We start from the raw sequence: 57,671 nt of genomic DNA on the forward strand, positions 1-57,671 counted from the left end.
TTTTTTATTGTAGGAATTTTTATTCCGCTTCAGCGTCTTCAGTCTCAACGACTTCTTCCACTTCAGGGCGGTCTACTAATTCTACATAAGCCATTGGAGCATTATCGCCGGTACGGAAACCACATTTCAAAATGCGAATGTATCCACCAGGACGCTCTTCATAGCGAGGGCCAAGTTCATTAAATAACTTACCTACAACTTCTTTATCACCAGTACGTGCGAACGCTAAACGACGGTTAGCAACACTGTCTTGCTTAGCAAGTGTGATAAGAGGTTCAATTACGCGACGTAGTTCTTTCGCTTTAGGAAGAGTTGTTTTAATCAACTCACTCTTCACCAATGAGCCAGCCATATTGCGAAACATCGCTTGACGGTGACTACTATTACGATTTAACTGACGACCACTCTTACGATGGCGCATAGTCCTATCCTTCTTTAAAAATCAGTTTTAAATCTGATTAATCTTTTTCTGCGATGCTTTCAGGTGGCCAGTTCTCTAGGCGCATACCTAGTGAAAGTCCACGAGAAGCTAGTACATCTTTAATCTCTGTAAGAGATTTTTTACCTAAGTTAGGAGTCTTCAACAACTCAACTTCAGTACGTTGTACTAGATCACCGATATATTGTATTGCTTCTGCTTTGAGGCAGTTAGCTGAACGTACAGTAAGTTCCAAGTCATCAACAGGACGAAGAAGAATCGGATCGAATTCCGGTTTCTCTTCTTTCTCAACAGGTTCTGACATATCACGAAGTTCAACAAATGCGTCTAGTTGTTCTGCTAAAATTGTAGCTGAACGACGAATTGCTTCCTCAGGATCAATAGTACCGTTGGTTTCCATATCGATAATTAACTTGTCTAAATCTGTGCGTTGTTCAACACGCGCAGACTCAACGTTGTACGAAATACGTGATATCGGGCTAAATGAAGCATCAACCAATAAACGACCAATTGGGCGATCATCTTCTTCAGAAGAGCGACGAGTTGACGCTGGAACGTACCCACGACCCATTTCTACTTTAATACGCATGCTGAGTTCAGCTTCGCCAGTTAAAGTACAAAGAACGTGACTTGGGTTAACGATTTCAACATCACCATCATGCTGGATATCTCCAGCTAATACTGGGCCCGCACCGGACTTCACTAATGTTAGTGTTGCTTCGGTTTTGCCTTCAAGACGTACCGCCAAACCTTTAAGGTTAAGCAATATTTCAATAACGTCTTCTTGAACGCCTTCTTTGGTGCTGTACTCGTGTAATACACCGTCGATTTCAACTTCAGTCACTGCACAACCTGGCATAGATGACAAAAGAATACGACGTAACGCATTACCCAATGTGTGACCAAAACCACGCTCCAAAGGCTCTAAAGTGACCTTTGCACGTGTAGGCGAAACGTTATCAATTTCAACTAACCTTGGTTTTAAGAATTCAGTTACAGAACCCGACATTGTTACCTCTCTTCTTTAAGCTTTACTTAGAGTAAAGTTCGACAATCAACTGTTCGTTTATTTCAGCAGACAAATCAGTTCTTTCAGGAACACGTTTAAATGTGCCTTCCATCTTTTTGCTGTCTACTTCAATCCAAGTTGGTTTCTCACGTTGCTCAGCTAGCTCTAAAGCAGAAACAATACGAGCTTGTTTTTTAGCTTTTTCGCGAACAGAAACAACATCATCAGCAGAAACATTAAAAGAAGGAACGTTAACAACCTGACCGTTAACCAAAATTGCTTTGTGGCTAACTAGTTGACGCGCTTCAGAACGAGTGCTTGCAAAACCAATGCGGTAAACAACATTGTCTAAACGTTGCTCTAAAAGTTGCAACAAGTTTTCACCTGTATTGCCTTTTAAGCGTGCCGCTTCTTTATAGTAGTTACGGAATTGCTTTTCGAGAACACCGTACATACGACGAACTTTTTGCTTTTCACGTAATTGAACACCGTAGTCAGACAAACGTCCACGACGTGCGCCGTGTTGACCAGGTGCATTGTCAATTTTACATTTTGATTCGATTGCTCGAACGCCACTCTTAAGGAACAAGTCTGTTCCTTCGCGGCGGCTAAGTTTGAGTTTTGGACCCAAATATCTTGCCATTATCTTTCTCCAACAGTCCGTCGATTAAACGCGACGTTTTTTCGGTGGACGACAACCGTTGTGAGGAATAGGCGTCACATCGGTAATATTAGTGATTTTATAACCAGCAGCATTCAAAGCACGGATAGCAGATTCACGACCTGGACCTGGACCTTTAACGAATACTTCTAGATTTTTCAAACCGTAATCCTGAGCGGCTGTACCAGCACGTTCAGCAGCTACCTGAGCAGCAAAAGGGGTAGATTTACGTGAACCACGGAAACCTGAACCGCCAGATGTAGCCCAAGACAAAGCGTTGCCTTGACGATCTGTAATTGTCACTATTGTGTTGTTGAAAGAGGCATGGATATGAGCCATACCGTCAGCAACTTGACGTTTTGCGCGCTTACGCGTGCTTTTAGTAGGAGCTTTAGCCATCTTAATCCCCGCTTACTTTTTAATTGCTTTGCGAGGACCTTTACGGGTACGCGCATTAGTTTTAGTGCGCTGACCACGTAGAGGAAGACTACGACGGTGGCGAATACCACGGAAGCAACCTAGGTCCATCAAACGTTTAATGCTCATTGATACTTCACGACGAAGGTCACCTTCGACAGTGAATTTCGCAACTTCGTCACGCAATTTATCAATTTGTGCTTCATCAAGATCTTTAATCTTGGTTGTCTCTGCAACACCAGCAGCTTCACAAATGCTTTGTGCACGTGTAGAGCCTACACCGAAAATCGCGGTAAGCGCGATTACAGTATGCTTGTGCTCAGGGATGTTAATGCCAGCGATACGGGCCATTAACAGTACTCCTCATAGTTTATGTCATCAGCCTAAAAAGCCCGATAGGATACTTACCCGATGACAAAATTGCAAATTAAGGTTTGCGGATACTATCGTATTTAGCAATTCCGCAAACCACACGATTAACCTTGCCTTTGCTTATGCTTAGGGTCAGAACTGCAAATCACACGCACAACACCGTTGCGCTTAATGACTTTACAGTTACGGCAAATCCGCTTGACGGATGCACGAACTTTCATTTCATCACTCCGTAAATCGCTAGCTTAACGGCCGTAGCCCTTAAGGTTAGCTTTCTTAAGAACAGACTCATATTGATGAGACATCAAATGTGTCTGCACTTGCGCCATAAAGTCCATGATAACAACTACCATAATCAGTAGTGAGGTTCCGCCGAAATAAAACGGCACGTTCCAAGCTATCAACATGAATTCAGGCACCAAACAAATAAAGGTTATATAAAGCGCGCCAGCTAGGGTTAAGCGAGTCATTACCTTATCAACGTATCGTGAGGTCTGCTCGCCAGGACGAATCCCAGGAACAAACGCACCAGATTTCTTCAAGTTATCTGCCGTCTCGCGAGGGTTAAACACCAACGCGGTATAGAAGAAACAAAAGAAGATAATCGCAGCAGCGTAAAACATCACATACAGAGGCTGTCCAGGAGACAACATCAATGCCACTTCTTGTAACCAAGAAAATGACTCATTTTGGCCGAACCAATTTGCAATGGTTCCAGGGAACAAAATGATGCTTGACGCGAAAATCGGAGGAATAACACCTGCCATATTTACTTTTAACGGTAAATGCGTACTTTGCGCTGCAAAGACTTTACGCCCTTGCTGACGTTTTGCATAGTTAACGACGATACGACGTTGGCCACGCTCTACGAACACTACAAAATATGTGATAGCAACTATTATTACGCCGATAAGCAATAGGAACAATAAGTTCAAATCACCTTGTCGTGCTTGCTCTGCTGTTTGACCAATGGCCGTTGGCAGTCCAGACACGATACCCGCGAAAATCAATATAGAAATACCGTTACCGATACCTCTCTCTGTAATTTGCTCACCTAACCACATTAAAAACATGGTGCCGGTAACCAAACTCACAACAGCTGTGAAGTAAAAACCGAACCCTGGATTAATTACTAAACCTGAAATCAAGTTAGGTAAATTTGTCGCTATTCCAATTGCTTGGAATGTAGCCAACACTAACGTGAAATAACGTGTGTACTGACTAATTTTACGACGTCCTGCTTCGCCTTCTTTTTTAAGTTCCATCATCGGTGGATGCATAACAGTAAGCAACTGAATGATAATGGAAGCTGTAATGTATGGCATTATACCCAGGGCAAGAACCGAGGCACGCTCAAGAGCACCACCAGAGAACATGTTAAACATTTCTACAATGGTACCCTTTTGCTGGTCGAATAATTCAGCCAACACCGCGGCGTCGATACCAGGAATAGGCACATATGAGCCAAGCCTAAACACAATTATCGCACCAAGTACGAACAACAATCTTGATTTAAGCTCACTCAAGCCGCCTTTTGCGCTTGAATTTGATCCTGGTTTAGCCATCTAGCTTATTCCTCTACCTTACCGCCGGCCGCTTCGATTGCTTCGCGCGCGCCTTTTGTAACCTTCAAACCATTGATAGTAACAGCTCGTGAAATTTCACCGCTCTTAAGCACTTTAACGAACAACATTTCTTTCTTAACAAGACCTGCTGCTTTTAAAGTTTCAAGTGAAACCACTTCACCCTCTACCTTTGCAATTTCGCTCAACGTAACTTGGTCAGAAACCATAGACTTACGAGAAGTGAAACCGAATTTAGGTAGACGACGCTGAATTGGCATTTGTCCGCCTTCAAAACCAGGCTTTACAGAACCGCCAGAGCGAGACTTTTGACCTTTGTGACCACGGCCACCAGTTTTACCTAGACCAGAACCCATACCACGTCCAAGACGCTTAATCGATTTTTTTGCTCCTGGTGCAGGAGCAAGAGTATTTAAATGCATCTGTTACTCCTCCACTACTTCAACCATGTAAAATACACGGTTGATCATGCCACGAACAGAAGGGGTATCTTCGAGTTCACGAACATGACCGATGCGACGTAAACCTAGACCGGTAAGAGTTGCCTTATGCTTTGGAAGGCGACCGATAGCGCTTTTGGTTTGCTTAACTTTAATCATCTTAGCCATGTTCAATTACCCCAAAATCTGAGTTACAGACAATCCACGTTTAGCGGCAACTTGATCAGGCGAAGTCATTTCTGTCAACGCATTGATAGTTGCACGCACAACGTTAATTGGATTGGTAGATCCGTAACATTTTGAAAGTACGTTTTGTACGCCAGCGACTTCAAGTACTGCACGCATTGCACCACCGGCAATGATACCAGTACCTTCTGATGCTGGTTGCATGTAGACTTTAGAGCCTGAATGACGACCTTTAATTGGGTGCTGTAGCGTGTTGCCATTTAGATCAACGTCCACAAGATTGCGGCGCGCTTTTTCCATAGCTTTTTGAATTGCAGCAGGCACTTCACGTGCTTTACCGTAACCAAAACCAACACGACCATTCCCGTCACCTACTACTGTCAAAGCAGTAAAGCTAAAGATGCGACCACCTTTAACTACTTTAGATACACGGTTTACAGCAATTAGTTTTTCTAACAGGTCACCCTGTTGTTGAACTTCTACTTTAGCCATAATTAACTCCTAGAACTGAAGACCTGCTTCACGAGCAGCATCAGCCAATGCCTTAACTCGACCGTGATACTTAAAACCGCTGCGATCGAAAGCGACAGTCTTAATGCCTTTCTCGATAGCTCGTTCTGCAATCGCTTTACCAACTGCTACCGCAGCTTCTGCATTACCCGTTGACTTAACGGTAGTGCGAAGATCTGCTTCAACAGTAGAAGCCGCCGCCAACACCTGTGAACCGCAAGGAGCGATTAACTGTGCATATATATGGCGTGGTGTGCGGTTAATAACCAAGCGATGCGCGGCCAGTTCACTAATTTTTTTGCGTGCACGTGTAGCGCGACGCAAGCGAGCTGATTTCTTATCCATCGTATCACCTACCTACTTTTTCTTAGCTTCTTTACGACGCACAACTTCATCAGCGTAACGAACACCTTTACCTTTATAAGGCTCTGGCGGACGGTATCCACGGATGTTAGCTGCAACCTGACCTACCAACTGCTTATCGGCGCCTTTAACGACGATTTCAGTTTGACTAGGAGTTTCAACCGAAATACCTTCAGGCATTTCGTATGCTACAGGGTGTGAGAAACCAAGTGTTAAATTTAGTTTTTTACCTTGCGCTGCCGCACGATAACCAACACCATTTAACTGAAGTTTTTTCTCAAAACCTTGAGATACACCAATTACCATTGCATCTAACAAAGAGCGAGCTGTACCAGCTTGAGCCCAACCGTTAGCAACACCTTCACGAGGTGAAGCTTTAAGTTGGTTCTCTTCTTGAACAACTTCAACTGCATCATTGAATACACGGCTTAGTGTACCGTTTTTACCTTTAACTGTGACTTCTTGCCCAGCGATAGTAACTTCTACGCCAGATAAAACGTCTACAGGAGCTTTTGCTATACGTGACATTTTTATCCCCTTACGCTACGTAGCCGATGATCTCACCACCCATACCCGCTTTACGCGCGGCACGGTCAGTCATCACACCTTTAGAGGTAGAAACGATAGCAACACCTAAACCACCCAATACTTTTGGCAACTCATCTTTTTTCTTGTAGATGCGAAGACCAGGGCGACTTACGCGCTCGATGCTTTCAATTACTTTCTTGCCTTCGAAGTACTTAAGCGCAACTTCTAAAACAGGTTTAACGTCACCAGAAACTGCGAAGTCTGTAATGTAACCTTCTTCTTTAAGTACGGCTGCGATAGCAACACGTAACTTAGATGAAGGCATAGATACAGAAACTTTGCTAGCCATCTGACCGTTACGAACACGTGTAAACATGTCCGCGATAGGATCTTGCATGCTCATATTAGCTACTCCTTACCAGCTGGCTTTTTTAAGGCCAGGTACTTCACCGCGCATCGCTGCTTCACGCAACTTAATACGGCTAAGACCAAACTTGCGTAGGAAACCATGTGGACGGCCAGTAATACGACAACGATTTTGTTGACGTGTACGAGCTGAATCACGTGGAAGTTGTTGTAGCTTAAGAACAGCGTCCCAACGTTCTTCGTCAGAAGAGTTGACGTTGCTGATAGTTGCTTTAAGTTCAGCTCGTTTAGTAGCGAACTTAGCAACTAGCTTGGCGCGTTTTACTTCGCGCGCTTTCATTGATTCTTTTGCCATAACCCTACCCTTACTTTTTAAATGGGAAACTAAACGCACTAAGAAGTGCATGTGCTTCCGCATCGGTTTCAGCGCTAGTCGTGATAGTAATATCCATACCGCGAATTTTATCTACCTTATCGAAATCGATTTCCGGGAAGATAATTTGCTCACGAACACCCATGCTATAGTTTCCACGGCCGTCAAACGACTTAGGATTCAAGCCACGGAAGTCACGGATACGAGGAATTGCAATTGATACTAAACGTTCAAAGAATTCCCACATACGTTCACCACGTAGGGTTACTTTACAGCCAATCGGATAACCTTCACGGATTTTAAAACCCGCTACAGATTTGCGAGCAACAGTAACAACAGGCTTCTGACCAGCAATTGCTTGCATGTCAGCAGTTGCGTTTTCCAACACCTTTTTGTCTGCTACCGCTTCACCTAAACCCATGTTTAGAGTGATTTTCTCAATCCGAGGGACTTGCATGACGCTTTTGTAGTTGAACTGCTTCGCAAGTTCCGCTACTACTGTTTCTTTATAGAAATCATGCAGTTTCGCCATCGTACTCTCCAATTATTAAACCAGTTCACCGTCAGATTTGAAGAAACGAACTTTTTTGTCGTCTTCAAAACGGAAACCTACGCGATCTGCTTTACCCGTTTTAGGGTTAACAATCGCTACATTTGACACGTGAATTGATGCTTCTTTCTCAATAACACCACCAGTAACACCCAATTGAGGGTTAGGTTTCTGATGCTTCTTCACCAAGTTCACACCTTCAACGATTAAGCGGTCAGCCGCTGGAAGAACTTTAAGCACTTTGCCTAGTTTTCCTTTGTCTTTACCTGCCAAAACGATGATTTCATCATCACGACGAATTTTTCTAGCCATTATCGTGACTCCTTATAGTACCTCAGGGGCCAGTGAGACGATTTTCATGTTATTAACACGAAGCTCACGAGTGACCGGGCCAAAGATACGCGTACCAATTGGTTGCTTGTTTGCGTTAAGCAAAACAGCTGCGTTGTTATCAAAACGGATCGAAGATCCATCAGAACGACGAACGCCTTTTCTAGTACGCACCACCACTGCAGTTAGCACATCACCTTTTTTTACTTTACCGCGAGGAATTGCTTCTTTAACGGTAACTTTAATGATGTCGCCAATATGTGCATAACGGCGATGCGAGCCACCAAGAACCTTAATACACTGAACCCTGCGAGCACCCGAGTTATCGGCTACATCCAGGTTAGTTTGCATTTGGATCATGTTAGTGCTCCGCTGTTAGTTAAGACTCTCACGAGTCGTACTGTTTACTAAAAAACCAGCGTTATTGCTGACTTTTTATACATACCCCTATTAAAAGGGCGCGAAATACTAACAGAAAATGTACAGTGGCGATAGTCGAATTTGCAAAAAAGTGTCATCAAAGCCAAGTTATTTTTCAGTTACTGCTAAACGACAATTAAATACCATTTAAAACAGTAGGTTACCTAAGCTCAATTGATTTAAAAATAATGCATTCATAGGGAAAAATACAGCTTAATAGCAAGAGACCACTCGACCTGATAAATAGTACTGTTCTACGCGATGAATTTCTGAGTTTGTTTCGTTAATATCGGTGCGTGGCTTTTAGGGGGGATTTTAGTTTTAACTATCTACCGCTCAATCATATACTCTATCAAAAATATAATAAGTATCCGAAAAGGTAACCAATACCGCTAAACTCAGAATGATAACCTTTTCGTGCGCATCTATATCCCCTTTTAACGCTAATGCAATACTATATAATGCAGTTACCGCATCACGCTAAAAAGGGACAGATAGCACGACTCACTGTCGTGAGGCTATCCCAAATAAGTTAGTTTTGGTAAATCAGCTTTCCCTTCTCTGGGTTATTTATTAAGGCGTCGTACTTTTCTTCTAAAAGATGACGCTTAATTTTAAGAGTTGGGGTTAGAAGGCCGTTATCGACAGTCCAATCATCTTTCATGATCACAAACCGGTCTAGCACTGCGTGGCTTTCTAAACCACTATTAACCGATTCCAACGTCGCAAGCAGACTCTTCTCAATTTTATCCTGGTCTTTTTTTGCCGCATCTTCTGATAACACAACCAACGCGATAGGCTGTTTTAACTGAGAACCGGTGACACACACCTGCTCAACGGAGGAATTCCCCATAATCAGTGCTTCGATGGGCACAGGAGCGATGTATTTTCCTTTGGCTGTTTTGAAAATCTCTTTTAATCGCCCAGTGATTTTCACATAGCCATCGCTGTCGATAGCCCCTTTATCGCCGGTCCTAAGGTAGCCATCTTCAGTGAATGTCTCAGCGGTTTTCTCAGGCTCCAAATAGTACTCTTGCATATTACAAGGCCCTTTAACTTGGATCTCTCCTTCATCACCAATTCTAATGTCTACACCTTCATAGGCACGACCAATACTACCAATTTTGTCCTCTCTAAAGGGCACACAACAGGTACCATAGGCGCTATTCTCCGTCATACCCCAACCTTCTGATATTTTCACACCTATGTTTAAGAACCACTTTAACGTGGCAGGCGATATTGGTGCTGAGCCACTGGCACACATACGCGCTTTGTCTAAGCCAAGTTTCGTTCTAATTTTACCCGCTACAATATTGCCAACAAACGGTATCTTTAGAAGGAAATCGAGTTTCTTCTGAGGCATGTTTGCCAGTACGCCCATTTGGAATCTTGTCCAAAGTCGCGGTACTGATATGAATAATGTTGGTCTTAAATGGCAAATGTCCCGATTGAAGGTATCAAGTGACTCAATGAAGCCAATCTGAGTGTTTGCATAAAAGCTAGCCATTTCAACTAGAACTCGTTCAGTAATATGAGCTAACGGTAAGTAGCTCAATATGCGGTCATCTGCCCCAACATTTAATTCGTTTTTAGAGTTGCTTGCTGCCCAACTAATGGAATTATAAGTGTGCACCACGCCTTTGGGGTTGCCCGTACTACCTGAGGTATAAATGATCGTCATGGTACTGTCTAGTTCAGGCACTGGGCGCTCTATATAGGGCTCATTTGCCATTAGACTGTCCCAATCTTGGTCCGCTTCAATACCTGGATAAGGAAAGGCTAATTTAGTCACGCCATCCGGGATCGCCGCTACTTGCTCTGCGGTATCATCTAATTTACCAACAAAAATAACCGGGCAAGCCGCATGATTTAGAACGTACTGAATCGTTTTTTCGCCAGCAGTGGAATATATCGGAACTGACACATGGCCTGCCAGCATAATGGCAAGATCAGTAATGAACCATTCAGCACAATTTTTTGATAATAGGGCAATGTGGCTGCCTGCGGGTAAATTGAGTGCTATTAATCCTGCTGCAACGCGACGCACTTTGTCTGCCGTTTGTGCCCAAGTATAACTAATCACCGCACCGTTAATAGGTTGCTTTAAATATACCTTTTGAGGTGTTGAATCTTCCCAGTGGTACATCATTTCTAGGGGCGTTTGTAACGACATTTCATCTCCAGTACACTTTTCTACATTCTGATAACAATGTTATAACGATTGAAGTGACACAGGTCAAACAACTATAAGACTTCAGCATTTATTTTGCGTATCGATATAAATAAAGCGAATTAATACAGCTCATTTTCTAGGCAAAAAGCCCTACTTTAGTACTAACTCAGTGCTGTTTTGTGATTTGGTCAAATTGTTCGACAACCCAGCGAGAGAAATGCTGAACTTTTATACGGGAAAAATGAGAGGGTGGCGCAACCAAATAATAGGCGTATTGACAGGGGAAATTAAAGTCAAACAACCGGACTAATTGTCCTTTTTCTAATTGTTCGTAAATCAAGCTATTACGGATCATCGCAAAACCTTGCCCCGCTAATGCGGCTTCAATTATGGTGACACTAGAGTCATCCACTTGGAGCGAGGTGTGACCCTGTCCAAGGGGCAGGTTGTGCATCTCATAGAATTTATTCCACGCCAGCATAATATCACTGCTTTTTTCTTTTAGTGTCGGCAAGTTGACTAAATGCTCGGGGGTTAGCGCTTTTTCCTTTAAACCAGGATGACAAACTAAGTAAAGCGTGTCTTCCAACAACTTTTGACTCTCCAAGTTCGGATAATCGCCCGTACCAAAGCGTATCGCTACATCGATATCATTCGCTTCGAAATCTAATAGGGTATTTGTTGGTTGAATCTTTACATTCATATCTGGCTGCAGTGTTTGAAACTTCGATAATCTAGGCACCAACCACCGAATTGACAACGACTCAGTGGCTGTGATGGTTAAGCTATTAGGCTGATCATCTGCCGCTACGCTGTCTACTCCGTTTAAGAATGATGTGAAACCTGACGCCACATATGGCGCTAGCCTTTGTCCCGCTTGAGTAAGGGAGACACTTCGATGGCCTCTTATAAATAATTGGCAACCTAAAAACGCTTCTAAGGTTTTTATATGTTGACTAATAGCGGCCTGGGTCACAAATAGCTGATCGGCTGCTTCTTTGAAGCTCAATGTCTGCGCCGCAACAGAAAAATAGCGTAAAGCATTTAAAGGGGGTAATTTACGCATCCGCCTACCTCGATTAAGTTTTACTTAACTGTAGTTTAGTTTTGCTCGTTTGTCAGGCCCTCCTAGGCCCTCTATCTTAAAAGCCACTAACCACGAGGAGAACTACATGTTTATCAATCTAGAAAACACCTTTCGGGCTATTCGATTTGCCTTATTTATGCTAGTTATTTTATTAATGAGTCACAGCAGTTATGCTGTTCAGCCATTAGAAAAACTATACGCTTTACCTGGCTATCCTTATGAACCATTAGTGAGACGCGCAGAAAAAGTCGCAATTACATACAAACAGGAAGGAAATATGGTTCGTTGCAACGCTGAAATTAGCCAGCACGATACGCACTGGAAAAGCGAACCGCGACTCATAGGCCAGGAAGCCTTCGATGAGGCACCATTACGGTCTTGCTTAGATAGAAGTGATGCTAAGAAACTGCTGAAGGCCTCATACCAATAAGAAATGTGCGCAGCGGTAGATTTATAAAAACGCTGCGCATGAATTAACTAAAACGTGGAAGAGTCTACTTATAACGCCCGTTGGCGTACTATTTCATATAAGCAAACGCCTGTCGCTACAGACACATTCAAGCTTGATACAGAGCCCGCCATTGGCAGCTTAATAAGCTCATCGCAATGTTCTCGGGTAAGTCTGCGCATTCCTTTCCCTTCAGCCCCCATGACTAAGGCGATTGGCCCTTGCATTTTACACTGATAAATACTTTGTGTTGCTTCCCCAGCGGTCCCTACCACCCATACGCCAGCGTCTTTAATTTCGCGTAAGGTACGAGCCAGGTTAGTGACCTGTATAAGCGGGATAAGATCAGCTGCGCCACATGCAACTTTTCGAACGACTGGCGTTAACGCTACCGAGTTATCTTTCGGTACCACAATGGCATCAATTCCTGCTGCATCGGCAGTACGCAAGCATGCACCTAAATTATGCGGGTCAGTTACGCCATCTAGCACGAGTAAGAAGGGTGTAGCGCTTTTCTTGATGATGTCGTCTAAGTCGTTTTCGTTAAACTGTTTGCCAGGTTTAGCTTTTGCCACTACACCTTGGTGTTGCTCACCATTGACTTTGTCGTCTAACGTTTTGCGCTGACAAAACTGCACTGCAATACCAAACTTACGCGCATGATTAATAATGGTATTGATAGGCTTATCATCTCGGCCTTTAAGCACAAACAGTTCAATTAACCTCTCAGGCTCACGCTCAATAACAGCCTCTAATGCGTGAATACCATACAACCACTCATGTTGAGCCATGGTTACTTCTTCCTCTTATTTGACGATGAGCGGCGTGGCTTCGAAGCAGGTTTAGAGGCGGTGCCTCCTTTATTACTCGAACGACGCGTGCGCGGTTTCTTTTTGTTTGCGCCAGTTTTGTCGCTATCACTTGCTGCTTTAGCTCCGGCTTTTGATACTGGGCTTTCTTTGCCTGAGGTATTTTTTGCTGACCCTTTTTTACTCGATGTCGATTTCTTTGCGCCTCGTCTTCCCCCTTTTGGTTTAGGCGGAGCTTTAGCCAATACGAAGTCTATTTTTCGTTCATCTAGATTCACCCCTGCCACTTTGACTTCAAGAGGATCACCAAGACGATACACAATACCGGAATTTTCACCCACTAAATGCTGCTTGGTTTCGTCAAACTGATAAAAATCGTTATCAAGTGCAGAAATATGTACCAAGCCGTCAATATGGAACTCTGTTAGACGCACGAAGAAACCAAAACTGGTGACGGATGCAATAACGCCATCAAATGTATCCCCAACATGGTCAAGCATAAACTCGCATTTGAGCCAGTCTGATACGTCTCGAGTTGCATCATCAGCCCGTCGCTCAGTCATTGAACATTGTTCCCCTAGCGCATCCACTTCTTCTTCTGTGTACGCTTTACCGCCAGTTTTACTTTTTTGTTGCTGTTTTTTATCTATCGTGGCTTTTAATGCACGATGCACCACGAGATCAGGATAGCGGCGAATGGGCGAAGTAAAGTGAGCATAGGCATCAAGCGCCAAACCAAAATGACCAATATTTTCGTGACTATATACGGCTTGTTTCATTGAACGAAGCAGCATAGTTTGAATAAGCTCTTGATCCGCTCTACCCTGAATTTTACTGATCACCTCGGTGAATTCTTGCGGAGACGCGTCCTTACTAATGTGGTGCGTTATGCCCACCTCAGCCAAATATGACAAGAATGCGCTCAGCCTATCTGAATCTGGCTCATCATGAATGCGATATAAGGCTTCAGCCTTTTGCTTACTCAAGGTTTTTGCTGCCGCCACATTCGCTAGGATCATGCACTCTTCAATCAGTTTGTGCGCATCATTACGCGTCACTGGTACGATCGTGTCTATTTTTCGCTGAGCATTAAATACAAATTTACTTTCTTGCGTCTCAAACTCAATAGCACCGCGCTGATTGCGTCTACGTTTTAATGTACGGTACATATCATGTAAATTTTTAAGATGGGGAACCTGCTCTGCGTAACGCTTATGCAATTCAGGATTAGCTTGCCCCTCCTCTTTCAATAGTTCCCATACTTTGGTGTAGGTAAGGCGCGCTTTGGAGTTCATAACAGCTTCATAAAACTGATGTTCCGCTAGCTCCCCGTTTGCGTTAATGGTCATTTCACAGACCATACATAAACGGTCGACTTGCGGGTTTAAAGAGCACAAACCATTGGACAGCACTTCGGGCAACATAGGAATAACTTGCTCTGGGAAGTATACTGAGTTACCGCGGTTTTGAGCTTCGCTATCCAGTGCAGTGCCAGGTCTGACGTAATAACTCACATCTGCTATTGCAACCCATAACTGCCAGCCACCATCTTCTAACGGTTCGCAAAAAACAGCGTCATCAAAATCGCGGGCGTCTTCACCGTCAATGGTGACCAGAGGCAGTTGGCGTAGATCTATTCTATTTTCTTTGGCTTCTTCAGGTACTTGCTCGGTCAGAGTGGAGATTTGCTTGGTGACACCTTTAGGCCATGCATGAGGAATATCGAATGTGCGCAGTGCCATGTCGATTTCCATACCCGGCGCCATATGTTCACCCAATACTTCTAACACCTTACCAATCGCGTTGACTCGGCGTCTTGGGCGCTGAACAATTTCAACCACCACAATAAAACCTTGGCGAGCGCCGTTTACATATTCGCCAGGAATAGTAATTTCGTGATTAATACGGCTATCATCCGGTATGACTAACCCCACGCCGTTTTCAAAGAAGTAGCGGCCCACAATAGGCTCGCTGCGTGGCTCGATGATTTTCGCTATGCGGGCTTCTCGGCGGCCTCTGTTATCAGTGCCACTTTCTTTAACCAGCACCACATCGCCATGCAGCACTGTAGACATTTGCGCATTATGAATAAATAGGTCTTTTTCACCATCATCGCGCTTTAAAAAACCAAACCCGTCTCGGTGGCCAATCACACGCCCTTGAATCAGCTCTTCTAATTTAAGCTTGGCGTATTTTTTATCACGATTGAATTCGATTTGCCCTTCGCGCTCCATTGCCCGCAAACGACGTTGAATACCAATTCGGCTATCTTCATCTTCTGCATTTAATAGGTGACAAAATTCAAGAAAGGATAACGGTTTTTTGGCTTTAGTGAGTAATTCGAGCAGATATTCTCGGCTCGCCACTGGATTTTCGTATTTTTCTTTCTCGCGCTGGTAAAAGGGATCGTCGCTCATATAAGTGATGGCGTTTCCAAGTTAGGTAAATGTTGCGCCTAGTATAACGAAGCTGGCGCAATTAAAAACGCTTAATTGATAACGATAAAGCCCAACTTGTTATGCATTGAATAAAGTGACGACTTTAAAAAGGAATGACTTAGGACTCTAAAGGCCGTTTTGCTTTGCGAACCGCCTTAGGGTGCATCAGTTTTTCTAGTTTAGATAAACAGTTGGCAATTTTTTGATGTGTTTTTTTGTCGTTAGTCACCGCGTTGTATAACCAATGATACGCATCTTCGTAATCATATGGGCTACCGTAGCCGTCGAGAAACAATTCGACCAATTCTATTTGGGCTTTTTGATTACCCAACATGGATGCTTCACGTAAAAAGACCACCGCACGTTCTTTATCCTGCTGTACTAGCTTACCTTTTGAATAGTACCGACCAAGTTGTTCCAACCCTTCAGGTAAGCCTTGATCAGCGGCTTGACGCATAAAGTTAATACCACGCTCGGGCTCAGCATCTACGCACACGCCCCATGCAAGCATGTCACCCCATAAAAATTGATAGGCAGGTATTTTTAAGGTTTGCGCTCTGGCTTCTATGTCTTGCACTAATTGGCAGTCATCTAAAACAACCCGACTTAAGTGTTCATTGCGATGAATTAAACGCAATAGCTCATCTTGAGAATATAGCTGGACTGCTTTGAGCTCTTCTGCCGCGAAACTAACAGAAGCCCCTACCGTGGTTAAACTTAAACAACCAGCAAGCAAGCCTAGATTGAACAATTTAGAGAATGACATTTTCATAGTGATATCTATTTACCGAGACATATAGGTTTTATCGGCAGCAATTTGAATTGGTAAACCCTTAACTGCCGAATGTATTTTCTATATTCAGGTCAGAATAGAGATCCCCCGTTAACTTGCCAACGCTGACTGAACCACTTGTGCATGTTCAATCAAGTCGTGACCTAAATCGGTCAAGTAACCGCCATCTGGTAGTGTCACTATGCCTTTTTCAAATAAGCGCTTAGCGGCATCAATGAGTTCAGGCTCTGCGTCATGATGTATTTTTAAGCCTTGCATCAAGCTAGTGGTAGGAAACTTCAATAATAAATTAAACTCGTTGACCATTTCGTTCGTAAGTGACATAGGCAATCCTCGATGATGATTATTGTGTGATAAAGACAATACATTCGGGCTTTCTCAGCTTACTTTAACCAGGGATATACACACACCAAGTGTGAAGATAAACCTCCACTTAACGCGATATAAAAGTATGTCGAGCTAACCCGCTAATTTTACATATCATGCTATGCCAATAAACCACTAGATGTTGATAAAATCAAGCCAAAAACGACAAAGACTATGTATCAATGTGATATTCAATCAAAGGGAAATAGCTAAAAATAACAAGGTCTAACGATCCATCTCGTAACTTAGCACCGAGCAGTTTATACTCTGGTATAGTAAATTGTCACTTTCAATGTTCTTCTTTGTATTACAACATTGATTGAAGTACACCTTAGCAGTTTGAACCACTCGTTATTCTGCACATTTCGGAAGGCACAATAAGCGCCAATAGTTGGCGCTGTTAAAACACCTTCACTCACATTTTAATTATTTGCGCTCAAGTTAGCGCAATTTGATATAGCGCAGAACATTATTATGCATCACACACTATGTAAGGTTGAATCCATTGTTGCTCTCAACCCTGTCGTCAGCCTAGTGACTTTGACACCTCAGCAGCCCTTTACCCATCAGGCTGGTCAATACCTTAAAATCGTCATGGACGAGGGCGACCAACGCCCGTTTAGTATCGCCACGGCTCCTCGAGAAGATGGCACCATTCAATTGCATATAGGCGCAGAGCCAGGCAACAGTTACGCTGGTGAAGTGCTTGAAAAAATGCGCAATGAAGGCGAAATCACGGTAAACGGTGGCTTAGGTAATGCGTATGCGCAACTAGAAACCAGCATGCCCACTATTTTACTTGCTGGCGGTACAGGCTTTTCTTATACCCAAGCTATCTTGCATAAGATGCTTGAGGTGACTGAATCGGTTGAAGGTCACAAAGATCCCATTTTCCTATATTGGGGCACCCGCTCTACCGCTGACATGTATGCTTACGATGAACTTGTCGCTCTTGATAAAAAACATGCCCACTTTACCTTTGTTCCTGTAGTTGAGCATCCAGGGCATCAATGGTCAGGTAAAACTGGCTATGTACATAAAGCCGTACTTGAAGATTTCGTTAGCCTTGAACCCTACCGTGTCTATGTGGCAGGTCGATTTGAAATGGCTGGTGTCGCACGAGAAGACTTTCACCAGCAGGGTTTGATATTGAAAAACTTGTTCGGCGACGCTTTCGAATTTATTTAAACGCTAATGAATTGACTGCAAAGGGTAAGTAAAAGACTTACCCTTTGAATCTTACTATCTGCTACACCGCGCCACTGAAATCAAGTTGGCGCCATGCTTCATAAACAAACACTGATACCGCATTAGACAAATTCATGCTGCGACTGTCCGCCAGCATAGGGATCCTCACGCGCTGCTCTGGTGGCAAACTTTGTATTACTTCATTGGGCAATCCGCGTGTTTCAGGGCCAAACAACAAGGCATCGCCTTTTTGATACTCCGCTTTAGCGAAAAAGGTTGTTCCCTTTGTCGTACAAGCAAAAACGCGTTTAGGTTGGCGTGATTCAATATAAGCTTCCAAAGATGCATGCCTGACCACATTAGCAAATTCGTGATAATCCAACCCAGCTCGGCGTACCCGTTTATCGTCCCATTCAAACCCTAAAGGCTCAATTAAATGTAAAGCAAAGCCCGTATTGGCACATAAACGGATAATATTGCCGGTATTGGGCGGAATTTCAGGTTGGTATAATACGATGTCTAGCATGAAGTTGGTCACATAAGTCACAATGGCGGACATTCTAACAAAATGCACTAGTATGAGTAAGGCTTATCTGGCAGGTGCAAGTTGCAAGAAAGCTAAAATAGCCTCTAGACAGGGCACCCGATATTGATCCTCTTCTAGCAACATTTCGTGTCTGGCACCTGCGATGTGCTGCACCTCACAGTGAGGTATTTCGGCTAAAACTCGACTCTGCCTTTTGTTATCCACCACTGTGTCATCTCCTGCTTGGATGGCCCAAACAGGAAGCCTAATTTGGCTCGCTTGGGCTTCAATGGTGTCCATCGCTCTTAACGCAGCACGCAGCCAATGGCCTGTCACACCGCCTAGCTGAACTTCAGGCTGCAGGTTATATTCATCGCGAAATAATCGGTAACGTATATTGCTATGGGTTAACTCGTTGAGCGCAAATTCAGTCTCACGATAATTTCTTTGTCCCGGAAAGTAACTCGCGTCATGCCCTAAACCGCGGCTAATCAATAAATTGGTACCAATCAAAATATTCGCCAACCAATTTGGTAACGCAGGACGAATACCAAACATAGGTGCACACACAATCAGTTGAGCGAAGTCTTGAGGGTGTGCTAACACATATAAGGCTCCGATGGCACATCCCATCGAGTGGCATACTAATTGAGGTTTATGCTGCGTGTTCGGCTCGATGACTTGTTGATAAAAAACTTTAAAGTCAGCAACATAATCAGCAAAGTCATGCACAAAGCCCATTTGCGGGTTTTGCGTCATACGGTCTGATAAACCTTGGCCTCGGTGATCATGTATAAACACCGAATAACCATTTTGGTACAAATCAAACATCACTTCTTGGTACTTCACCCAAGACTCTATTCGGCCGGTCGATATAGCAACCGCTCCTTTCTCCTCAGGATGAGATAAATAGGCATAGCTAATATTGATACCAGAGTGACCTTCAAAGCGACCTTTTACAAGTGAACGCATTAAGGGCTTTATCTCGTCTTGGTAGATTTGCTCAAGTTCACTTTCTGCGCTTATCAGGTATTTGCCCGTCATACGTTCGCTCTATTATTCACTCTGTGCTGCGTAGCTTATCAAAGGGGAAAAGCAGTGAACACAATGGGGCTAAACAATAATAGGTAAGCAAATATGCACACACAATCCACCTTTCACCTGATTGTGTGCGCTAATCTTACCTTTATGGGCTGCAATCGCACGACTGGCAATGGCTAAACCTAAACCAATACCACCACTATCTCGCTCCCTCGCGCTTGAAACACGATAAAATGGTTGAAATATATTCTCTAAATCTGATTCAGGAATACCTTTACCATCATCACAAATAGCTATATTTACGTCCGCTTCTTTGACCTTAAGCGTAAAAGTGACATTGCGCTGTGCGTACTTCACTGCATTGCGCAGTACATTTTCAATACCGCTTGCAAGTAAGTCCTCATCAGCGTTTATTGTGGCATCAGCTTCAATATCAACGACTAACGTTTTCCCTTGTGAGTTGGCTTCAAATTCACAGTCGGCTAATAAACCGGTTAGTAAGGTATCAAAACTCATCGCTTGCTTTTGAGAAACGCGCGCATTGTTGTCAAGCCTCGACAGCATCAAAACTTGGGCAACCATGCTCTCCATTTGATGGGCTTCTTTTTCAATTCTGGCTAATGCTTGCTCGTTACTCTTCGTATCATTAGAAGACTCTTGTTGTTGTGCGATACCTATTGCTAGCTGCATACGAGTCAAAGGGGAACGTAATTCGTGAGAGATATCTGCGAGTAAACGTTTCTGGCCATTTAGTAGCGTCTCTATTTGCTCTGCCATATGGTTAAAGTCTCTGCCTAACCGCCCTATCTCATCGCCTCGATGACTGGCCGAGCCGACGCGACTACTCAAAGCCCCGCCCGCCATTCTCTTACTCGCAACTTGCAATTGCTTTATTGGTTTCACCAAGGACCAAGCAATTAACGAACACAGTGTTGCACTTATGAGTAACACCAAGAAAATGAGTAACAAAGGTGGTCTGTGACGTAATTCACCACTAAACCCCATTGGTCGAGGACGCCCAGCGAATAGCAGATAATCTGTGCCAGAAATACGTGTGGTAACGGGGCCAAACATATCCCCAAAGGGTGTCACAATGCGCAGGGGATTAGCTGAGCCAATTAAATCTAGAAACGGTTTTTCATTTGGCAAATGTGGCATAGGGCCCCGTAGCGTAAATTCTTTGGTTTGTGGCTCAAGTAAAAATACCATGAGTTTTCCACGTTGCCCTGTACGTTCTAATATGTCTTTCAGTGTGTCCTCACCTCTGCTGCGCGCCACCTGGCGTTGCAAGGCTCTCTCGATACTCTCAAGCATAAAATGCTGCTTGTCATCCATGGGTAAATAGTCAACGCTAGGTGCGATACTTTGCATAATCCATACTGCACCCACGATCATGGCAATGGTGGTACACCAAAACCACAAAAAGATACGACCATATAAGCTTCGAAATGGATTTAAATAGAGCAGGCGTTTCATAGCTCACCCAAATAGACGTAGCCTACACCCCGATGGGTTTTAATTTTCTCTTGCTCGCTAAACATGTTTAGCTTTTTACGTAAATTGCTCACATGCATATCAATGCTGCGATCAAACGCCGCTAGTTTTCGACCCAGTACCTGCTCACTGATCGCCTGCTTAGGCACCAAGTCAGGGCTGCTACTCATTAACAACCTCAGTACAGCAAACTCTGTCCCTGTCAGCTCTACTTCATGTGAATTACAAGCCACAGTTTGTGCAGCAATGTTTAACTGCACGTCACCGATTTCAATCATGTTCTGTTTTTGTTTGTCACTCTGCAGGCCGGCCTGAATATCAACCCGGCGCACAATCGCTTTAACGCGGGCAGACAACTCTCTGTGATTAAATGGCTTTGCCAAATAATCATCCGCGCCTAACTCCAAGCCCAATATTCTGTCAAAGTCATCGCCCTTCGCTGTTAACATCAATACAGGGGTAACGTGCGTACTGCGCAGACGTTTTAATACTTCAAAGCCGTCCACTTTAGGCAGCATGACATCCAATATAATCAAATCAAAATGCTGCCCAGATTTAGCCGCCAGAAGTCCAGCTTCTCCGTCACTAGCGACTTGAACTGTATATCCTTGCGCGGTGAGATACTCTTGTAGTAACTCGGTAAGGGCTTGATCATCATCAATCAGCAACAAAGACTTTTCTAGCATGTACACTTTCCTTCAAACTGCAGCAACCTCACAATGGGCGCATGAATACATATAAAATAATACCGAAACCAGCGCGACCTAGCTGCCGATTTACGTAATCTTTACACTGGCTTTGCGTTTCTTTGCGCTAGTGCTGATAACCTGATTTTGTTGTTTAATATAATAAGGCTTACTCAATGCGAACGTTAAAATCATTGTTTACTCCCATCGCGGTTTCCATAGCCATTATTTTGGCTCAGCCATCAGCAAGTGCCAAGCCACCAGAGCACAAAGCGCAGATAAGCTTACGCCATTTTTTAAAACAAGTGGATTTAACCGATAGCCAACGTCAAGACGTTCGTTTATTGATGCAGCAGAACCGCGCCACAAAAAACACTTATCAGCCAGATCAAGAATCGACTCGCGAGGCTGTACGCAACCTAATACAAACTGATGAATGGCATGAAGCTGATATCAGCAGTGCACTGGAAGCAGAGCTGCATTTACAAGCCCAGTTGATGTGGTTAAATATTCAAACACAACACCAAATATGGCTGACTTTAAATGAAGCGCAAAAAGCACAGATCCTAACCGAGCTTAATATCACTAGCGAAGATGCGTATAGCGAAAATGCCCTTGGCGAAATTGCTCACAATGAACTTAAGCAACAAAACGAAGAACGCCGTCAAGGCAAACGTGAAATGCATCAAGAGCAGCGTCAGAAAAAGCTCATCGCTGCTCTTAATTTAACGGATGAACAACAAGCTCTTTTAGTATCGCAACGCGCTGCCGAAAAAGCCGATAGAGAAGCACACAAACCTGTACAACAAACACTAAAAGCTGAGTTTATTGGGCTCGTCACCGCTGAAAATCTGAACGAATCTGACTGGATAGCGCTACAAGCTCAAACCCAAACGAGCCGATTTGAACATGCTTTTACCAGAGCAAAAAATCAATATACCTTTTGGAACAGCCTCAGCAGTGAGCAACAACATACACTGCAGGAAATAATCACCAAACAGCAACGGGAGCAGAAAAGACGGCCTCGCTTTAGGCGCAAAGACGAGTCATAAAAAACGAATTGATACGAACTGGCTTCAAGCAAACCTTAAACTGATTGGCTTTTTTAATGCTCAATAATCGCTGCTAATAGCGGCCTTCATTTACACTACTGCCGCGCAGCGGCCATAGATACTTTGCGAATACGGAAAATAATAGGAACAAGGATAATCCACACGTTATCCCGCAACAAAAATGCTCAGCAACCACAGAGTTCAGCTGTTGAACTCAGTGGTTTCAATTTCTGAAAAATATCTAAAAATGTCTTTTGAATCACTCCAGTCCGTTACCTCACCAATGCGTTAAGACTTCCTAAGCGCAAAACTTACACTACCTTAAAATTCAGGCATGGCGCGTTCGTATAATCCTTCAATAAATAATGGTGAGGTAATTATCATGTCAGCCGTGGAGGTGTTGCACGCGACAGGCAAATTCCAAACTGAGCATAAACGTAGCAAAGCTTTTACGTCTGGGTCGTGGGGCGCAGGGTTAAGCGGGTCCCAAAAGAAAATCAAACTGTCTAATTGGCCTTCAGCAATCAAAGCACCTATTTGTTGATCGCCCCCCAACGGCCCGCTTTTAAAACGTTTTACCGGCAAATTAAGCGCTTCTTGAAGTAAGCCCCCTGTCGTTCCCGTTGCCACCAATGTGTGCTTTTCCAGTTCGCTTTTGTGTTCAAGTGCCCAGCGTATTAGCTCTGGCTTTTTATGATCGTGTGCAACGAGCGCTATCGTTTTGTGCATATGTTCCTCAATAATTCATTTAAAAATCGTTGTTCTATTCAGCGCTATTTTTTAAAGCACTTTATAAGTCTATACGGTGTACAGCGCTTGAGACTTTTTGCTGCTTTGTCATTCCGCCGAGTGTGACAAAATGCTTACCCGTACCGCTTCCTACACCCAGCAGCCCCCTATGGTCCATAGTGGCCGTGTCCATATCGGTGACTTGCCAGCTCGACTGAGTAAAGTCATAACGCCACACTTGGCTGCTCGGGCTTGAAGGCTTTTGGTTGTAGCCTATTCCATTGTAGTTATATGGGTTATCACTGCCGCCAACAAATATGGCCGAATGTGTTACTTCATCTCCTGCTGCAGCCATGCGATAACGCGCGGTCGAAGTAGGATGAGCAACAGTGCGCCAATCAATTTTTGTAATATTTTTTTCGTCGATGCTGCCGTGATAGCACGCAGGCTCAGCAGAAAACGTGCGGCGTTTATCAGGCTGTGCATCCACCTTTACGCCATCACAAAGCAATATATTATTGCTAACTATCGCTGCTGCATGGCCGAACACAGGCTTTCCTAAAAATGGGGAACCTTGCTGCCAAGTATCGGTTTTCACGTCGTAAATCTGGACTAAGTTAACGTTCCCATCGTTATGCCAACCGCTGATTAAATACACATAACGCTGTTGAAAGACGAGAGCAACAGCATCATCTACCGGCACGGGGGTGACCGCGATGGGATAATAAGTATCTTTTAACACGTCATAGCGAAAATTATCTGGGCTTGATATTTCGTTATGCGCAGCATCCACTGTGTAACCACCGAATATAAATGCCATATCGCCTACCCCTACAGCAATGCTAGCTAAACGGCCTGACTGGGGCAAACTAGAGGGAACAGGCGATTTTTGTTGCCATCGATTAATCGCTATATCCTTTCCAAGCTTAAGCGCCCATGCTTTATTGTGCACCGCTTCGTGGGTTTTAGTTGAGCCTAGCCCCATGAACGAGAGTAAGAAATAACCTTCTGACGTATTAACACTCGCCACTGCGTTATTAGTCACAGGTTCTGGCAATGCGGGGTAATCAGGGTTCATTTTTGATGCTGCGCCTACGTTTATTGACATCACCACTACAGCCGCGCCCAGCAGCCTGACGACATTGGCAATTGAATTCAACTTTTTGATTGGCTTTTCCTGGGCAGCCATTAGAAACAGACCTGCTTAATAAAATTGCGCAGTAACGTGACGGTAGGGTCAACGTAATGCAGCGAAATAAACTCATCAGGTTGATGAGCTTGTTCAATGCTACCAGGGCCTAATACTATGGTGTCACACCCTAGCTGGTTGATGAAAGGCGCTTCGGTAGCATAATTGGCACTGACAGGGTCAAAACCCGTTAGTTTTTTTGCTAATTCAAGAATACCTTGTTCGTTACGACAACCAAACGCCGGCGCCGTTTCATACATGGCTTCACGGGTAATACGTTGCGGGTACTTTTGCACAAGTGGGGCAAGAGCTTCATCGATCATGGCGATCGCTTCTTCATCACTCAATGAAGGAATGGCGCGTAGATCAAAGTTCAATTGGCAATGGCCACAAATGCGGTTTTCACCGTCGCCGCCATGAATATGCCCAAGATTCATGGTGACCTCTGGTACGCTAAATGCCTCGTCTCTGTGAGATTCTGACAACTGCTGCTTTAGGGCAATCAACTTGCCAATGGCTTGATACATAATTTCAATGGCATTAACGCCTTTGGCGGGATCACTCGAATGCCCGGCTTTGCCTTGGATATTCAAACTATGTCCCATGTGCCCTTTGTGCTTAAAAATAGGCTTAAGCTCTGTTGGCTCACCAATAATCGCCATATCAGGCTTAATGAGTTGTTGCTCAACAAAAAAACGTGCCCCCGCCATAGAGGTTTCTTCATCTGCGGTGGCCAAAATATACAAAGGCTTTTTCAGTTTATGCAAAGGGATCTCTTGAATAGCTTCTAAAATAAACGCAAAGAAGCCCTTCATATCGCAGGTGCCTAAGCCGTATAGCTTGCCGTCGTTTTCTTGCGCTTTAAAAGGATCAAACTGCCATTTATTGTCGTCAAACGGCACTGTGTCAGAGTGGCCTGTGAGCAATAGCCCCCCCTCGCCGCTGCCTATTTTCGCCAACATGTTGTACTTGTTGCGCGCATTGGGCACTTGTTGAATACTTATGTTAAATTTGTAATCTTTAAACCAACCCGCCAGCAGATCAATAATGGCTCGATTCGATTGGTCTAAATCTGCACTAAACGCACTAATGGAGGGCGTATTGATGATATGTGCATAACGTTCTAAAAAAGACAAAGATGGCATAAGCCCCCCTTTAAATAATTATTCATTTTATTTGCATAAATATATAACACATGGCATTCTTAGTACCAACATGGTTTAGCCACTTTGCAAATATGCTTTTGGTCTAAATTATTTATACATATTATCTTAATTCGGTTTAATTTCGCATATGATTTCAATAACGTCACAATTCGATTCCCTGCCTAGCTTCGCCAGCATGTTGTATCGACGATAAGTCGAGGTCTGTAGCGTTTAGCTCACCCAGACCTTTAGTATTTGCTAAAGGTCTTGGGTGTTTTTTTATTTTTGTCACCTTCATTTAGTAAAATTAAGCCATACAACTATCTAGAGATATACGTTTTATGATCAAAACTTGTATTGTCGGCGCCAGTGGATATACCGGTGCCGAATTAGCCTCTTTAATTCATTGCCACCCACGCTTTGAATTGAATGCCTTGTATGTATCAGCCAAAAGTCAAGATGCTGATAAAAAACTGGGAGACGTACACGGTTACCTGTTCGGGCAAATCAACTTGCCTCTCACGCCTTTAACCGACGACGCTCTGCATTCACTTGCCAACGAAATGGACGTGATATTTCTTGCCACACCCCATGAAGCGAGCCACGACTGGATGCCAGTGTTATCGTCAGGCAAAGCTAAGGTATTCGATTTATCAGGTGCATTTAGACTCAAAGACCAACAGGTTTTTGCGGATTATTATGGGTTTGCACATGAGCAGACAACGAGTCTTGAACAAGCCGTGTACGGCTTAGCGGATTGGTTTGCTGATGACATTAAAGACGCTGATATCGTAGCGGTACCGGGTTGCTACCCAACGGCGTCCCTTAGCGCGTTGAAACCGTTACATGAGGCAGGTCTTATTGCAGACGGCCATTTACCGATTATTAATGCGGTATCGGGTGTTTCAGGTGCGGGTCGAAAGGCCGCCATGGGCAACAGTTTTTGCGAGGTAAGCTTGCAAGCCTATGGGGTATTGGGTCACCGTCACCAACCTGAAATTAGCGCCTACTTAGGCCGTGAAGTGATTTTCACTCCGCATTTAGGGAATTTTAAACGGGGTATTTTGGCCACTATCACAGTAAAAGTGAATACAGATGTAAGCGCCGAGGACGTTGCCAATGCGTTCAATCAAGCGTATCAAGAGCACCCAATTGTACGTATTCGCGATACTTGGCCTAAGTTAGATGACGTTGTTGGTACGCCGCATTGTGATTTATTCTGGAAACTAGACGTGAACAAGGGCTATCTGGTTGTCACCAGTGCAATCGATAACCTGCTAAAAGGTGCAGCCTCTCAAGCAGTGCAATGTGCCAATATTCGTTTTGGTTTTGCATCTCAACTCGGTTTAGTGCACGGGGTGTCAGCATGACCCCTCTTGTCATAAAAGTTGGCGGCGCTTTCATGCAAGCCACTGCAGAAGCTTTGCAGCTACTAGCGGTAATTAAGCAACTGCAACAAAGTCGACCTGTGGTTTTAGTACATGGCGGCGGCCCAATGGTTGAGCAGTTACTACAAGCCCTGCAATTTAGCAGTACTAAAGTCAACGGTTTGCGCGTCACGCCTCCTGAGCACATGCCTTACATTACAGGCGCTTTAGCGGGTACAGCCAATAAGCAACTGTGCGCTTTTGCGATTCGCGCTAACACGACACCTGCCGGATTGTGCTTAGCGGATGGTGCCATGACAAGCTGCACTGTGCTTGACCCTGCTCTTGGAGCGGTGGGCGTAGCACAAGCAAATTCACCGACTATGTTGAATTTATTGCTCGAGGCGAATATCCTGCCGATTATCAGCTCCATCGGAGCCGATGAAAAAGGTAATTTACTTAACGTAAATGCTGATCAGGCTGCAACCGTTATCGCTCAACTATTAAACGCTGACTTGTTGTTGCTATCAAATGTGCCTGGTGTGCTCGATCAGAATAAAAACTTGATCAGCCAGCTAAATGCCCAAGATATCGAAGGGCTAGTAACAGCCGGTGTGATCAAAGATGGAATGCAGGTAAAAGTGGATGCGGCCCTTGATGCTGCAACCAGTTTACAGCGCCCAATTACGATTGCCAGTTGGCAAACACCAGAGCAACTCTTAGGATTGCTGGCGGGTGAACCCGTTGGCACTACCATAATCCCAAATATTTAAGGTACCTCCATGAAAAAGGATCTACTGTCGTTCACTGATTGGTCTGCAAAAGACCTCAATGCACTATTGCAATTGGCCATCACTATTAAGAACAATCCTGCGGATTACCGCCAAGCGTTGGCGGGAAAATCGATTGTTGCTTTGTTTGAGAAGCCGTCTCTGCGCACCCGCGTGAGCTTTGATATTGGCATTAATAAATTAGGCGGACATCTTGTGTATTTAGATAGTCAATCTAACAAATTAGTAGGCCGTGAAGACGTGAAAGACATGGGCAACAACTTAGCCTGCTGGGCTGACGCTATTGTTGCGCGAGTTTTTGCTCATGCAACTTTAGAAGAGCTTGCCAGCGCAGCGAAGGTACCTGTGATCAATGCGTTATGTGACATGTACCACCCATGCCAAGCCATGGCTGACTACCTGACACTAACCGAACGTTTTGGCGATTTAACCAAAGTTAAACTAGCGTATATCGGTGATGGTAATAATGTGACTCACTCGCTGATGATCGTTGGCGTAACCCTTGGCTGTGAAGTGGTTGTTGTCACTCCTCCTGGTTATGAAGTGGACCCAGCTATTGTCACACTTGCTCAGCAAAAAGCAGAGCAAAATGGCGGTAAGCTCGTTATCAGTAATGACATTGAAGCGGCTCACGGCGCGAATGCCCTTTACACTGACACCTGGATTTCAATGGGGGATGACACTCCGCTTGAAACCATCAAACAGGCATTTGGTAAATACAAAATCGATGAAGCGATGATGCAGTCAACGGGTGCACAATACGTAATGCACTGCCAACCTGCTCATCGTGACTTAGAAATTAGCGGCAGTTTAATTGATTCAGAGCAATCAATTTTAATGCAGCAAGCAGAAAACAGAATGCACGCCCAGAATGCTATTTTAGTGCATCTTCTTGGCGGCGCAGCGTAACCCATTTAACAATTTTATTTTTTAGGTACAGATAATGAGCAAGAAAAACATCAAAAAAGTGGTACTAGCCTATTCAGGTGGTTTGGATACATCAGCGATCATTCCTTGGTTAAAAGAAAACTACGACTGTGAAGTCATCGCGTTTGCTGCTGATGTTGGTCAAGGTGATGAAGAGCTAGAAGGTCTACGTGAAAAAGCCATCAAAACGGGCGCTAGCGAATGCTACATCGTTGACTTGAAAGAAGAATTTGTTTCTGACTACATCTACCCAACCATTACTACAGGAGCGGTATATGAAGGTCAGTACCTACTTGGCACCTCAATGGCACGCCCAATCATTGCCAAAGCGCAAGTAGAGATCGCACGTAAAGTTGGCGCCGATGCACTTTGCCACGGCTGTACTGGTAAAGGTAATGACCAAGTACGTTTCGAAGGTACCTTTGCCGCACTAGCACCTGAACTGACCGTGATTGCCCCTTGGCGTGAGTGGGACATGGTTTCACGTGAAGACTTATTGGCTTATTTGGCAGAGCGTGACATCAAGACCACCGCATCAGCCACTAAAATATACAGCCGTGATGCAAATGCATGGCACATCTCACACGAAGGTGGTGAGTTAGAAGATCCATGGTGTGAGCCAAGTAAAGAAGTATGGACCATGACTGTTTCTCCAGAAGAGGCACCGAATACACCTGAGCGTGTTGAAGTGAGCTTCGAGCACGGTCGCATGGTAAAAGTAAACGGTGAAGCGCTAAGCCCTTACCAGTGTTTGGTTAAATTAAACGATCTTGCTGGTGCCCATGGCGTGGGTCGCATCGATATCGTTGAAAACCGTTTAGTAGGCATGAAATCACGTGGCTGCTATGAAACACCAGGCGGCACCGTTATGCTTGCAGCATACAAAGCACTTGAAAGCCTAGTGCTAGACAAAGCGGCCCTTAAATACCGTGAGCAAATTGGTTTAGAGTTCTCACACGTTATGTATGACGGCCGTTGGTTTACCCCACTAAACGACGCGCTACTAGCGGGTGCAGCGAGCTTCGCTGATAAAGTCACTGGCGACATAGTGGTTAAGCTTTATAAAGGTCAAGCAACGGTCACACAACGTCGTTCACCTAACAGCTTGTACTCAGAAGACTTCGCGACATTTGGCGCCGATGATGTTTACGACCAAAGCCACGCTGAAGGCTTCATTCGCCTTTACAGCTTGTCTAGCCGTATCAGTGCGCTAAACAAAAAAGGTATTCCTTTTAAAAACACAGGTATCGAATAATGAGCTTGTGGGGCGGACGTTTTCAAGACGGTAGCAGTGCGATGTTTCGCACTGTGAATGACTCACTGCCATTTGACAGAGTATTAGCGAGTCAAGATATTCGTGGTTCAATTGCATGGGCGCGCGCTATTGCCAAAGCAGGCGTGTTAACCCAAGACGAACACCAACAGCTTGAAGATGCACTCAAAGCCTTGTTGGTAAAAGCCGATGCGGGTGAGCTTGATTTTGATGCCAGCAGCGAAGAAGACATTCACAGCTTTGTTGAAGCAACGTTAATTGAACAGCTTGGTGATGTGGCGCGCAAGCTCCACACTGGCCGTAGTCGTAACGACCAAGTGGCCACTGACTTTCGACTATGGACTCGTGAACACGTTGACTTATTAGTGGAAGATGTTGAAGCCGTTATTGCTTCACTGGTTGGCAATGCTCAAGTAAACCAAGACGTTATTTTGCCTGGTTACACGCATTTACAACGCGCTCAACCTGTACGCTACCCTCATTGGTGTTTGGCTTATGTCGAAATGCTAAAACGTGACTTAAGTCGACTTCATGACCTAAAAGCGCGTTTAAACCAGTGTCCTCTTGGCAGCGGTGCATTAGCGGGTACAACCTACCCTATCGACCGTCAAGCGATTGCCGAAGAGCTAGGTTTTGACAGTCCATGCATCAACAGCCTAGATGCAGTATCAGATCGTGACTACGTTTTAGAGCTGCTTTTTGTGGCTAGCACCAGCATGATGCACTTGTCGCGTATGGCTGAAGATTTGATCTTCTACAATTCAGGCGAAGCAGGCTTTATTCAATTAGGTGACGCCGTCACCTCTGGTTCATCATTGATGCCCCAAAAGAAAAACCCTGATGCACTTGAGCTAATGCGCGGTAAATGCGGTCGTGTTTTTGGTAGCTTACAAGCACTGCTTGTTACCATGAAAGGCTTACCTCTTGCCTACAACAAAGACATGCAAGAAGACAAAGAAGGCTTATTCGACGCCACTAATCAATGGCATATCTGTTTGCGTATTGCCTGCGAAGTGGTTGATAGCATCAAACTTGATTGTGAGCGCTGCGCTAAAGCCGCCCGTGAGGGTTATGCAAATGCTACTGAACTGGCAGATTACCTAGTTGAAAAGGGCATTCCTTTTAGAACCGCTCATGATATTTCTGGACGTGTTGTACTTGATGCCCTTGAAAAGAAAAAAGCCATTGAAGAGCTAAGTATTGCCGAACTAAAAGTGTACTCAGATGTAATTGAAGAAGATGTATATCCTGTTCTGCAACTTGAGTACCTCGTTAACAAGCGTGATATTTTGGGTGGAACAGGCATTAAGCCTGTGCTCGAAGCGCTGGCTAATGCTAAAGCATCGTTCATAAAATAGTGATGTAAGTGTAAGGAAAACACGTGGTACTTTCACACAATGACAGCGTAAAGCTATTTCGCAATTCGGCGCCTTACATCAATGCCCACAGAGGGAAAACCTTTGTATTGATGTTCGGCGGTGAGGCGGTGGAAGATGCGAACTTTGCCAATATTATTCAAGATATCGCCCTGCTTAACAGCTTGGGCGTTCGCTTAATTTTAGTGCATGGTGCGCGTCCGCAAATTGATCAACGTGCCGTTTGGCGAAAGGTCGAGCCGCGTTTTTCAGAAGACGTACGCATTACAGACAAACAAACTCTGGAATGCGTGAAAGATGCCGCAGGCTCTGTACGTTCACAAATCGAAGCATTGCTCACTATGGGCTTGGCTAACTCGCCCATGCACGGAGCACAAATTCGCGTGTGCTCAGGCAACTTGGTGGTCGCCATGCCTATTGGCGTGCGTAATGGTGTCGATTTTGAACATACCGGCTTAGTACGACGTGTTGACGTGACCGGCATTAACGACCATCTAGATGATGGCTCAATTGTGCTGCTACCGCCTATGGGCTATTCACCTACAGGTGAAGTGTTCAACTTAAGCCATGAAGATGTTGCGACCAATGTCGTAAAAGCTCTTAAGGCCGACAAGCTGATCATCTTCACAGAAAAAGATGGCCTAGTGGATGAAACAGGTCGATTACTACGTAACATTCAGCTGAACTCTTTGTATCCCATGCTAGAGCAGGAACATTTACAGCGCGAAAAACACAGTATTCAAACGATCATCGATAGTCTTGAGTCTGGTGTTAGCCGCTGTCACTGCGTCAGTTATGGGCAAGATGGTGCACTGCTTCAAGAGCTTTTCACCCGAGACGGTGCTGGCTCGCTGATATCGCAAAGTTATTATGAGCAAATACGTAGCGCGACCATTGAAGATGTAGGCGGCATACTGAACCTTATTAACCCGCTTGAAGAAAAAGGTATTCTCGTTAAACGCTCCCGTGAAATTCTAGAGCGTGAAATCGAACAGTTTACCATTATTGAGCGCGACGGTATGACCATTGCCTGCGCAGCCCTGTACCCTTACTTAGAGGAGCAATGTGGCGAGCTGGCATGTGTTGCAACGCATACAGATTATCGTGGTGGTAATCGCGGAGAGCGCTTACTCAACGCGATCTGTGAGCAAGCAAAGCTTCAAGGATTAACCTCGATATTTTGTTTAACCACCGTGACCTCTCACTGGTTTCAAGAGCAGGGTTTTGTGCGCGCCACCCTTGATGATTTGCCGGCCAAAAAGAAGCAACTTTACAACTTTCAGCGCAATTCAAAAGTCTTTATGTTAACGCTTTAATAGGCGGATCCAGCAATACCTTTATCTGCATAAGCAGTTTCACCAAACTGCTTATGCATATCTCTTATTCTTTAGGACAAACATGACAATCCAAGATCTTATTACCCAAGTACGTACTCAACCGCAAAGCGTTGAATTTAGCCAAGTAATTAATACGATCCAACAACATTATCAATACACTGCGACAGGTTTCAGCAATGGTGAAATCGTTAATGAAAAAGGCAGTAATGAAGGCTCATGCAAAATATTATATTTTGCCCAGCTCAACCAGTTAAACGAATCTGAAACACTGCATTTATTCGGTGCTTTTTATCGAGAAGACGTACTACAACATCCTAACGCTAGCGACCATGGTAATATTCGAAACTTTATGCAAACTGGATGGCAAGGAGTCAAGTTTGATTCGGCGGCATTAACACCGGTCAGCAACTAAACCCTTTGACCTCCTAACTTGCTACACTTACCCCACAATCCAGTTGCGGTCGAACGAACGTGAAAGAATGCACTCAGTGCGGTAAGTGCTGTACCCAGTACGGTGACGGCGGTTTGTCGGTCACCGACAGCGAAATCGATATGTGGGAGCTGTTTCAACCCGATATCGCTCAGTACGTTAAAAATGGCTTAATTTGGGCGAGCCCAGAAACCGGAAAACGCTTAGATCATTGCCCATTTTTACGAGTTATTCCCGCGGATGAAAAAAGCGCTCACAGCAAAGATATATACACCTGCGATATCTACTTTGACCGCCCTGATGACTGCCGCTACTACCCGGTCACGATAAAGCAAATGATTAACGATGAGTGTGAAATGCTCGAAGATAAAGATCGGGCCGACCCAGTTAAGGCACAAAAAGCACTGGATATCCTAATGAAGGACAGCCGCCCAGCATTTGATAAGTAGATTGCTCTATATTGCAGAGACTAAAAAGGCCACTAAATAGTGGCCTTCTTTATGCTTCTAGAAGCGGTATTTAGATACCTTTTGCACCAGCAACAGCTTGCTTAGCAAGCTCGGTGATGCGGTCCCAATCACCGGCTTCAACAGCGTCATCTGGCGCTAACCAAGAGCCTCCAGCACAACGCACGTTAGGCAATGACAAATACTCAAGGTAGTTAGTTGGGCTTATGCCGCCTGTTGGGCAAAATGCGATATCAGGGAATGGTCCACCGATTGCTTTGATCGCTTTGACGCCACCAGATGCTTCCGCAGGGAAGAATTTAAAGTGGGTGTAACCAAAGTCAATACCGCGCATTAATTCAGAAATTGAAGAAATGCCAGGGATAAGCGAAATTCCGCCTTTATTACCCGCATCTAATAAGTCTGAAGTCATACCAGGGCTAATAGCGAACATAGCGCCAGCTGCTTCAACTTCTGCTAATTGCTTAGCATTGGTAACGGTACCCGCGCCTATGATGGCGTCTGGTACTTCGGTAGCAATGGCTTTAATGACGTCTAGCGCCGCTTCAGTGCGCAAGGTGACTTCTAAAACGCGAATGCCACCTGCAATTAATGCTTTAGCTAGTGGTACTGCATGTTTTACATCCTTGATCACCAATACAGGAACCACAGGTCCTTGACTGAAGACATCTTGAGACGAAATTTTCCAATTTTTTGTCATTGTAGTTAACCTTTATAATGCTGTTGTAGGTATGCCATAGCACCGATCAAACCATGATCGGGCTCGGTAATAATGTATGTAGGTATGCCCGCAACGTAATCACGAAACCGGCCTTTTGCTTCAAAGCGTGCGCGAAATTCACTTTGTTGAATAAATTCAACAAACCGAGAGGCAATCCCGCCACCGATATAAACACCACCGCGCGTACACAGGTTTAAGGCTAGGTTGCCAGCAAAACTCCCCATGATGCGACAGAACTGCTCAAGTGTTTCTCTACACAGCGAACAACTGTTATCAATTGCTCTGGAGGTAATATCCGCTGCGTCGCTGTACTCTGACGGTACATTTTTGGCCGCAGCTAACCCCTGATAGATATGCACAATCCCTCGTCCTGACATCACTTCTTCTGCTGAGGCATGGCCTAGCTTTTTAGTTAAAAAGCGCAGAATGGCAATGTCATTTTCATCGACTGCTGAAAAGTCAACGTGTCCACCTTCCCCATCTAACGCTTTCCATGCGCCATCGGTACAAGTTAAGTGCTCAACGCCTAACCCCGTTCCAGGACCAAAAACAGCAATATTGGCTTCAGGTAATGCTTCACCTGGACCAATTTGCACTTTTTGGCTGGCATCTAACTTAGGCAGTGAATGAGCCACTGACGTGAAGTCATTGATCACGCCCAGCCAGCTCAGCCCTAGATCGGCTTGCACCTGTTTAATCGAGAAGGCCCAAGTATGGTTGGTCATTTTAACAAGGTCGCCCGCAACTGGGCAGGCAATAGCCAAACAACCAGCAGCGAACTCAGTCGTCGGAAACTCAGAAAAGTACTGTTTTATCGCATCATTTACCGTGGCGAAATCCGCGCACAAATATTTGCGAATTTCAGCAACTTGGCCGTCAACAACCTGTGCTAAACGAATATTGGTTCCGCCAATATCCGCAACAAAATTAGCTGCCACAATTAATCATCCTGTCCGACGAATAAAGAACATGCACCTTGCTCAGCACCTGTAAGCGTTGAACGCATACCAGCAAACATTTCACGGCCCATACCAATTTGATGAGAGGCCACATCGGTCACTTTTGCTTCCCGTGCTGTAAGCTCTGCTTCATCTACGTGCAGTGTCATGTGACCAGTTTGAGTATCTAGCTCGATAACGTCGCCGTTTTGAACTTTTGCGATCAACCCACCTTTAAGCGCTTCAGGCGTTAAATGGATTGCAGCAGGTACCTTACCTGACGCACCAGACATTCGTCCGTCAGTCACAAGGGCAACTTTAAAGCCTTTGTCCTGCAACACGCCTAGTGGCGGTGTAAGGCTGTGAAGCTCAGGCATACCAATTGCTGAAGGCCCTTGGAAGCGCACCACAACAACACAGTCTTTATTCAAATCACCCGATTTGAATGCTGCTGCAAGTTCGAATTGATCTTCAAACACAACCGCGGGTGCTTTGATTTTGCAATGAGGCTCACGTAACGCTGAGGTTTTCATTACCGCACGGCCTAAGTTACCTGTGAGTACGGATAAACCGCCATCGGGTTTAAATGGTTTTTCGACACTGGCAACCACTTCTTTGTCGAAAGACTCAGTCGGGCCATCACGCCAAACAAGTTCACCATTTTCAAGTTTTGGCTCTTGGGTATAACGCTCAAGACCGTCACCACAAATGGTTTTCACATCGTTATGCAACAAGCCAGCGTTTAATAGTTCTCTGAACAATAACGCCATGCCGCCAGCAGCAGTAAAGTGGTTAATGTCTGCTGAGCCATTAGGGTAAATGCGAGTTAGCAATGGTACCGCATCCGAGATATCAGAAAAGTCATCCCAGTTAATGGTGTAACCCGCCGCTTTAGCAACAGCGACTAAATGCATAGTGTGGTTAGTTGAACCACCTGTTGCTAGCAAGGCCACCAAACCATTGACGATAGCTTTGGCATCAACAATATGGCCGATAGGACGGTAGTCTTCACCTAAGTCGGTAATACGCGTGACTTGACGAGCCGCAGCGTCTGTTAATGCTTCACGCAGTGGCGTGCCTGGGTTGACAAACGATGAACCTGGCAAGTGTAAGCCCATGGTTTCAACAACCAATTGGTTACTGTTTGCCGTACCGTAGAAAGTACAGGTTCCCGCTGAGTGATAAGACTGAGATTCAGCCTCAAGAAGCTCTTCACGGCCTACTTTGCCTTCAGCGTACATTTGACGCACGCGGGCTTTTTCTTTGTTTGGAATACCTGATGGCATAGGGCCAGCGGGTACGAAAATTGTCGGTAAGTGACCAAAGCTTAAGCCACCAATTAATAACCCAGGGACAATTTTGTCACATATGCCCAGCATCAAGGTGCCGTCAAACATATTATGCGACAAAGCAACCGCCGTTGACATAGCAATCACATCACGACTCATTAAGCTTAAGTCCATTCCAGCATTACCTTGAGTAACGCCGTCGCACATAGCAGGAACACCACCGGCAAATTGGGCGACACTGCCTACTTGCTGAATCGCTTTTTTCAATATTTCTGGGTAGTCATGGTACGGCTGGTGAGCAGATAACATGTCGTTGTACGAAGAAATAATCGCGATATTTGACTTGGTCATGCTGCGCAAGTCAGCTTTATCTTCAGCGCCACAAGCGGCAAAACCGTGGGCTAAGTTACCGCAAGACAGGGTGCCACGATGAGGCCCCTGTAAACGCGCTTTTTCAATCTTGTCTAAGTAAGCTTTTCGCGAATCTTGGCTGCGCTCAATAATTCGCTGGGTAACTTCTTGGATGATGGAATTCATATCTTTCTCCTAGGGAGCCCACATTAATTCAACGTCGGCGTTATTTAGCACCGCGCGTATGGGCATTTCGTGCTCATCGCCACCTTTTACAGCCTTATCAAGTACCTGTTTTTTGCTGTCACCGGTTAAATGCAAAAAGATATTTTTGCTGTTTAATAGCGCGGGTAAGGTTAACGACATGCGTTGGTTTGGCGCGGTCGTGGGTTGTACAGCTAAGTACGTACGACGGGCGCCCTGGTCTAAACCTTGATGGATTTGTTCTGAACATGGGAATAATGAAGCAGTATGTCCGTCTTCGCCCATGCCAAGTATTAATACATCAAACGGGGTGTGTAATTTAGCAAGATTCGCAGTACAGGTTTCTACTGCATCTTTTGCATTGTCATGTTCAGTTTTAAGGCCAACGAAATTGGCTGCTGCAGCGTTATTTTGTAATAACTCACGACGCACCATTTTTTCATTGCTGGCATCGTCGTCCGTTTCAACCCAGCGCTCATCAGCAAGACTAATATCAACCTTTGACCAATCAAGCTCTACTTTTGACAATGTATTAAACAATGCCTTGGGCGTTCTGCCCCCAGAAACGACCAAGCTAGCTCGGCCGTTTTCATTTATGCCTGCGGTTAAAATGTCGACGATGCTCTGAGCAAAAGTCGCATTAAGTTCATCTGTTGATTGAAAGTTATTTTCATTTAATGACATATTATTTCCTCCCAATTCTGCTTTCATACCAAGCACGGTTCTCACGTGCTAGCAATGCGATAGAAGCAACCGGCCCCCATGTACCCGCTTGATAAGGCTCGGGTGGCTCATTGGTGTGTTTCCATGCTTCGATGATGCCGTCAACCCATTTCCAGGCATACTCGACTTCATCACGGCTCACAAATAACGCCTGATTACCTAACATGACTTCTAGCAATAACTTCTCGTATGCATCTGCAATACGATCGTCTTGGAAGGCTTCAGAGAAACTCAAATTAAGGCGAGACTTTTGTAAATCCATGCCACTTGTACCTGTCAAACCAGGCACCTTGTTCATTACCGTGACTTCTACGCCTTCATCAGGCTGCAAACGAATTGTTAGCTTGTTTGGCGGTAACTGAGCAAAGCTGTCTTCGAATAAGTTATGTGGTTGACGTTTGAAATAGATAACCACTTCACTGGTCTTGTTTGGCAAACGTTTACCAGTACGCAAATAGAACGGCACGCCGGCCCAACGCCAGTTGTCGATATCGACGTTCAAAGCAACAAAGGTCTCTGTTTCACTGCGCGGGTTGGCATCTGGCTCATCTAAATAACCAGGTACCTCTTTACCCTTCACGAAGCCACCAATGTATTGGCCGCGAACACTCTTTTGATTAATGTTGGTTGAATTGATCGGGCGTAGCGCTTTGAGCACTTTTAACTTCTCACCGCGAATACTGTCCGCATCAAGTGTTGTAGGAGGCTCCATGGCAATTAGGGTCAAAATTTGTAACAAGTGGTTTTGTACCATGTCACGCATTTGACCTGCAGTATCGAAATATCCCCAACGGCCTTCAATGCCTACAGATTCAGCGACACTGATTTGCACGTGGTCGATGCTGTTGTGATCCCAGTTGGTAGCAAAAATTGAGTTCGCAAAACGCAATGCAATGAGGTTTAAAACCGTTTCTTTACCTAAGTAGTGATCGATACGGTAGATTTGTGATTCGTCGAAAAACTCTGCAACCTGATCATTAATCACTTTAGAGGACGCTAAGTCGTGACCGATAGGTTTTTCTAATACGACGCGCATGCTCTTATCGATAACATTTGCCGCTTTAAGGCCACGACAGATATCACCAAAGATCGAAGGCGGCGTAGCAAAATAACAAACCATGGTGCGAGATACATCTACGTGCTCAGCGAAAACACTGTAACTTTCAGCGTTCTTCATATCGACACAAACGTAATCTAGTTTGGCGGAAAAGCGCTCCCATGTTTCAGTGCATAACGTCTCACCACTGAACTGTTCAATATTTTCTTTTACTAAAGCCACATATTCTTGCAAGCTGATGTCGTCTCGGGCTACCCCTAAGATCGTGGTTTCAGCGTGCATTAGTTCTGCTTTCTCTAACTGGTAAAGCGACGGAAGTAATTTGCGGCGAGCTAAATCACCTTTAGTACCAAATAGAACAAAATCGCACGGGGCGGATGAATTATCTAACGTCATTGTGTTTAACCTGCTAATTAATAAAACTGCGTGATTGGAATTGGGCTAATAATAACACTTCAATCATGACTTATCTTTGCCCACAGTTAACAACAAATGTTGTAATTTTACAACGTTTGTTATGAAAAGGCGAAGCATTCTGCCTCTTGATCGGCCATTAAGGACGAATTTTCGCTTTTTTTTGTCAAAAAGTTACAAGAAGGTTACCAAGTTTGCCACCGACAGTGTTATTCTTGGCATTACTTCATGATTTTAGTTAAGAATTCTGTGGGCATATGAACATTCTTGAAAAAATAACTCAGCATAAATTAGCGTTTAGTAAGTCAGAACGTAAAGTAGCCGAAGTCATTTTGGCGAATCCTCAAGTTGCTATACATAGTAGCATCGCCACGCTTGCCAAAATGTCGGACGTGAGCGAACCCACAGTCAACCGCTTTTGTCGACGTTTAGATACCAAGGGCTACCCAGATTTCAAATTGCATTTGGCCCAAAGCCTAGCCAACGGTACCCCTTACGTAAACCGTCACGTTGAAGAAGATGACGGCCCTGAGGAATACACTAAGAAAATCTTTGAATCGACCATGGCTTCTCTTGAAGTTGCGCGCCAATCTGTTGATATTAATACAATTAATCGCGTTGTAGATTTACTGACTCAGGCGCAAAAAATTTCTTTTTTCGGTTTAGGTGCCTCGGCATCTGTCGCCCACGATGCGTTGAACAAGTTCTTCCGCTTCAATGTACCGGTGGTTTATTTCGAAGACATTTTAATGCAACGCATGAGCTGCATGAATTCATCTGAAGACGACGTAGTGGTGCTTATCTCCCACACTGGGCGCACCAAAAGTTTGGTCGAAGTAGCGCAAATAGCCCGCAGTAACGACGCCACTGTGGTAGGCATAACCTCGCAAAACAGTCCTCTGGCAAAAGAATGTAACTTAGTCTTATCGTTAGAAGTGCCAGAAGACACTGACATGTATATGCCCATGGCATCGCGTATTGCTCAGCTCACATTAATTGATATTTTAGCCACTGGCTTTACTCTACGCAGGGGCACGAAGTTCCGCGAAAATTTGAAGCGAGTAAAAGATACGTTACGAGGTTCGCGTTACGATAAACGCAATGAACAGTAGGAAAATCATACGAAAAAGATGATTTTTTACCGGGGATTGGTCTGACCTCGTATCAATAGTCCGCCTTTGATAGCTTTTTTTGTTAAAAAATTTCACAATAATGACTTATTAATCTAGTATTTTCGTAATTTAATTACGAAACAGTAATTAATCTGTCAGCTTCAGTTGTTATAATCACACGCTGATAGAGATATAAGATAAGCACGGGTGCAAATTAGCCTTGGCTTTTATGCACTATCATCTTATCTAGACAGATACTCAAGTATCAGTAAAGAAAATTTAATACCTGCATTCCTGAAACAGTATGCGCCACAACCAGAGCAAATTACCTATGTTAAGACGAACCAAAATTTTAGCTACATTAGGCCCAGCAACAGACACTGTTGAGCAAATAGAAGGCATAGTTCAAGCCGGAGCAAACGTAGTACGCATGAACTTCTCCCATGGTACTGCTCAAGATCATATCGAGCGGGCTGAAAAAGTTCGGCAAGTAGCGAAAAAGCTTGGTAAGTACATTGCTATCTTAGGCGATTTGCAAGGTCCTAAAATTCGAGTGGCCAAATTCAAAGACGGATCGATCATTCTTGGTATGGGTGACAAGTTTATCCTTGATGCTGATATGGGTCGTGATGACGGTGACCAAAACGCGGTGGGTATCGACTACAAAGCACTGCCTAAAGATGTGAATACCGGTGACATTTTATTGCTAGATGATGGCCGTATTCAGCTTAAAGTAGTTGAAGTAGAAGGCAACAAAGTACATACCGAAGTGACGGTAGCAGGTAAATTATCAAACAATAAAGGCATCAACCGTTTAGGTGGTGGACTTTCTGCTGAAGCATTAACAGAGAAAGACAAAGAAGACATTAAAACGGCTGCCATTATCGGTGTTGATTATTTAGCTGTTTCTTTCCCGCGCTCTGGGGATGATTTGCGCTACGCTCGTCAGCTTGCTGAAAAAGCAGGTTGCCATGCAATGATTTGTGCCAAAGTAGAGCGTGCTGAAGCCGTTGCGACTGATGAAGCGATTGACGATATCATTGAAGCGTCTGACGCTGTGATGGTTGCACGTGGTGATTTAGGTGTAGAAATTGGTGATGCTGAGCTAGTCGGCGTGCAAAAGAAACTTATCGCACGTTCACGCCAATTGAACAAAGTGGTTATCACAGCAACGCAAATGATGGAAACCATGATCACCAGCCCAATGCCAACGCGCGCTGAAGTGATGGATGTGGCCAATGCCGTGCTAGATGGAACCGATGCGGTGATGTTGTCAGCAGAAACAGCAGCAGGTGATTACCCTGTTGAAACGGTTGCAGCTATGGCCCGTGTTTGTGTGGGCGCAGAAACTCATCCAAGCGTTAAAATCTCTAAGCATCGTATGGATGAAAGCTTCGGTTCAGTAAGCGAAACGGTTGCGCTTAGTGCAGTTTATGCAGCAAATCATTTGAGCACAGTTAAAGCGATTGTTGCCTTGACTGAAAGCGGCAGCACACCACGCTTAATGTCGCGTATCACCACTTCATTGCCGATTTACGCTTTGTCTCGTCATGAGTCAACATTAAACATCATGGCGCTTTATCGTGGTGTAAAACCCGCATTTTTTGATTCCCGTGGCAGTAGCCCAGGTGAATTAACCAAAGATGTAGTTGCCATCATGAAAGAGAAAGGCCTACTAGAGACCGGTGACCTGTTCATCATGACGTATGGTGACAATATGGAAACCATAGGTGGCACCAACGCATGTAAGATTGTAGCGGTTAGCTAATCAGCTCCAACAGCAAACTGAATTTAAAGCCGGGACGAATACTATTTTGTTCCGGCTTTTTTATGTATTTTTATTTAGCTAAACATAAAGTCGACCTGCGGCAAGCATTCAAAACCAGGCTTGGCAAATAAATAGCCTTGCTGTAAGTCTACGCCTGCCTCGAGTAACCAATTTGATTCACTGACCGTTTCAATACCTTCCGCGAGAGGCTCTATATTCAAATCTCGAAACATATTCACACTGTGCCGAACAATAGATTGGCGAACGGTATCGCTGTCAATACCACGAATTAAGCCCATGTCCAGTTTGACTATGTTGGTCTGAAAATTTGCCAACAAACCTAAACCTGAATATCCCTCTCCAAAATCGTCAATAGCCGTGATAAATCCTTGCTCACGATAATATTCGACAATACCTTTAACATGCAGGGTGTCACTTATTTTTTCACCTTCAGTAAACTCAAACATAATTTTATTGGTGGGAAAACCATAACGCGTTGCTGCATCCAAAGTGGTACGGATACAACGTTCTGGCTTATAAACAGCATTAGGCAAAAAGTTGATACTAAGAATGGACGTTATACCAAGTTTCGCTGCTAAGGCGATGGCCTTAACGCGGCATTGTTGATCGAATAAATAGAGATTGTCCTGATTGACTTGGCTTATTACAGAAAAAGCAGATTCATTGTTAAGGCCACGCACGAGGGCTTCGTATCCAAATACCTCGCGTAACTTAAGATTAACGATTGGCTGAAAAGCCATGGTGAAATCAAACCCTAAGTCCCCTGCATTAACACATTTCTTACAAAACGATTTATCTGCAAGTGTTGATCCGTCTTCCATACTCCGCCCTTGAATCAATTAATATATTGATAGGCTAACGCTTAAAAACGCCTTCTACAACTGCAACATTTCACAATCTCCTTAGCAAGTTGATTAACACGAAGGCCGCTAATGATTAATAACACCCACCATATATCAAGAGTATTTTTTTTGCCTTAAATTGTTGCAAAATCAATATCATGTCGCTTAGGATAGGAATTGTCACTAGGGTAATTAATGCCACATACCCGCCAAGAAAGAAGTGTTCTTACTTCTTATTTAAAACACTAAAAAATATAATTAATCCAGGAACATACATGAAACTCAATCACTTAAAACTTACGGTGGTAGCCATTGCTGTCGCATCCATTATGCAGGCACAGGCCCAAAGCAAACCCGATACAAGCATAGAAAGAGTAGAAGTAACAGGCTCCCACATTCGCCGAGGTGACCTAGAAGGCCCCTCCCCTGTCACATCCTTGTCCGCTGAGGACATTATCAAAACAGGGGTTACTGATTTAATCGGCTTGTTTACTAAATTACCCATTGCCGGCCAAGGCACGTTTTCAACCCAAGGCAACAGCAGTGACGGCACAGGCAATGGCGGCTCTAGTGTTTCATTGCGCGGGCTGGGTGCCGATTCAACTCTCATACTGGTTAACGGTCGACGAGTCTCTGTGTCGCCTTTTGCCAATTCGATAGATACCGCCTTCGTAGATATCAATAACATCCCCTTGTCAGCCATTAAACGGGTAGATATTTTAAAAGACGGAGCATCTGCAACCTATGGCTCAGACGCCATCGCTGGGGTTATCAATATCATCATGAAAGATGATTTCGACGGTTTAGAGTTGTCGGGAAAATACGGTGATACCGCTGATGGAGGAGGCGCAGAATCAAACGCGAGTTTGCTGTTTGGCACTAGCTCCGACAAATCAAGCCATACCTTTGTGTTAGATTATTTCGATCGTGAAGAAATACTTTATGCCGACCGTGATTACGCAAGCTCGTCTAATCAGTCCGCTCTTAGGCCAAATGATCCCTACGCTACAGATTTTAGAAGCTCAGCTGGCTACCCAGGGACCATCGCCCTTGCCTCAGACCCCACAGTTCGTCTACCTGACACGTTCGGAAATGATGTATGCCCCGCAGACCAAATAGTGGGTGATTTATGCCGTTATGATTATGCGCCGTTTAGTTCGTCTATACCCGCATCAGAACGCGTCAGCTTTATGTACATGGGTAAGTTTGAGATTAATGACGATCTACGTGCATTTATCGACTTAAACGGGCAAAACTCAAAGACCACGATCCGTGGTGCTGGTAGCCCAAGCTTTAATGAATTGTTTATGTCCGGGGACAATATAAATCACCCCTTTGCTGACGACCCTACACATCCTTTTTATCAACAAGATTTAACCATGCGCCGACGAACAGTCGAAATAGGCAACCGAGAAAAACGGGTTGATTCTGATTATTTTCGCACGGTAATAGGCCTTGAAGGTGGGTTCGGTGACTGGGATTGGGAACTCGCTTACAGTTATATTAAAAGCGATTCAATTGAAAGAGGTGTTAATGGCTTTCCTAATTCGCGACGCACACAAGAAGCCATAGACAGTGGTTTATGGAACCCATTTGAGCCTTCAAGCAATTCCCAAGAAGCGCTTGATTTCATTGAAACCCAAACGACTCGCTATGGTAAGTCCACCAGTAAATCGTTTGATGTTCAGGTGTCCGGTCCGATCATGAATATGTCAGCCGGCGACTTGATGTTGGCAGTAGGTGCTGAATATCGCGAACAAGAAATCAGCGACAACCCAGATGATCAATTCCTAAGAGGCGAAGTGTTTGGTACTGAAGCAACACAAGCCAACGGCGAGCGCGACAACACTGCTGTGTTTGCTGAACTGGCGATCCCCGTGACAGAAACCTTCAATATTCAGCTGGCTGTACGCCACGAAGATTATAGCGATTTTGGCACAACGACGGATCCCAAAGTTGCTTTTATCTGGACGCCAATGGATGAACTGTCTATTCGAGGCTCATTTGGCACCGCGTTCCGCGCCCCTTCTTTACATCAAATTGGTCTGGGCAGCACGGACGAGTCGCCTAACTTAGTCGATAATGTTCGTTGTGATGCAGTGGGCAATGTCAACAAGGCTTGTGAGCCACAAGAGTACACTGCGGTGTTGACAGGTAACCCGGATCTTGGCCCTGAAGAGTCAGAAAGCTATAACTTTGGTGTTATTTATGAAATCACCCAAAACATTGATTTCTCTTTAGATTATTACAACTATGACATTGAAAATGTGATCAATAAAGACCCCCAATTTAAGTTTACCACTCAAGGAAATAACCCAGAGGTGGTGGAACGATTGCCGTCTAATATAGCAGGCGACCCAGGGGAAGTCGTACGTATCTTCGACCAGTTCGAAAATTTAGGTAACATCAAAACCTCAGGTCTTGACCTTGATTTAGGTTATAAAACTGAAACGTCATTAGGTGACTTCAAAATCAACTACATTTTAAATTATGTATTGAACTACGAGGATATTCGCACTGGGGGTCGCATTGATACTCAAGAAGGTCAGTTCGAGCAACCCGAAGTGCGTTGGACAACTGCAGCCTCTTGGGTAAAAGACAATTGGAGTGCGAATGTCGCAGTTAATTACATCGGCGAATTTGAACAAGATGCCTCAGTACGGGTGCAATCAGACGGCACAATATTGCCTGATATTGATTCTATGATCACAGTGGATACCACCGTTAATTTCATCGGTATAGAGAATACGATATTAACCCTTGGAGCGACTAACCTGTTCAATGAAGAGCCGCCATTTAGCTACCATGATTACATGGGACATGTAGTAGGAACCCATAACTCACAAGGTCGTTTTATGTACGTGCAAGCAACTTATAAGTTCTAACGTAGCCAGTGTCCACTCGCTATCAGCGTGTTTGTTGATAGCGAGTTATTATCAAAGCCTTTGTGTACTCTTGTCACTCCCTCTCTTCAAACCCATGCCTGCCCGTTATACCAACTTTGAAGGTTAATTCGTCTTCGCTATAGTTAGGCATCAACCAAATAAAGTGAAGCCTCTTGCAACTGGTTTTACTATTAGCTCATCTACACTGACAAGAGAACAATAAAATGAGCACAAATAAAGAATTCGATATCGTCGTTTACGGCGCCTCAGGCTTCACTGGCCGTTTAGTAGCAGAATACTTGGCAAAGCAGTATGCAGATGACAATAGTTTCACTTGGGCAATGGCTGGGCGTAGCGCAGATAAATTAGCGTCAGTGCGCGATGAGATTGGTGCGCCAAAGGACACCCCACTCGTGGTCGCTGACGCTGAAGACGCGAGCTCTATGCAAGCCATGCTTGATAGTACACGTTTAATCTTGACCACCGTTGGCCCTTATCAGCTTTATGGCTCTGAGTTAGTCGCCATGTGTGCCCAATCAGGTGTTGATTACGTTGATTTGTGTGGCGAGCCAGTTTGGATGCGCCATATGATCGATGCCAATGAAGCTGCTGCCAAACAAAGCGGTGCTCGGATCGTGTTCTCCTGTGGCTTCGATTCCATTCCATTTGATCTTGGCGTGTATCACTTGCAGCAATTGGCCAAAGAAAAATTTGGTCACACCTTTAACCGAGTAAAAGGTCGCGTTAAAAAGATGCAAGGGACCTTCTCTGGCGGTACAGCCGCAAGCTTAAAAGCCACTTTAGCCGCGGCCAAACAAGATCCAAAACAGTTTGAGTTGCTGCTCAATCCATTCTCTTTGACCCCAGGCTTCGCAGGCACTGAGCAACCTGCCGGGGATAAACCCTATTTTGAAGACTCACTCAATACGTGGGTAACGCCTTTCATTATGGCCGCGATTAATACGCGCAATGTGCACCGCAGCAACATGCTACTCAGTCACCAATACGGCAGCGATTTTGTTTACGATGAAATGCTGATGACAGGCCCAGGAGAGAAAGGGGAAACGATCGCTAAAGCAGTGGCCAGCGATAAAGGCATGATGAAAGATGGCGGCCCTAAACCTGGTGAAGGTCCAAGTAAAGAAGAGCGTGAGAACGGTTTTTACGAGGTGTTATTTGTCGGCAATGATCAAGACGGACAAAACCTAACAGTGAGCGTTGGCGCCACACTTGACCCGGGTTATGGCTCGACTTCTCGTATGATCACCGAAGCAGCCTTGTGTTTGATTAAAGACTCAACCGATACTCCTGGCGGTATTTTGACCCCAGCATCGGCTATGGGCGACACGTTAATTAAGCGTTTAGTAGACAACGCAGGCTTAACCTTTAAACAACTGTAACGACGTACAAAAAAAGCCCAAGCAGTTGCTTGGGCTTTTAGTATCTGAATTCGTTGTCTACAAGACAAAATCGATGGGCTTAGTATTCCCACCATGATTGCTGCCACCACTCCAAAAATTCTTCGAAGTCGATAGAGCCATCGTTGTTTTTATCAATCAAACCAAAGCCTTCTTCAACATGACTAGCCTTGGTTTTAGGCGATATGATAGTTAACAACTCAATAAATTCTGTTAACCCGATTTCACCATTCTTATCGGTATCAAAATAATCAAATTCTTTGCGAATTTCAGCAACCTTCTCCGGTGCTAATGTCTCTTGCTGTGCCATGATTGAACCACATTAGTTAATGTTAAGACGAGTTTACCCTTTCATATCACCAAATGTCTACGTTGGTGAGCTAAAGCGCAATGCCTAAAGGTTTAACCGTTGCTTTTTCCTGCAGCAGCACGTTGTGCTCGCCGTTGTGCAGCCTTTTGTTGACGGCGTAATTTTATGGCCTTGGTCGCGTCTTCTCCCACGTGCGCTTCGTTTCGCTGACGAGCTAAATTCACTTGCTTTTCACGCTCACGAAAACGCTTAAGCTGCTCTTCACTATGGGTGCCATGACATTTAGGGCAGCTAGCGCCAGCCTCAAATAGCGGGCTTAGTTTATCTTCCTCAGTGATCGGTAACCGACAGGCATAACACTGATCATAATCACTTTTTTGTAAGTCATGATTAACCGCCACACGATTATCAAACACAAAACAATCACCTTCCCACAAGGTATCGTCTTTCGGTACTTCTTCTAGGTATTTAAGAATACCGCCTTCTAAATGATAAACCTCTTCAAAGCCCTGCTCTTTAAGATAAGCAGTGGACTTTTCACAACGAATACCGCCTGTGCAAAACATGGCGACTTTCTTGTTTTTACTTGGCTCAAGATTATCTTTTACATATTGAGGAAATTCACGAAAGGACTCAGTGTTCGGATTGATAGCGTTTTTAAAGGTGCCAATTTCTATTTCATACTCGTTACGGGTATCTATCACAGTCACATTAGGATCTGATATTAACGCATTCCAATCTTGCGGCTTGACGTAAGTACCAACTGTGCGCAAAGGGTCAATTCCTTCAACCCCCATGGTAACGATCTCTTTCTTTAGCTTTACTTTAGTACGATGAAACGGCTGACTTTCATCTAAGGATTCTTTGTGAGAAATAGGTGCTATACGCGGGTCTTGGTTTAAATAATCTAATAGTGCATCAATACCAGCTCGCGAGCCTGACACAGTGCCATTTATACCTTCTTTGGCCAATAACAACGTGCCTTTAATGCCGTTATCCTGCATAAAAGTCAAAAGCGGTTGACGCATTTCTTCGAAGTTTTCTAAGGTCACGAATTTGTATAACGCGCACACGACAAACGGCGCAGAAGTTTGATTTTGCATGGTAGTTCCTTGCGAGTTGGATCGTAAATCCAGAGCAGTTAATGGGATGCTTAAAAAAGCGCCAGAAATATAGCAAAAGCCAACCCAGATTTAAAGTACCAACGCCACTTAACCTTATCTTTTACTGATCTATATCAGGCTCGAAAAATACCAAATCAATCGCTGTTATTTCCGGCTTAATGTTCATTGGTCAAAAAAACCATTTTTTAGTCAATTAACAAAAAACATAATTATATTTCACATACGAAAAGAATACTCAATCACTAAGCCGTTGTTTTTATTGATATTTAAAATTGGCATCTAGGTTGCAAACTGATAATTAACAAAACAACACATTGAAAATACTTACTCATTAAAGGAAATACACCATGAAAACATTGACTAAAACTATCGCTGCAACGTTACTTTCTTTTGCTGTTTTAGGTGCTGCGCATGCAGACCAAGAATTAATTCCTACCGATAATGAAGCAGGAACAAAACTTTGCCTAACCGCGACGACTGGCAGCATACTAAAAATGAATAAAGCAATGAAATTAAGCAAGGTGACCAAGCGTTACGTCACTGAAAAAGTCACGTGTAACGGTCAAGACATGGTGGCATTTGTTGAACAATACGGTGCAAAAGCAGAAAAAATGAATAACTTTCTAACCAATGGTAAATACAGCGAAGAACGTAATGTTATCGCCAGTGTAAACAACCAATAAGCAGTTGGTTGTTACGCAAAATATATGCAACACACATAGATAGAAGCAAAAAATCCGCTCTTAGCGGATTTTTTTATGCCTAAAATTTACCCTGCCACACTCAGTTCTCGGTGTAACCAGGCTTTACCAAACTGCCCATCACGCTCTATGGTTCTAGGTGAAACCGCGTAAAACTGAGCAATATCTCGTACACTTGAACCTGCAAAAAACTGTAGCTCTAAAATTTCAGCTTTTCGTTTATCAAACTTTGCTAACGCTGATAAGGCTGCATCTAATTCAACAACATCATGGCTGACGGGTTTATCTCCATATTTATAATCAACCAAGGTGATATGGTTTGCCCCAGCCCCTCGTTTTTGACTAGTATGTGCCCTAGCGTGATCAACCAAAATACGCCGCATCATGTTACTGGCTAGTCGATAAAAATGCGCTCGGTCTGCAAAATCTAACTGAGCATGCAATAAATCGATAAACACTTCATTCACCAAGGCGGTGGCTTGTAATGTATGTCCAGCTCTTTCGTAAGACATGTGCTTTTGTGCTCTGCGATGCAATTCTGAGTAAACTAACTTACTTAAATCATTGAATGCTTGCTCGCTTCCTGATTGCCAGTCACGAAGTAACTGCGTGATATCCCGATCTTTGTTCATAGCGTTACACACTGAAAAGTGAAATAGAGTTGCATAATTTTAGCACAGGAATAGACTAATTTTTAATCATTAGATACTCATCTAGCGTTCCGTTAATACATTTTGCGTAAAGGACTAAAGCAAATGAACAGCAACGAATGGCAAACAGTACAAGACATTTTTCATCACGCAATTACTCTGCCTGTAGAGCAACGCGGCACTTACATCGACCAGCAATGTAAAAATAACTCACATTTACATCAAGAAGTGACCTCATTATTAACGCACCATGAGAAAAGCACCGAAATTGATTCCATCATCGATTACGCCGCGCATTGTGTTGTAAACCAAACTTCGCAAAAAATAGGCGATGTGGTTGACCGTTATCGACTGATTGAGATGATTGGCCAAGGCGGGATGGGCGATATCTACCTAGCAGAAAGAGCGGACGAACACTACACACAACGCGTGGCAATAAAAATTAACCGAAACGCGCTTACAACAGCAGATAGAGCATCACGCTTTAAAACTGAACGACAGATATTAGCGAACCTAGAACACCCTAATATCGCACGCCTGCTCGATGGCGGCACAACTGAAACAAATCAGCCTTATTTAGTCATGGAATACATTGAAGGCACACCTATTGACCTTTATTGCCAACAAAAAAAACAGGGCCTGCATGAACAGTTAAGACTTTTTCAAAAAGTATGTGACGCCGTCCAATACGCTCATCAACACTTGGTTGTGCACTGTGATTTAAAACCCTCAAACATACTTATCACCATGGACGGTGAGCCAAAGTTACTCGATTTTGGCATATCCAGATTGCTTGACCAGCAAGAATCTAGCGACGGCGAACAAAGCCTTGAGGCAAGCGAGGCTGAGCGTTTGCTTAGCCTACATTATTCGAGCCCAGAACAAATTTGTGGCGATCCTCTGTCCACCAGCACTGATATTTATTCATTGGGGGTCATTTTATACAAACTACTGACACAACAACTGCCTTATGAGCACGTTGCAGACAAACTGCACGACGCCATTGTCGAATTTACGCCTGCTCCGCCAAGTCAGTTGTTAACCCGCAATAAATCGACGCTTGGGAATTCAACGCAGGTTGAGCCTAGCGTGATAAAAGCCAAGGATATCGCGGGTGACCTAGATGCTATATTGCTAAAAGCCCTGCATAACAGAGCTTCTTTGCGCTATAAAAGTGTTAGCCAGTTTTCAAATGACCTTGAGCGCTTTGTTAACCACTACCCTGTAACAGCGCACCGTAATTCTTGGGTCACGCGCAGTAAAAAGTTTTTGCGCCGCAACCGTCTTTCAAGCTCGCTGGCGGCTTTCATTCTTATTACTATGACCACCACAAGTAGCGCCATATTTATTCAGTCTCAGCGTATTGCACTCGAGCGTGATATCGCCGAGCAGGAGCGCGGTAAAGCGGTTGCTATCACTGACTTTTTGCACAACATGTTTTTTTCTATTAACCCAGATAAGGCCCAAGGCGAAGTCATAACAGTGCGACAAATTTTAGACAAAGCCAGTGAAAAACTAAACCAAGATGACAGCCACACGCTATTTTCACAACCTTTAATTGAGGCCTCTGTAAGGCGCACTATTGGCGACATATATTTCCGTTTAGGGGTGATCCATCCGGCTATTGGACACTTAGAAAGAGCGTTGACACTGCATCGAGAACATCAAACTGACGACGCTGAGTTCTATCGCGTACTTAGGGCATTGAGCAATTCTTATAATCGCGCAGACAAATTTGATCTGCAGCGCCCAATTTTAGAAGAGTCAATAGAGGTCGCCAAACGTATCTTTGGTGAGCACGATGAAAAAACTTTGGGTGTTATGTCTAACCTAGCAGGGTTATATAATGATACCGGCAATTCGTTTATGGCCATCAATCTGCACAACGAAATATACGATAAAAGTTTAAACGCCCTAGGCCCAGCGAATATTGTCACCATTCTTGCAATTACCAGTCTTGGTGCTGATTACTATGCCTTAGGGGATTATCAAAAAGCCGAGGAATACTTCCAACAAGGTCTAGAAGCCTGCTTAAAAGAGTGGAACGAAAACCACGGATTAGCACTGTATAACTTGGCCGGCGTTGGTTATGTGCTGGAACGCTTAGGTCAATTTGAAGCCGGGTATGCCCCTACTAAAAAACGCTTAGAGCGCGCAATACACGTCTTGGGAGAACAACATCAAGACACACTTGACGCCAAACTCAGTATGGGCCGAATCCATCTCGGATTAGGGGAGTATTCCCAAGCAGAAGCACTGTTTAATGATATTTTGACTGCTTTGCCAAAACGAGCAGGCGAACTTCACGCCCTTAACTATGTCACCCGTTTCGCGTTAGCTGAGCTATATCTAAAAACTGACCGCGCAGCTCAAGCATTACCGCTAGCACAGAGCACATTAACACTCGCTAAAGATGTATGGGCAGATGACAACTTAAAGATTTTGTTTGGCACCCAAGTATTGGCTGATGCTCTGGCCGCCAATCAAGAATACCAAAACGCCATTACCCATTATCAACACATTTTAATCAGTCGCCAGCAGAGCATTGATAAAGAACAGCAACAAAACAAACGGTTGGAAATCGAGCACCTGCAAGTCAAATATATTGAGGCGTATTATGCCCATTTAGGTTTAGCACGGGCCTACCTAGCCCTTGAGCAAAACGCGAATAGCACTGAACATTTACGTAGCATAGTACGCTTAACACAGGCCCACCCACGTATGACGGCAACCGAACTACCATGGGTATTAACATCGTTACTAACTGAATACGAAGGCTCAGGCAAAACGAAGCAGGCATCGACGATCCGCGCCCAGCTCGTTGCTTTGGACCAACGCCGGCCCTAGCGCCCTATATTTAAAAAGTATACTTAACGGATACCCACCAGCGCGAGGCATCCTTAAATTGACCAAACTGGCCGTTTGGATCTCCAAACAGCCAATCAATCCCCGTTTGAAATTTCAAGTTGTCGTTATAGTCGTATACCAAGGCAGGACGCAGCGTACCATCGCCTTGATTCACACTGCCAATCAGCTCGGTTTTAAAAAGTAATCGCTCGTTAAAGAAACTGCGCTGGGCCCTCAAGGTGAGTAGTGTATCGGTAGCAGGGCGGACCAAATTCAGCTCTTCTTCTCGAATATGGTCTACCACTAACTGAGCATTCACAAACCAATTTGCCGGTGCTCGCCAGTCGACTCCCCCTCCTATCAGCATCCGCTTTGCCCGCGCCTGCATTAAGGGCTGCTCACCGAGCACGTTCAAAGGTTGGTCGGGTATATAGGCAAGCTCCATCCGCCATACTAGTGCACCTAGCGTGACATCATAAGTCGCCCCGAGTACGGTGCGGCGCAAGTAATCAAAGCTAACATTTATCGGTAGACTCGCCACCATCGCTTGGCGCAGTTGAATGACAGGATCAGTGTCAGGCCCCCGATATAACATGACTGACATATCCCCCTCACCTAGGCTATGCCCAAATTTAACCCCTGCAGTACTTTGGTTAACGGTATGCTCTCGTTTGGGAGTTTGTATTCTTAGGGCCTGCGCCAAATCAACGGTTGGCGCTTGCCCCTCAAGACCTAAATCTGCAACTGATAACCCCCCGGTAAAACGGGTTGAGGATAAAAAGAAAGTATCGCCAATATTGGCCTGCTGCGTACTCGTACCATCAAATGCTAATGAGGTATCCACGTGCCAGCCATCCAATTTACTGCGCCAACGTATCCCCCACCTAGCGATACGCTCAGGGCGCATATCGGTTAAGACAAAATCACGGCGACGCACGGGATCGAAACGATCAGTCACTTGTACGCCATCTAATACTCCCCAAGGGGTAACCTGCTTACCGATGACCACACTAGCTCCCCGTTTGCGCCACATTAAAAATGCCCGGGTCAGCTCTATACGGGCATCGGTGCTATCCAAAAGGGGCTGATTTAAAGTAGCGAAGTTGTCAGTACTGCCTAGCCCAGTTTTGCTAAAGGCAACTTGAGAAAGGGTATCAAGTTGAGCGCTCCATTGCCGATTTAACCGCAACGTATGCCGAGAAGCCAAGCTCACTCTGGACAAATCTAAGTCAGAGTGTTTCAAATTCAGCGCCGCGCGATACTCTAGCGACACTTGGCTTGATTGTACTTTTACCTCAGCCTTAACGAGGGGTGTATACAGCCCGCCGAGGCCAACAAAAAGACCAAATAAAAGGCTCAGCAACGAGCAACCAACTTGGTTAATCACCCTTTGCTTAAGATACTGATGCCGATAAACATGTGACTGAATCTTCATGATATTCCTTGCTATTTAATCCCTTCGCGTTTGTTCTTTTCAGTGGCGTGCGCTTCACCCTTGAGCGCTTTAGCTTGAAGCTCGCTGCCTCTGAGCTGTTCATTTTTGACTCCCCTGCCTTAAGCTCATCTTGTTTATTTCCCCTGCCTTCTGCCCCTAATACAACATATGCGCTAACGCCTGTTACAACCCGGAAATACTCGGTACGCCATAACTCAACTCATCAGCAGTCAAAATACTTTGTGGTAAATCTGGAACGTGCTTAACATCGCTTAGCACTACATCCGTCTTATGCGCGAGCTGAGCATTGGTGACTGTGAAATGCGTTGCTATCCAGGCATCTGATACGCGCTCTAAACGTTTTACAGAAATGGTTTTCAGCGGTATGCCATCTACGTCTGTGTAATTTATTTCTAACGGGAAGTAAGTGTCAGGGTCGACACGAGCTACAAAGCTGCTGTATCCCAGCTCTGACGCTTTACTGCTCGATTTGGTGACGCCTTTTAAAACCAAATAACGCTTTTGCTCTACGATTTGCTCTTCGCCTAGGGCAAAGTCCCAGTCTAATAAGGTGAATTTGAAGTTGTCTTTAATATCGCCGTAGGTCAGATCTGTGCCCATAAAGTAGTCACCTTTGCTCGAGGCGGGCAGTTTACGAACGCGATCAGTGGCCGGTAAATACAGCCAATTCTCATCACTGCCTGATACCTTGTCATAACTTAAAAATCCGGTATTTTGCAGCGCAGCCGGTGCAGTAAAATAGATCCCTATTTTGGTATCGCCTTGATGAACAGAATGAACAAATAAAGCAGAGCGTTTTCGCACGCCTCCTGAATCATTGTGCAAGGTAAAGTGCATATTCCCTGCTCGCCCATCGTTAGCCGCTCTTGTTAGCACCTTATTCGCTAATTCTAGGGCCGACATTTGGTTATTTTCCTGTGCTGAAACAGGCTGAATAAAAAGCCCACAGAACAGCCAAATACTGATTTGAATTAGGCTTGTACGCGCTCTTTTATGGCTTGTGCTTTTTAGGTTTGCGACGTTGAATAATTTCATTACACACTTCCTCTTACGTTAATCACATATGGCGTGGGTGCACACAGGGCATAACAGGCAGGGATCACTATGATCGCGCCTAACAGACTGCCGATAGACGCTGATGCAACCAGTGCCCCAAACCACTGCAAAGGCGGCGCAGAGCTTAGACAAATAACCCCTAAAGCGAACGCCAAGGCGACAGCTGAAAACACACACGCCCGAGCAATGACTACATAGTGCCCACTGAAAGCGGCTCGAGGCGCTAATCCTTTTTGCAATGACTGGCGCACGCCTGAAATAAGATGGATCGCAAAATCGACGCCTAAACCGGTTGAAATTGCCGCTGTCATGGACGTTGCTGGCGCAATATCAATTTTCAAAAGGCCCATCACGGCATAAGTAAAAAGTACGCCCGTTAGAATAGGCACCAAGCTCAACAATGCAGGCCAAAACGAACGAAATGCCAGTAGAGATGAACAAAACACAAAGGCGATAGCCAGACCTAAGCCAGTAAAATGAGAAGATGCGAGTAATTTCATCCACCCAGAGTTAACGGCCACGCGTCCACTCACTTTGGCCTCAAGTCCGAATTCCTCGGACCAGCTTTTAGCAATGTTTTCAAACTCAGAAACAACAGGGCTTACTTGACTAAAGCGGTCAGTAGTCAATTGCGCACGAACAAGGGTGTGTTGATAGGTAAAGTCGATTTCCTCTTTGAAATCTCCTGGGTCGCCCGCGGCCTCATACAAAAACATATACTGTGCCGGAGCATGCTCTGCGCTGGGTAATTCGCCAGCAGGAGCGTTTGTCAGCGCACGGTGCATAACACTCATATAGTCGCTAATAGAGGTACTTTTTGCCACAAGTGGCAACCGATCAATGCGCTGCTGTAATTGCGCTATGGCATTCATCGCCTTTGGCGTCATTAAATCTCCCGGCTCGTTGCCTGAAACCACTACATCCAAAAAGTTGAGCCCCTGCAAATGAGAGTTCAAAGTGACGTCAGCCAAACGAACCGCATCGTCGCCTTGAAAATAACGTTGGCGCTCGTAATCGAATCGGGCTTGAGTAGCAAAATAAATGAAAATGGTCAGTACCAATATCAAACTTGAAGCAGTAGTCCAAGGATGATTAAACGCATTTTGGGTCAGGCGATAAACGCCCGCATTGACCGGGCTGTCTTGTACAAACTGAGCTTGTTCCTTTGCGCCTAAGCCCAATAACAGGATAACGGCTGGCAAGGCGCTTAAACTTAATATCCAAGCGGCCATAACACCTGCTGCAGCGAACCAGCCAAACTCTGCAATTGGCTGCATAGAAGAGCCAATGGCGAGGCCAACAAACCCAGCCACTGTCGTTACTGTCGTCAAGGTAACAGGTAAGAAGGTCTGATTCAGTGTGCCAAGCAACAGCTCTGCTTTGTTTTTATCTGGTTCTAGGCGGCATTTTTCTAAGAAAAGCGTAGAAACATGCAAACTATCGGCAATGGATATCGCCATGATGATCACCGGCAATGCAGTGGTAATTAAATAGTACCTAGCGTCTAACCAGCCCATCAAACCTACAGTCATCGCAGCAGAACCCGCAATGACCAACAAGGGGCCTGGCAACCCACGCCACTCTCGCAGAGCAATAAAAATAACCAACAACGCAGTGACGATAGCCATTGGAATGAAAATACGGGTATCTTGATTGACCATTTGCGCCAGTCGCCCGTTCATTGATGCGACGCCCGTTACATGAACTTGAGCGTTTGCTGGGCGATGAGCCTGAGCAATTGCCAGCACCTGCCGATACGTTTCAGTAGCATGGTTAGCGTCTTGTACTGGTATAATTAAGGTCAGCGTGTCGCCATTTTTGGATGCGAGTAAGCCATCCATCATTGGCATGCTACGTACCCTCTCTAACGCTCGTGCAGCGCTACTTTGGGTCACAACGCCCTTGGTAAGGATCGGATCAACGATCAAATCTCCGTCATCACCATAAATAGCACTCTCAGTCAAAATACTGATCAATGCATTTTTTTTCACATTTTCTAGTTCGCGTACTTCGCGCTGAATAAGACTCAATGCTTGAATGATATCTGTGCTAAAAGCAGATTGATGCTCGTTTGCCACGATCCCCAGCACAATAGGGTCTTCTAA

At 44.6% G+C, this 57,671-nt stretch carries 59 protein-coding genes (1 of these 59 running past the window's edge); 17 read left to right on the forward strand and 42 right to left on the reverse strand.

The annotated features are described in order from the left end of the window. Positions 1-19 precede the first annotated feature (19 nt). From rplQ to gcvA, 19 genes are all read right to left on the reverse strand, one after another. Positions 20-421 carry a 50S ribosomal protein L17 gene (gene rplQ, locus GCHA_RS13925; RefSeq protein WP_007989284.1) on the reverse strand — a complete coding sequence of 134 codons (402 nt, stop codon included), beginning with the start codon at positions 419-421 and terminating at the stop codon, positions 20-22. A gap of 37 nt (positions 422-458) precedes the next feature. After that, entirely contained in the window at positions 459-1,448 is a 990-nt protein-coding gene (locus tag GCHA_RS13930) for a DNA-directed RNA polymerase subunit alpha (RefSeq protein WP_007989285.1), read from the reverse strand. Positions 1,449-1,470: 22 nt separating this feature from the next. Further along, positions 1,471-2,091, reverse strand: a complete 621-nt coding sequence (gene rpsD / locus GCHA_RS13935) for a 30S ribosomal protein S4 (protein ID WP_006990559.1) — start codon at positions 2,089-2,091, stop codon at positions 1,471-1,473. 24 nt (positions 2,092-2,115) lie between these two features. Further along, positions 2,116-2,508 carry a 30S ribosomal protein S11 gene (rpsK, locus tag GCHA_RS13940; RefSeq protein WP_006990560.1) on the reverse strand — a complete coding sequence of 131 codons (393 nt, stop codon included), beginning with the start codon at positions 2,506-2,508 and terminating at the stop codon, positions 2,116-2,118. A 12-nt stretch (positions 2,509-2,520) separates the two neighbouring features. Then, positions 2,521-2,877 carry a 30S ribosomal protein S13 gene (gene rpsM, locus GCHA_RS13945; RefSeq protein WP_006990561.1) on the reverse strand — a complete coding sequence of 119 codons (357 nt, stop codon included), beginning with the start codon at positions 2,875-2,877 and terminating at the stop codon, positions 2,521-2,523. 125 nt (positions 2,878-3,002) lie between these two features. Continuing rightward, positions 3,003-3,119, reverse strand: a complete 117-nt coding sequence (rpmJ, locus tag GCHA_RS22650; RefSeq protein ID WP_007104309.1) for a 50S ribosomal protein L36 — start codon at positions 3,117-3,119, stop codon at positions 3,003-3,005. Between the two features lie 24 nt (positions 3,120-3,143). Next, positions 3,144-4,463, reverse strand: a complete 1,320-nt coding sequence (gene secY / locus GCHA_RS13950; protein ID WP_007989296.1) for a preprotein translocase subunit SecY — start codon at positions 4,461-4,463, stop codon at positions 3,144-3,146. 5 nt (positions 4,464-4,468) lie between these two features. Beyond that, complete coding sequence (gene rplO / locus GCHA_RS13955; protein WP_007989298.1) at positions 4,469-4,903, reverse strand: 50S ribosomal protein L15; 435 nt, start codon at positions 4,901-4,903, stop codon at positions 4,469-4,471. Between the two features lie 3 nt (positions 4,904-4,906). Continuing rightward, complete coding sequence (gene rpmD, locus GCHA_RS13960) at positions 4,907-5,089, reverse strand: 50S ribosomal protein L30 (protein WP_006990564.1); 183 nt, start codon at positions 5,087-5,089, stop codon at positions 4,907-4,909. A gap of 6 nt (positions 5,090-5,095) precedes the next feature. Continuing rightward, positions 5,096-5,599 (reverse strand): 30S ribosomal protein S5, encoded by a 504-nt coding sequence (gene rpsE, locus GCHA_RS13965; RefSeq protein ID WP_006990565.1) that lies wholly within the window; start codon positions 5,597-5,599, stop codon positions 5,096-5,098. Positions 5,600-5,608: 9 nt separating this feature from the next. Further along, positions 5,609-5,962, reverse strand: a complete 354-nt coding sequence (gene rplR, locus GCHA_RS13970) for a 50S ribosomal protein L18 (protein ID WP_006990566.1) — start codon at positions 5,960-5,962, stop codon at positions 5,609-5,611. Between the two features lie 12 nt (positions 5,963-5,974). Next, positions 5,975-6,508, reverse strand: coding sequence for a 50S ribosomal protein L6 (rplF, locus tag GCHA_RS13975; RefSeq protein ID WP_006990567.1), 534 nt, complete (start codon positions 6,506-6,508; stop codon positions 5,975-5,977). Positions 6,509-6,518: 10 nt separating this feature from the next. After that, positions 6,519-6,911 carry a 30S ribosomal protein S8 gene (gene rpsH / locus GCHA_RS13980; RefSeq protein ID WP_007989301.1) on the reverse strand — a complete coding sequence of 131 codons (393 nt, stop codon included), beginning with the start codon at positions 6,909-6,911 and terminating at the stop codon, positions 6,519-6,521. Between the two features lie 12 nt (positions 6,912-6,923). After that, the gene (rpsN, locus tag GCHA_RS13985; RefSeq protein ID WP_006990569.1) at positions 6,924-7,229 is read right to left on the reverse strand and encodes a 30S ribosomal protein S14; all 306 of its coding nucleotides are present in this window, start codon (positions 7,227-7,229) and stop codon (positions 6,924-6,926) included. 10 nt (positions 7,230-7,239) lie between these two features. Beyond that, positions 7,240-7,779 carry a 50S ribosomal protein L5 gene (gene rplE, locus GCHA_RS13990; protein ID WP_006990570.1) on the reverse strand — a complete coding sequence of 180 codons (540 nt, stop codon included), beginning with the start codon at positions 7,777-7,779 and terminating at the stop codon, positions 7,240-7,242. 15 nt (positions 7,780-7,794) lie between these two features. Beyond that, positions 7,795-8,109 (reverse strand): 50S ribosomal protein L24, encoded by a 315-nt coding sequence (gene rplX, locus GCHA_RS13995; RefSeq protein ID WP_007989303.1) that lies wholly within the window; start codon positions 8,107-8,109, stop codon positions 7,795-7,797. Between the two features lie 12 nt (positions 8,110-8,121). After that, complete coding sequence (gene rplN / locus GCHA_RS14000) at positions 8,122-8,487, reverse strand: 50S ribosomal protein L14 (RefSeq protein ID WP_006990572.1); 366 nt, start codon at positions 8,485-8,487, stop codon at positions 8,122-8,124. Between the two features lie 592 nt (positions 8,488-9,079). Then, positions 9,080-10,720, reverse strand: coding sequence for an AMP-binding protein (locus GCHA_RS14005; protein WP_007989305.1), 1,641 nt, complete (start codon positions 10,718-10,720; stop codon positions 9,080-9,082). A gap of 166 nt (positions 10,721-10,886) precedes the next feature. After that, a complete protein-coding gene (gcvA, locus tag GCHA_RS14010; protein ID WP_007989307.1) occupies positions 10,887-11,786 on the reverse strand; it encodes a transcriptional regulator GcvA in 900 nt (299 codons plus the stop codon). Between the two features lie 106 nt (positions 11,787-11,892). Between gcvA and GCHA_RS14015 the strand changes: the two genes are divergently transcribed. Further along, the gene (locus GCHA_RS14015; RefSeq protein WP_013754545.1) at positions 11,893-12,237 is read left to right on the forward strand and encodes a hypothetical protein; all 345 of its coding nucleotides are present in this window, start codon (positions 11,893-11,895) and stop codon (positions 12,235-12,237) included. A 68-nt stretch (positions 12,238-12,305) separates the two neighbouring features. Here GCHA_RS14015 and rlmB read toward each other — a convergent pair whose 3' ends face one another. From rlmB to GCHA_RS14035, 4 genes are all read right to left on the reverse strand, one after another. Beyond that, positions 12,306-13,046: a 23S rRNA (guanosine(2251)-2'-O)-methyltransferase RlmB gene (gene rlmB, locus GCHA_RS14020; protein WP_007989309.1), complete on the reverse strand. Its 741-nt coding sequence runs from the start codon at positions 13,044-13,046 to the stop codon at positions 12,306-12,308. Between the two features lie 2 nt (positions 13,047-13,048). Then, positions 13,049-15,481, reverse strand: coding sequence for a ribonuclease R (gene rnr, locus GCHA_RS14025; protein WP_007989311.1), 2,433 nt, complete (start codon positions 15,479-15,481; stop codon positions 13,049-13,051). A gap of 139 nt (positions 15,482-15,620) precedes the next feature. Next, positions 15,621-16,274: a tetratricopeptide repeat protein gene (locus GCHA_RS14030; RefSeq protein ID WP_007989313.1), complete on the reverse strand. Its 654-nt coding sequence runs from the start codon at positions 16,272-16,274 to the stop codon at positions 15,621-15,623. Positions 16,275-16,385: 111 nt separating this feature from the next. Then, positions 16,386-16,619, reverse strand: a complete 234-nt coding sequence (locus GCHA_RS14035; protein ID WP_007989315.1) for a TIGR02647 family protein — start codon at positions 16,617-16,619, stop codon at positions 16,386-16,388. 516 nt (positions 16,620-17,135) lie between these two features. On the opposite strand from GCHA_RS14035, the gene fre reads away from it, so the two are divergent. After that, on the forward strand, positions 17,136-17,849 hold the full coding sequence (gene fre / locus GCHA_RS14040; RefSeq protein WP_007989317.1) for an NAD(P)H-flavin reductase: 714 nt from the start codon (positions 17,136-17,138) through the stop codon (positions 17,847-17,849). A 61-nt stretch (positions 17,850-17,910) separates the two neighbouring features. Here fre and trmL read toward each other — a convergent pair whose 3' ends face one another. The 4 genes from trmL to GCHA_RS14060 all read right to left on the reverse strand — a co-directional run bounded on the left by trmL (position 17,911) and on the right by GCHA_RS14060 (position 21,596). After that, positions 17,911-18,375 (reverse strand): tRNA (uridine(34)/cytosine(34)/5-carboxymethylaminomethyluridine(34)-2'-O)-methyltransferase TrmL, encoded by a 465-nt coding sequence (gene trmL / locus GCHA_RS14045; RefSeq protein ID WP_039992545.1) that lies wholly within the window; start codon positions 18,373-18,375, stop codon positions 17,911-17,913. A gap of 63 nt (positions 18,376-18,438) precedes the next feature. Further along, on the reverse strand, positions 18,439-19,419 hold the full coding sequence (locus GCHA_RS14050) for an alpha/beta fold hydrolase (protein WP_007989321.1): 981 nt from the start codon (positions 19,417-19,419) through the stop codon (positions 18,439-18,441). A 69-nt stretch (positions 19,420-19,488) separates the two neighbouring features. Next, the gene (locus GCHA_RS14055) at positions 19,489-20,892 is read right to left on the reverse strand and encodes an ATP-binding protein (RefSeq protein ID WP_007989323.1); all 1,404 of its coding nucleotides are present in this window, start codon (positions 20,890-20,892) and stop codon (positions 19,489-19,491) included. Next, a complete protein-coding gene (locus GCHA_RS14060) occupies positions 20,889-21,596 on the reverse strand; it encodes a response regulator transcription factor (RefSeq protein WP_007989325.1) in 708 nt (235 codons plus the stop codon). The genes GCHA_RS14055 and GCHA_RS14060 overlap by 4 nt, the downstream gene beginning before the upstream one ends. Positions 21,597-21,772: 176 nt before the next feature. Between GCHA_RS14060 and GCHA_RS14065 the strand changes: the two genes are divergently transcribed. Continuing rightward, entirely contained in the window at positions 21,773-22,648 is an 876-nt protein-coding gene (locus tag GCHA_RS14065; RefSeq protein WP_007989327.1) for a Spy/CpxP family protein refolding chaperone, read from the forward strand. Positions 22,649-22,969: 321 nt separating this feature from the next. On the opposite strand, the gene GCHA_RS14070 is transcribed toward GCHA_RS14065, so the two are convergent. The 3 genes from GCHA_RS14070 to argE form a co-directional block, all read right to left on the reverse strand. Further along, positions 22,970-23,377, reverse strand: a complete 408-nt coding sequence (locus GCHA_RS14070; protein ID WP_007989330.1) for a methylglyoxal synthase — start codon at positions 23,375-23,377, stop codon at positions 22,970-22,972. A gap of 61 nt (positions 23,378-23,438) precedes the next feature. Further along, positions 23,439-24,566, reverse strand: a complete 1,128-nt coding sequence (locus GCHA_RS14075) for a Kelch repeat-containing protein (protein WP_007989331.1) — start codon at positions 24,564-24,566, stop codon at positions 23,439-23,441. After that, the gene (gene argE / locus GCHA_RS14080; protein WP_007989334.1) at positions 24,566-25,711 is read right to left on the reverse strand and encodes an acetylornithine deacetylase; all 1,146 of its coding nucleotides are present in this window, start codon (positions 25,709-25,711) and stop codon (positions 24,566-24,568) included. The genes GCHA_RS14075 and argE overlap by 1 nt, the downstream gene beginning before the upstream one ends. A 341-nt stretch (positions 25,712-26,052) precedes the next feature. On the opposite strand from argE, the gene argC reads away from it, so the two are divergent. From argC to GCHA_RS14120, 8 genes are all read left to right on the forward strand, one after another. Further along, on the forward strand, positions 26,053-27,081 hold the full coding sequence (gene argC / locus GCHA_RS14085; protein ID WP_007989338.1) for an N-acetyl-gamma-glutamyl-phosphate reductase: 1,029 nt from the start codon (positions 26,053-26,055) through the stop codon (positions 27,079-27,081). Next, positions 27,078-27,851 carry an acetylglutamate kinase gene (gene argB, locus GCHA_RS14090; protein ID WP_007989340.1) on the forward strand — a complete coding sequence of 258 codons (774 nt, stop codon included), beginning with the start codon at positions 27,078-27,080 and terminating at the stop codon, positions 27,849-27,851. The genes argC and argB overlap by 4 nt, the downstream gene beginning before the upstream one ends. A gap of 9 nt (positions 27,852-27,860) precedes the next feature. Continuing rightward, positions 27,861-28,778, forward strand: a complete 918-nt coding sequence (locus GCHA_RS14095; protein WP_007989341.1) for an ornithine carbamoyltransferase — start codon at positions 27,861-27,863, stop codon at positions 28,776-28,778. Positions 28,779-28,812: 34 nt separating this feature from the next. After that, a complete protein-coding gene (locus tag GCHA_RS14100) occupies positions 28,813-30,051 on the forward strand; it encodes an argininosuccinate synthase (RefSeq protein ID WP_007989344.1) in 1,239 nt (412 codons plus the stop codon). Further along, entirely contained in the window at positions 30,051-31,427 is a 1,377-nt protein-coding gene (gene argH / locus GCHA_RS14105; RefSeq protein WP_007989346.1) for an argininosuccinate lyase, read from the forward strand. The genes GCHA_RS14100 and argH overlap by 1 nt, the downstream gene beginning before the upstream one ends. A 23-nt stretch (positions 31,428-31,450) precedes the next feature. Beyond that, on the forward strand, positions 31,451-32,761 hold the full coding sequence (gene argA / locus GCHA_RS14110) for an amino-acid N-acetyltransferase (protein ID WP_007989349.1): 1,311 nt from the start codon (positions 31,451-31,453) through the stop codon (positions 32,759-32,761). Between the two features lie 82 nt (positions 32,762-32,843). After that, positions 32,844-33,194, forward strand: coding sequence for a HopJ type III effector protein (locus GCHA_RS14115; protein ID WP_007989352.1), 351 nt, complete (start codon positions 32,844-32,846; stop codon positions 33,192-33,194). A 59-nt stretch (positions 33,195-33,253) separates the two neighbouring features. After that, the gene (locus GCHA_RS14120) at positions 33,254-33,661 is read left to right on the forward strand and encodes a YkgJ family cysteine cluster protein (protein ID WP_007989355.1); all 408 of its coding nucleotides are present in this window, start codon (positions 33,254-33,256) and stop codon (positions 33,659-33,661) included. Between the two features lie 70 nt (positions 33,662-33,731). On the opposite strand, the gene GCHA_RS14125 is transcribed toward GCHA_RS14120, so the two are convergent. From GCHA_RS14125 to zwf, 5 genes are read right to left on the reverse strand one after another with little or no spacing between them, the layout of a single operon-like run. After that, positions 33,732-34,379: a bifunctional 4-hydroxy-2-oxoglutarate aldolase/2-dehydro-3-deoxy-phosphogluconate aldolase gene (locus tag GCHA_RS14125; protein WP_007989357.1), complete on the reverse strand. Its 648-nt coding sequence runs from the start codon at positions 34,377-34,379 to the stop codon at positions 33,732-33,734. Between the two features lie 5 nt (positions 34,380-34,384). Beyond that, entirely contained in the window at positions 34,385-35,338 is a 954-nt protein-coding gene (locus GCHA_RS14130) for a glucokinase (RefSeq protein ID WP_007989359.1), read from the reverse strand. Between the two features lie 2 nt (positions 35,339-35,340). Further along, positions 35,341-37,164 carry a phosphogluconate dehydratase gene (edd, locus tag GCHA_RS14135; RefSeq protein WP_007989360.1) on the reverse strand — a complete coding sequence of 608 codons (1,824 nt, stop codon included), beginning with the start codon at positions 37,162-37,164 and terminating at the stop codon, positions 35,341-35,343. 9 nt (positions 37,165-37,173) lie between these two features. After that, the gene (gene pgl / locus GCHA_RS14140) at positions 37,174-37,866 is read right to left on the reverse strand and encodes a 6-phosphogluconolactonase (RefSeq protein ID WP_007989361.1); all 693 of its coding nucleotides are present in this window, start codon (positions 37,864-37,866) and stop codon (positions 37,174-37,176) included. A 1-nt stretch (position 37,867) separates the two neighbouring features. Beyond that, positions 37,868-39,358, reverse strand: a complete 1,491-nt coding sequence (zwf, locus tag GCHA_RS14145) for a glucose-6-phosphate dehydrogenase (protein ID WP_007989362.1) — start codon at positions 39,356-39,358, stop codon at positions 37,868-37,870. 275 nt (positions 39,359-39,633) lie between these two features. On the opposite strand from zwf, the gene GCHA_RS14150 reads away from it, so the two are divergent. Together GCHA_RS14150 and pyk are read left to right on the forward strand one after the other, a co-directional pair. Next, positions 39,634-40,488 carry a MurR/RpiR family transcriptional regulator gene (locus tag GCHA_RS14150; RefSeq protein ID WP_006990603.1) on the forward strand — a complete coding sequence of 285 codons (855 nt, stop codon included), beginning with the start codon at positions 39,634-39,636 and terminating at the stop codon, positions 40,486-40,488. A 331-nt stretch (positions 40,489-40,819) separates the two neighbouring features. After that, on the forward strand, positions 40,820-42,256 hold the full coding sequence (pyk, locus tag GCHA_RS14155; protein WP_039992546.1) for a pyruvate kinase: 1,437 nt from the start codon (positions 40,820-40,822) through the stop codon (positions 42,254-42,256). A gap of 74 nt (positions 42,257-42,330) precedes the next feature. On the opposite strand, the gene GCHA_RS14160 is transcribed toward pyk, so the two are convergent. After that, a complete protein-coding gene (locus tag GCHA_RS14160) occupies positions 42,331-43,098 on the reverse strand; it encodes an EAL domain-containing protein (protein WP_007989364.1) in 768 nt (255 codons plus the stop codon). 296 nt (positions 43,099-43,394) lie between these two features. Here GCHA_RS14160 and GCHA_RS14165 point away from each other — a divergent pair, with 296 nt between their 5' ends. Further along, entirely contained in the window at positions 43,395-46,004 is a 2,610-nt protein-coding gene (locus tag GCHA_RS14165) for a TonB-dependent receptor plug domain-containing protein (RefSeq protein WP_007989365.1), read from the forward strand. Positions 46,005-46,228: 224 nt separating this feature from the next. After that, the gene (locus GCHA_RS14170; protein ID WP_007989366.1) at positions 46,229-47,404 is read left to right on the forward strand and encodes a saccharopine dehydrogenase family protein; all 1,176 of its coding nucleotides are present in this window, start codon (positions 46,229-46,231) and stop codon (positions 47,402-47,404) included. Positions 47,405-47,483: 79 nt separating this feature from the next. On the opposite strand, the gene GCHA_RS14175 is transcribed toward GCHA_RS14170, so the two are convergent. Continuing rightward, positions 47,484-47,732 (reverse strand): EF-hand domain-containing protein, encoded by a 249-nt coding sequence (locus tag GCHA_RS14175; protein WP_007989367.1) that lies wholly within the window; start codon positions 47,730-47,732, stop codon positions 47,484-47,486. Between the two features lie 92 nt (positions 47,733-47,824). Further along, on the reverse strand, positions 47,825-48,835 hold the full coding sequence (trhO, locus tag GCHA_RS14180) for an oxygen-dependent tRNA uridine(34) hydroxylase TrhO (RefSeq protein ID WP_007989368.1): 1,011 nt from the start codon (positions 48,833-48,835) through the stop codon (positions 47,825-47,827). Positions 48,836-49,203: 368 nt separating this feature from the next. Between trhO and GCHA_RS14185 the strand changes: the two genes are divergently transcribed. Beyond that, entirely contained in the window at positions 49,204-49,539 is a 336-nt protein-coding gene (locus tag GCHA_RS14185; RefSeq protein ID WP_007989369.1) for a DUF3718 domain-containing protein, read from the forward strand. 86 nt (positions 49,540-49,625) lie between these two features. On the opposite strand, the gene GCHA_RS14190 is transcribed toward GCHA_RS14185, so the two are convergent. Continuing rightward, positions 49,626-50,189 carry an ECF-type sigma factor gene (locus GCHA_RS14190; RefSeq protein ID WP_007989370.1) on the reverse strand — a complete coding sequence of 188 codons (564 nt, stop codon included), beginning with the start codon at positions 50,187-50,189 and terminating at the stop codon, positions 49,626-49,628. Between the two features lie 123 nt (positions 50,190-50,312). On the opposite strand from GCHA_RS14190, the gene GCHA_RS14195 reads away from it, so the two are divergent. Further along, on the forward strand, positions 50,313-53,054 hold the full coding sequence (locus GCHA_RS14195) for a serine/threonine-protein kinase (protein WP_007989371.1): 2,742 nt from the start codon (positions 50,313-50,315) through the stop codon (positions 53,052-53,054). A gap of 10 nt (positions 53,055-53,064) precedes the next feature. Here GCHA_RS14195 and GCHA_RS14200 read toward each other — a convergent pair whose 3' ends face one another. The 3 genes from GCHA_RS14200 to GCHA_RS14210 all read right to left on the reverse strand — a co-directional run. After that, a complete protein-coding gene (locus tag GCHA_RS14200) occupies positions 53,065-54,489 on the reverse strand; it encodes a DUF1302 family protein (RefSeq protein ID WP_007989372.1) in 1,425 nt (474 codons plus the stop codon). 183 nt (positions 54,490-54,672) lie between these two features. Continuing rightward, a complete protein-coding gene (locus GCHA_RS14205; protein ID WP_007989373.1) occupies positions 54,673-55,545 on the reverse strand; it encodes an outer membrane lipoprotein-sorting protein in 873 nt (290 codons plus the stop codon). Further along, positions 55,545-57,671 carry the 3' portion of an efflux RND transporter permease subunit gene (locus GCHA_RS14210; protein ID WP_007989374.1) on the reverse strand. 213 nt of this gene lie beyond the right edge of the window, so only the last 2,127 of its 2,340 coding nucleotides appear in the window; its start codon lies beyond the right edge, outside the window; it ends in the stop codon at positions 55,545-55,547. The genes GCHA_RS14205 and GCHA_RS14210 overlap by 1 nt, the downstream gene beginning before the upstream one ends.

Origin of the sequence: Paraglaciecola chathamensis S18K6 (assembly GCA_000314955.1) — a bacterium.
Taxonomy (GTDB): Bacteria; Pseudomonadota; Gammaproteobacteria; order Enterobacterales; family Alteromonadaceae; genus Paraglaciecola; species Paraglaciecola chathamensis.

Excerpts from the sequence above, each read along its gene's own strand:
- rplQ (WP_007989284.1), bottom strand. The coding sequence starts at position 421 with ATGCGCCATCGTAAGAGTGGTCGTCAGTTAAATCGTAATAGTAGTCAC.
- GCHA_RS13930 (WP_007989285.1), bottom strand. The coding sequence starts at position 1,448 with ATGTCGGGTTCTGTAACTGAATTCTTAAAACCAAGGTTAGTTGAAATT.
- rpsD (WP_006990559.1), bottom strand. The coding sequence starts at position 2,091 with ATGGCAAGATATTTGGGTCCAAAACTCAAACTTAGCCGCCGCGAAGGA.
- rpsK (WP_006990560.1), bottom strand. The coding sequence starts at position 2,508 with ATGGCTAAAGCTCCTACTAAAAGCACGCGTAAGCGCGCAAAACGTCAA.
- rpsM (WP_006990561.1), bottom strand. The coding sequence starts at position 2,877 with ATGGCCCGTATCGCTGGCATTAACATCCCTGAGCACAAGCATACTGTA.
- rpmJ (WP_007104309.1), bottom strand. The coding sequence starts at position 3,119 with ATGAAAGTTCGTGCATCCGTCAAGCGGATTTGCCGTAACTGTAAAGTC.
- secY (WP_007989296.1), bottom strand. The coding sequence starts at position 4,463 with ATGGCTAAACCAGGATCAAATTCAAGCGCAAAAGGCGGCTTGAGTGAG.
- rplO (WP_007989298.1), bottom strand. The coding sequence starts at position 4,903 with ATGCATTTAAATACTCTTGCTCCTGCACCAGGAGCAAAAAAATCGATT.
- rpmD (WP_006990564.1), bottom strand. The coding sequence starts at position 5,089 with ATGGCTAAGATGATTAAAGTTAAGCAAACCAAAAGCGCTATCGGTCGC.
- rpsE (WP_006990565.1), bottom strand. The coding sequence starts at position 5,599 with ATGGCTAAAGTAGAAGTTCAACAACAGGGTGACCTGTTAGAAAAACTA.
- rplR (WP_006990566.1), bottom strand. The coding sequence starts at position 5,962 with ATGGATAAGAAATCAGCTCGCTTGCGTCGCGCTACACGTGCACGCAAA.
- rplF (WP_006990567.1), bottom strand. The coding sequence starts at position 6,508 with ATGTCACGTATAGCAAAAGCTCCTGTAGACGTTTTATCTGGCGTAGAA.
- rpsH (WP_007989301.1), bottom strand. The coding sequence starts at position 6,911 with ATGAGCATGCAAGATCCTATCGCGGACATGTTTACACGTGTTCGTAAC.
- rpsN (WP_006990569.1), bottom strand. The coding sequence starts at position 7,229 with ATGGCAAAAGAATCAATGAAAGCGCGCGAAGTAAAACGCGCCAAGCTA.
- rplE (WP_006990570.1), bottom strand. The coding sequence starts at position 7,779 with ATGGCGAAACTGCATGATTTCTATAAAGAAACAGTAGTAGCGGAACTT.
- rplX (WP_007989303.1), bottom strand. The coding sequence starts at position 8,109 with ATGGCTAGAAAAATTCGTCGTGATGATGAAATCATCGTTTTGGCAGGT.
- rplN (WP_006990572.1), bottom strand. The coding sequence starts at position 8,487 with ATGATCCAAATGCAAACTAACCTGGATGTAGCCGATAACTCGGGTGCT.
- GCHA_RS14005 (WP_007989305.1), bottom strand. The coding sequence starts at position 10,720 with ATGTCGTTACAAACGCCCCTAGAAATGATGTACCACTGGGAAGATTCA.
- gcvA (WP_007989307.1), bottom strand. The coding sequence starts at position 11,786 with ATGCGTAAATTACCCCCTTTAAATGCTTTACGCTATTTTTCTGTTGCG.
- GCHA_RS14015 (WP_013754545.1), top strand. The coding sequence starts at position 11,893 with ATGTTTATCAATCTAGAAAACACCTTTCGGGCTATTCGATTTGCCTTA.
- rlmB (WP_007989309.1), bottom strand. The coding sequence starts at position 13,046 with ATGGCTCAACATGAGTGGTTGTATGGTATTCACGCATTAGAGGCTGTT.
- rnr (WP_007989311.1), bottom strand. The coding sequence starts at position 15,481 with ATGAGCGACGATCCCTTTTACCAGCGCGAGAAAGAAAAATACGAAAAT.
- GCHA_RS14030 (WP_007989313.1), bottom strand. The coding sequence starts at position 16,274 with ATGAAAATGTCATTCTCTAAATTGTTCAATCTAGGCTTGCTTGCTGGT.
- GCHA_RS14035 (WP_007989315.1), bottom strand. The coding sequence starts at position 16,619 with ATGTCACTTACGAACGAAATGGTCAACGAGTTTAATTTATTATTGAAG.
- fre (WP_007989317.1), top strand. The coding sequence starts at position 17,136 with ATGCATCACACACTATGTAAGGTTGAATCCATTGTTGCTCTCAACCCT.
- trmL (WP_039992545.1), bottom strand. The coding sequence starts at position 18,375 with ATGCTAGACATCGTATTATACCAACCTGAAATTCCGCCCAATACCGGC.
- GCHA_RS14050 (WP_007989321.1), bottom strand. The coding sequence starts at position 19,419 with ATGACGGGCAAATACCTGATAAGCGCAGAAAGTGAACTTGAGCAAATC.
- GCHA_RS14055 (WP_007989323.1), bottom strand. The coding sequence starts at position 20,892 with ATGAAACGCCTGCTCTATTTAAATCCATTTCGAAGCTTATATGGTCGT.
- GCHA_RS14060 (WP_007989325.1), bottom strand. The coding sequence starts at position 21,596 with ATGCTAGAAAAGTCTTTGTTGCTGATTGATGATGATCAAGCCCTTACC.
- GCHA_RS14065 (WP_007989327.1), top strand. The coding sequence starts at position 21,773 with ATGCGAACGTTAAAATCATTGTTTACTCCCATCGCGGTTTCCATAGCC.
- GCHA_RS14070 (WP_007989330.1), bottom strand. The coding sequence starts at position 23,377 with ATGCACAAAACGATAGCGCTCGTTGCACACGATCATAAAAAGCCAGAG.
- GCHA_RS14075 (WP_007989331.1), bottom strand. The coding sequence starts at position 24,566 with ATGGCTGCCCAGGAAAAGCCAATCAAAAAGTTGAATTCAATTGCCAAT.
- argE (WP_007989334.1), bottom strand. The coding sequence starts at position 25,711 with ATGCCATCTTTGTCTTTTTTAGAACGTTATGCACATATCATCAATACG.
- argC (WP_007989338.1), top strand. The coding sequence starts at position 26,053 with ATGATCAAAACTTGTATTGTCGGCGCCAGTGGATATACCGGTGCCGAA.
- argB (WP_007989340.1), top strand. The coding sequence starts at position 27,078 with ATGACCCCTCTTGTCATAAAAGTTGGCGGCGCTTTCATGCAAGCCACT.
- GCHA_RS14095 (WP_007989341.1), top strand. The coding sequence starts at position 27,861 with ATGAAAAAGGATCTACTGTCGTTCACTGATTGGTCTGCAAAAGACCTC.
- GCHA_RS14100 (WP_007989344.1), top strand. The coding sequence starts at position 28,813 with ATGAGCAAGAAAAACATCAAAAAAGTGGTACTAGCCTATTCAGGTGGT.
- argH (WP_007989346.1), top strand. The coding sequence starts at position 30,051 with ATGAGCTTGTGGGGCGGACGTTTTCAAGACGGTAGCAGTGCGATGTTT.
- GCHA_RS14115 (WP_007989352.1), top strand. The coding sequence starts at position 32,844 with ATGACAATCCAAGATCTTATTACCCAAGTACGTACTCAACCGCAAAGC.
- GCHA_RS14125 (WP_007989357.1), bottom strand. The coding sequence starts at position 34,379 with ATGACAAAAAATTGGAAAATTTCGTCTCAAGATGTCTTCAGTCAAGGA.
- edd (WP_007989360.1), bottom strand. The coding sequence starts at position 37,164 with ATGAATTCCATCATCCAAGAAGTTACCCAGCGAATTATTGAGCGCAGC.
- pgl (WP_007989361.1), bottom strand. The coding sequence starts at position 37,866 with ATGTCATTAAATGAAAATAACTTTCAATCAACAGATGAACTTAATGCG.
- zwf (WP_007989362.1), bottom strand. The coding sequence starts at position 39,358 with ATGACGTTAGATAATTCATCCGCCCCGTGCGATTTTGTTCTATTTGGT.
- GCHA_RS14150 (WP_006990603.1), top strand. The coding sequence starts at position 39,634 with ATGAACATTCTTGAAAAAATAACTCAGCATAAATTAGCGTTTAGTAAG.
- pyk (WP_039992546.1), top strand. The coding sequence starts at position 40,820 with ATGTTAAGACGAACCAAAATTTTAGCTACATTAGGCCCAGCAACAGAC.
- GCHA_RS14160 (WP_007989364.1), bottom strand. The coding sequence starts at position 43,098 with ATGGAAGACGGATCAACACTTGCAGATAAATCGTTTTGTAAGAAATGT.
- GCHA_RS14165 (WP_007989365.1), top strand. The coding sequence starts at position 43,395 with ATGAAACTCAATCACTTAAAACTTACGGTGGTAGCCATTGCTGTCGCA.
- GCHA_RS14170 (WP_007989366.1), top strand. The coding sequence starts at position 46,229 with ATGAGCACAAATAAAGAATTCGATATCGTCGTTTACGGCGCCTCAGGC.
- GCHA_RS14175 (WP_007989367.1), bottom strand. The coding sequence starts at position 47,732 with ATGGCACAGCAAGAGACATTAGCACCGGAGAAGGTTGCTGAAATTCGC.
- trhO (WP_007989368.1), bottom strand. The coding sequence starts at position 48,835 with ATGCAAAATCAAACTTCTGCGCCGTTTGTCGTGTGCGCGTTATACAAA.
- GCHA_RS14185 (WP_007989369.1), top strand. The coding sequence starts at position 49,204 with ATGAAAACATTGACTAAAACTATCGCTGCAACGTTACTTTCTTTTGCT.
- GCHA_RS14190 (WP_007989370.1), bottom strand. The coding sequence starts at position 50,189 with ATGAACAAAGATCGGGATATCACGCAGTTACTTCGTGACTGGCAATCA.
- GCHA_RS14195 (WP_007989371.1), top strand. The coding sequence starts at position 50,313 with ATGAACAGCAACGAATGGCAAACAGTACAAGACATTTTTCATCACGCA.
- GCHA_RS14200 (WP_007989372.1), bottom strand. The coding sequence starts at position 54,489 with ATGAAGATTCAGTCACATGTTTATCGGCATCAGTATCTTAAGCAAAGG.
- GCHA_RS14205 (WP_007989373.1), bottom strand. The coding sequence starts at position 55,545 with ATGAAATTATTCAACGTCGCAAACCTAAAAAGCACAAGCCATAAAAGA.